This window comes from Parabacteroides sp. ZJ-118, from assembly GCF_011038785.1.
Lineage (GTDB): Bacteria > Bacteroidota > Bacteroidia > Bacteroidales > Tannerellaceae > Parabacteroides.
Genome location: NZ_JAAKDT010000009.1, coordinates 1 through 57671 on the forward strand (window position 1 = coordinate 1; position 57671 = coordinate 57671).

The following is a 57671-nucleotide window of genomic DNA, read 5'->3' on the forward strand; positions in this document are numbered from 1 at the left end:
CCTCAAGGCGATAGTAGGCTTTGCGTTCACCCTTGCTGTTGGTTTTATAGACTGTTCCTATGTGCATGGGACAAAGGTCGGCATTGTACCGACGACAGCCAAAAGTCTGGGGGTACTACAGAGGGGGTATGGAACCAAAATAACCTAATTTTAACACATAGACACAGCAAAAACCGCATAAAACCATCGAAATTAAAGATTGTTTAACCTTACGAAAGGTCTATTGTGGCAATGTGGGTTAGGTGCGTGGCGCAAGTCTCCTAACCTACTTTTTTGCTCAGCCTTCGTTGCGTTGGGGGGCATGTTGATGACTCCTATTCCTTCTCGCCGAACGCTAAATCTCCGGCATCGCCTAATCCGGGAACAATATAAGAATGATCATCGAGGTCGTTATCTAATGCGGCGATCCAGATCGTAGTCTTGTCATCCGGCATTTTCTTCTGCAAGTATTCCAAGGCTTGTTGGCTTGAGATGATAGAGGCCACGTGTACATGGTCAGGTACTCCTTTGGTCAGTAGTGCCTCATACGCCAATTCCATAGAGCTTCCGGTAGCCAACATCGGGTCGGAAAGGATCAAGGTTTTACCAGTTAAGCGGGGAGAGGCGATATATTCGATGTGAATATCAAAATTCAAACGGTCTTTATATTTGCGGTAAGCGGATACGAAAGCATTCTCCGCATTATCCAGATACCGGAGGAAACCTTGGTGGAATGGAAGCCCGGCACGCAAGATCGTACTGATCACGATTCGATCGTCCGGCGTATTCATCGGGGCTATACCTAACGGAGAACGGATGTCTTTCGTACTGTAATGAAATTCCTTACTGATCTCGTAAGCCATGATTTCTCCGATACGCTCAACATTGCGACGGAAGCGAAGGCTGTCTTTTTGTATGTCTACATCTCTGAGTTCGGCTACGAACTTGTTTAATACGGAATTGATGTCTCCAAGATTAACGATTCTCATGAGTCCTTTTTGAGCCCAAAAGTAATCATTTCCGGAAACTAAAAACCATAAGTATGAAATTTTCCATTCATACCTATGATTTTTTATCCTCTCGCTGGAGATATTTTTACTACGTCTTCAGTGGTTTGATTATTTTAAGTGGGTATTTATCGCCTCAAGGAGGAATTTACCCGGTTTGAATTTTACGGTCGTACGAGTAGGGTAAGACGGGATTCTATATGTTTTAAGACCTTAGCGGAAGTCAAAGTTAATTCCGGAACTACATAATTTGCGGATGAGTTATTTATGACTACTTTTGCCTCAAAAATGAAATAGACGATGAGAATAGAGCAGAATTATTCGTTGGAGGAACACAATACCTTCCATCTCCCGGTAAAGACACGTTGGTTCATGGAGTATGAGACGGAGGAGGAGTTGCAACGAATCTTACAGGATGAATACTTTCAGGAATGTTTATCCTTGCATATAGGAGGCGGGAGCAATCTATTGTTCATCAACGATTATAATGGCATTATCATCCATTCCCGAATCAAGGGGATTTCTATCTCGGCGGAAACGGACGAGTATATATCGCTTCGTGTCGGAGCCGCGGAGATCTGGGATGATGTCGTGGCATATGCCGTATCGAAAGGTTGGGGAGGTATAGAGAATCTTTCTTTAATACCCGGTGAGGCAGGCGCTGCCGCTATCCAGAACATCGGGGCTTATGGCATGGAGATCAAGGATGTGGTGGAGAGCGTGGAGGCTTATAACCAATTGACATTCGAGAAACGGACTTTTACGAATACGGATTGTGAATATAGCTATCGTAATAGCTATTTCAAGAATGAGCATCATGACCCCTACATCATAACTTATATCACGCTTCGACTATCCAAGAACCCTAGCTTTTTGGTTAATTATGGGAACTTAAAGGAGGTGTTGACGAAATATTCGGAAGTTACTTTGGAAACGATCCGCGAGGCTGTCATAACGATTCGCAGGCAGAAGCTTCCCGATCCGAAAGTATTGGGCAACGCAGGCAGTTTTTTTATGAACCCGATAATTACGGTAGAGCATTTTGAGAAATTGAAAAAGCAATTTCCGGAGATTCCGTCTTATCCCGCTTTGGAAGGAAAGGTCAAGGTTCCGGCCGGCTGGTTGATCGAGCAATGTGGATTTAAGGGTAAAAAACATGGGTCGGTAGGTGTTTACGAGAAACAAGCCTTGGTATTAGTGAATTTAGGAGATGCCCAGGGGCATGAGATCGCATTGGTCGCAGAAAGCATCCGTACCGCCGTAAAAGATCGTTTTGGTATAGAGCTTATGCCTGAGGTTAAATATGTCGGATAAAATGAAAATCGTTTTTTTAGGGACAGGAACGTCTACGGGCAATCCTGAGATAGGTTGCCAATGTGAGGTATGTACTAGTAAAGACCCCCGTGATTGGCGTCTACGGGCCTCGATCCTGGTAGAGACGGAAGGGAAACGGATATTGATCGATTGTGGTCCGGACTTCCGTTGGCAAATGATAACCAATAAGATTTACCATTTTGACGCCGTTTTAGTAACTCATGAGCACTACGATCATGTAGGTGGCTTAGATGATCTACGTCCTTTTGGTCGGTATAAAGATGTGGATATTTATGCGGAAGACAATGTCGTGGAGGCGATAAAGACTCGCATTCCTTATGTGTTCCGGGAGCATAAATATCCGGGAGTGCCTAATTTGGTCTTGCATACGATCGGGACGAAACCGTTTGAGGTCGCCGGTGTCATGATCACTCCGATCCGTGTAATGCATGCTAAACTGCCGATCTTAGGTTTCCGTATCGGCAATATGGCTTACTTGACCGACCTTAAATATCTTCCGGAAGAAGAGTACGCTAAGTTGGGAAACCTTGATGTTTTGATTATTGATGCCCTTCGGAAAGGAGAGCATCAATCGCATGAGAGTCTGGAGGATGCCTTAGCGAATATATCCCGTATCCAGCCCAAGGAGGCCTATTTAATCCATATGAGTCATCGCATAGGGTTGCATGCGGTCGTTGAAAAAGAGTTGCCTCCGCATGTACATTACTCATATGATGGATTAACGGTGACTTTTTAGGCCATATATTAAAAAGATCCTTTATCTTTACAGACTGAAGATCTGGAGAATAGCTGCTTTCAAGAAAGAAGGGACTGAAGCTTAATTCCCACAAACTGTAAAATATGCCACGGCCTCGTCATGACTGACTTGTGTCGTGGTTTTTATTTGCGGGAATAGCCGATTGATCCGGGTGGTTATCGTATCGCATAAATTGGGGTAAAAGTTCTCCAAGGCTTTCTCATAGGGTTGCTCGTTGAAGCAGCAAAGATTTCCTTCATTATAGAACAAATCCATTGCCAACCATTGATTTTTCATTTTCCACTCCGTCGAGTCATTCATTTGAACCTGTAAATTTAAAGAGGCGCTTTGGATGAAGAGATTCATTGCGCCGCTCTTGCTTTTTTCACTAATTAGATTGGCTAATTCCGGAATGATCTGCGCGGGGTATGTTTGTTGCTTTTTCGCTGTCTCTACCAATAATTTTCGGTTGTAGGACGCCACGAACATTCCCTTGTGGTAGTAACAACCTAAAAAATGCTTATCAACATCCGGATAATACCTGGCAGGAACGGAAGTTTCCTCTCGTTGCTGGGCCGGAAAAGAGAAAGAGGCATCCAGTTGCTTGAAAATACGCTCTGCCGTATGACTATCCATAGGGGCGTATAAGACATCCCCCTGTGGATAATAAGCGATCAAGAAAGACGATAATTCCGAATTTTGCTGTATTAAGGAGAGGAAAATAGCGGGCATATGATCTGAGAACGCCTTGCGTATATTCTCCATGGGTAGTATCATCTTCTCGAATACAGGAGGACGATTGATGGCAAAAATAGCCGTAGGGGTCGGGACGACCAAGCTATAGGGATCTACCGTGACAACAAATTGCTCGTCGCTCATATTCTTGTAAAAGTACCTCACGCATACGATCGTGGTCAGAAACAAGACAACAAAAGCCGTTATGTCTTTCTTGCCGATCCTCATGTTTGTTTTAGGAAGTATTTACACCAAGGCTTTAATCCGCATCCCTCACATTTCGGTTTCCGTGCGCGGCAAACATATCTTCCATGCAATATCAACCAGTGATGGGCGATCGGGATCAACTCTTCCGGGATGTTCTTCACCAACTCCTTCTCCGTCTCCAAAGGCGTCTTGCTGTTATTGGTCAGGCCGATCCGGTTGGAGACGCGGAATACGTGCGTATCCACTGCCATGGTCGGCTTGTCATATACAACGGATGCGATTACGTTCGCTGTTTTTCTTCCTACACCCGGAAGTTTCTGTAACTCGTCAATCTCGGAGGGAACCACGCCTTTGAAGTCCTCCACCAGCATCTTCGCCATACCTACTAGATGTTTAGCCTTATTGTTCGGATAGGATACGCTACGTATGTATTCAAAGACTACTTCCGGTGTGCTGGCTGCCATTACCTCGGGAGTAGGGAAAGCCTCGAACAGGGCAGGAGTAATCATATTCACTCGTTTATCCGTGCATTGTGCGGATAGGATTACCGCTATCAACAATTGATACGGATCGTCATAATGTAGCTCAGTCTCAGCTACCGGTACGTTCTCCTTAAACCAGTTTAATACGCCCTTATATCTTTCTTCTTTTCGCATTATTTTTTCGGTCTCTATCTTTCGAGTCCTAAAGGTATAACTTTAATAGGAATATACAAGCGGAGATGCGCCAAAAAACAAACTGATCCCCAGAAACGGGTACACAGACGCGAACCGGGGTACGATCCCAAGGAAGGCCGCGATCAGGCCAAGGGTGTTGCTGGCAAGTACATGGAGTAGTATACTCCCGCAGAAGCCGATTGAAAAGGAACGTACCTCTCCCGGGCTGGGTTAAGACCCGGGGAGATGGTAAAAATGATCCAGGTTTTCAATTTAATTGGCCGACTCAAACTGTCTCAAGAAACGAACATCGTTTTCTGAGAACATGCGTAAGTCTTTTACTTGGTACTTCAAATTGGCGACACGCTCGATACCCATTCCCAATGCGTAGCCTGAATAAACCTTACCATCGATGCCACAGTTCTCAAGCACGTTCGGATCTACCATGCCACAACCGAGGATCTCTACCCAGCCAGTTCCTTTACAGAAGGGGCAACCTTTACCTCCACAAATGTTGCAGGAGATGTCCATCTCGGCGGATGGCTCCGTGAACGGGAAGTAAGAAGGACGTAAGCGAATCTTTGTGTCAGAACTGAACATTTCCTTGGCGAAGAACAATAAGGCTTGTTTCAGGTCGGCGAATGAGACATTCCTATCTACATATAACGCTTCTACCTGATGGAAGCAGCAGTGAGCACGATAGGAGATGGCCTCATTACGATATACACGTCCCGGACAGATAATACGGATAGGAGGTTCTTGCTTTTCCATTACTCGGGTCTGTACGGAAGAGGTGTGTGTGCGGAGCAATACATCCGAGCTGTGCTGGATAAAGAACGTATCTTGCATATCGCGGGCAGGATGGTCCTCGGCGAAATTCAAGGAAGAGAAGACATGCCAGTCGTCCTCGATTTCCGGTCCTTCAGCGATGCTGAATCCTAACCGCCCGAATATATCGCAGATTTCTTTCTTTACAAGTGATAGAGGATGACGAGTGCCTAGTCCGATCGGGTAAGCCGTACGAGTCAAATCGATAGCATCGCTCGCGGTCTGTACATTCTCAAAGCTTTCTTTTAATTCGTTGATCTTGCTCTGGGTTACTTCTTTCAGTTCGTTCAAGTATTTGCCAACCTCACGTTTTTGATCGGCCGCTACACTCCGGAAATCATTCATCAACGCCGATATCTCGCCTTTTTTGCTAAGATACTTTATACGCAAAGCTTCTAGTTCCTCGGCATTCGCCACTTTCATATTCTCCACTTCTTGAAGCAGAGCCTTAATTTTATCGAGCATTTCTAATCACACTTTGTATTTGTTGCGCAAAAGTACGCCTTTCTTTTGAAACTACAAGGGATTCGTAAGGTTTTTTAGTTAAATGTAAGCGCAGATATTTAGCAGATATTTAGGTGTCTTGTTTTGTATGTTAAAGTATTTATATATCTTCGCAGCAGAGTCAAACTATAAATTAATTAATGGAAATTGTCATTGTTATTGGCCTTATCTTATTTAATGGAATTTTGGCGATGTCGGAGATCGCCTTGGTCTCAGCCCGGAAGGCTAGGTTGGAAACGGAAGCGAAACGAGGTAGAAAATCCGCAGGCACTGCTTTGAAGCTGGCAAATGATCCAGATAAGTTTCTATCAACTATCCAGATCGGAATTACTTTGATCGGTATCTTGACCGGTTTGTACTCAGGCGATGCGTTAGCTTATAATTTCGCTGTTATAATAGCGCGAATGCCTGCTTTAGAGCCGTATGCGTTAGGGATCGCTAAAACGACGATCGTTATCATCGTAACATACCTTACACTTATATTCGGCGAGTTGGTACCGAAACGGATCGGTATGAGCTGTGCCGAGAAGGTTTCTATGTTAGTTGCCAAACCCATGAATTTTCTTTCTTCGATATCATCTCCTTTTGTTTGGTTGCTATCAAAGAGCACGGCATTGGCGGTGAAGATGACGGGCGTGGATACGAAAGAGGAAAATAGGGTGACTGAGGAAGAAATCAAGGCGATCGTGAAAGAGGGATTTGACGGTGGCGAGGTGCAAGAGGTAGAGCAGGATATCGTAGAGCGGGTTTTTAATCTGGGAGACCGTAACGTAGGTTCTATCATGACGCATCGTAGCGAGCTGGTTTGGCTGGATGTGACGGATAGTACGGAGAAGATCCGAGAGAAAGTGGAAGAGAACTTATTTAACATATATCCCGTGGCTTCGGAAAAGTTCGATAATATAGTTGGAGTTGTTTATCTGAAAGATTTGTTTGGAAGGATCGACCAACCGGATTTCTCGATCAGCCAAGTTCTCCGTCCGGCACAGTTCGTGCCGGAGAACCAAAGCGTATATAACGCCTTGGAATCTTTCAAGCAGACACACGTGAAATACGGACTCGTTACGGATGAGTTCGGAGGTATTCAAGGTATCGTAACCTTGAAGGATATTATGGAAGGCTTAATCGGGCAAGTGCCGGAAGTCGGGGAGGAGTCCGAGATCATACAACGTGAGGATGGTACTTGGTTGGTAGACGGCCAATACTCTTTCTATGATTTCTTGGCGTATTTTGACATGGAGGATTTATATGCTGAGCACGATTATAATACCTTGAGCGGCCTGATCCTGGAAGTATTGGAGCGTGTACCGAAAACGGGCGAGAAATTGAAATGGCTGAACTTTGGGTTTGAGATCGTAGATATGGATGGCGCCCGGATTGATAAGGTCTTGGTGAAGCGCTTGGCGGATTGTTAGGATTTCCTTTTAGAAGAGTAAGCCGAGCGACATGCTCATCACGTTCGTTCGCTTGTCTATATTGATATCATAATTAATCTCGGGAACCGGATTGTTGACCTCCTCGAAATCGGATTCCACTTGATTCAGTCCGAACTCGTAGACAATGTCGAAGAACAGCCGCCCGATGCTAACCCCTACACCCGTAGTGATATTGACTCCGAACGGGGTGTTATCATTCACGTATTCTACATGCGTGGTGGAAGACTCTGCCGTATAGGCGGTCTTATAGTTGTATTTTAATTTTGGACCGACCATAAGGCTAAGTCCGTAAGGTCCTTTCTTCACTAGATTATAGCCTACCAGTATGGGAACCTCCAAGGAACTGGTCTTCATCATCAAAAGGTCAGTAGTTGCCGGTGTATTGGACATCCTGTTATTCCCCGGCAGACTTTGAGGTATGGAAAAACGAATATTTCCCTCGGAGCGATGCCATGAGAAACTAGGCTGGAGGAAGAGCCGTTCTATATTGATCCGGCAAAAGATCGCTGCCAGATAACCTACCTTATATTCGATGTCTATATTCTCCGCTTCCTTCCCGTTGATGGAAAGGGAGTTTATGACTGGGAAAGTGGCGTTGAATCCTACTTTGGCTCCAACGTTGAATGCCTTGTCCTCGAAACGCATGAAGCTCTGGGCTTCCGCTAACAGACCGAAAGAGAGCAACGCTCCTATAAGGCAGACTTTTTTCATCCTGTCATTTTTTCTTTTTCACGGACCAGCCGAATTTACCGACAAGTTCACCTAACCCGTAATACTTACCGTGTGAGTAAGCTAAGAGATCGGCTTTCTGCATATTAAAAGCCCCTGTCTCGGGATCTAGATATCGGTCGTCGGCCTGTACGTTTACGACATCAGCGATAAACATATCATGACTTCCGAGGGCTATCACCTCCTTTACCCGGCATTCGATACAAAGCGGGGACTCATCTATCGTGGGGGCATTAACGACAGTCGCTTTTCCGGGAGTGAGCTTCATCTCCTCGAATTTATGATGGTCTTTCCCGGAGTTTACCCCGCACCAATCCGTGGCGTAGGCCAGCTCACGGTTCGTCAAGTTAATGACGAATTCCATATTCTTCTTCAAAATCGGATAAGAGAACCGTTCCGGACGTACAGATATATAGCACATTGCCGGGTTCGAACAAATCGTACCGACCCATGCGACTGTTATTATATTGTACTCGGAAGGCTCATTCCCGCAACTCACCATTACGGCAGGCAATGGATAGATCATGGTTCCCGGTTTCCAATCGTGCTTCATACTAACTTACGGTTTAGTTGACAATTGGCAGTTGACCGTTAAATGCCGCTGCGCGCAACTGTCAATTGTCAATTCATTTGATGATTATGTCTTCTTTATTAATCTTACGTTCGCAATAATGACATTTCAGGGTTCCTTTCTCCTTGTCGATCACGTGGAAGCGGGAGAGCATCGGTTCATTATTGGTGATGCATTTCGGATTGTTACATTTAACCAAACCAATCAGCTCATCGGGCAACGTAACTGTCTTCTTCTCCACGACCTCATAATCACGGATAATGTTCAATACAACATTCGGGGCGATCATGGCGATACGATTGATCTCGTCCTCCTCGAAGAACTTGTCGGCGATCTTGATCATACCTTTGCATCCCATCTTATTGCTATGGAAGTTATTGCCGATCGTGATCGTATTGTTCATTTTCTCCAGTCCCAGTAAAGCGGCTACCCGGAACAATTGGCTGGGAGGAATATGGTCTATGGCGGTACCGTTCTCCAAGGCGGCTACCTGCAACTCTTTTTTCTTTTCTGCTGACATAAAACTTTGTTTTTATTTGTCGATGGATATACCTAAAACTTCACAAATGATAGCTTGGCGAGCGAACAGCCCGTTGCGTGCCTGTTGGATGTAGTAAGCCTTTGGATTGTCATCTACATCGTAAGCGATTTCGTTCACACGGGGTAGCGGATGTAAGATACGTAGGTTTTCGCGGCTGTTTCCCAGCATGTCGTTACGCAGGATATACACGTTCTTTACCCGCTCGTACTCTTCCAAGTCGGTGAAACGCTCGCGTTGTACGCGGGTCATATAAAGGATATCCGTCTGGTTGATGATATCTTCCGTGAAATCGGTATGCTCCTCGTATTTGAGGCCATGCTTGTCGCAGAAATTCTTTTGCTCGTCCGGCATGCGCAGCTCGTTGGGTGCGACGAAATGGAAGGTCGGATGGAAGTGAGACATTCCCACGATCAAGGAGTGAACCGTGCGGCCGTACTTTAAATCACCGACCATCGTGATGGTGAGGTTATCCAATTTACCTTGTGTCTTACGGATGGAATACAAGTCCAGCATGGTTTGCGAGGGATGTTGGTTCGCTCCGTCACCTGCGTTGATGATAGGTACATCCGTTACCTCGGAGGCATAGCGCGCGGCTCCTTCCAGATGATGTCTCATAATGATCAAGTCCACGTAATTGCTTACCATCAAGATCGTATCTTTCAAGGTCTCGCCTTTGGAGGAACTAGTCGTGGAAGCGTCCGAGAAACCGATCACCCGCCCGCCTAAACGGTTCACGGCTGTCTCGAAACTCAGTCTCGTACGTGTAGAGGGCTCGAAGAACAGGGTGGCGGCGACTTTGCCTTCCAGTAATTTCCGGTTTGGATTCTCCTCGAACTTCCTTGCGTTATCCAGAATGCGAAGAATGTCCTCTTTGGAACATTGATCGATAGAAACTAAACTTTTACTTTTCATAGGTTGTGTATATTCTGTCTTATGTACGCGAATGTATAAAAAAAGCGGAGACCGAGGGGCCTCCGCTTTATATTTTATTTTAAGAAATCAGCCAGACTTGCCGGAAGATAGAATGTGTTGTTTTTATCGACATAAACGATGACAGAATTTAACCGTATCTCATGCTGACTTTTCTTCCCGGACTTCACGATATTGGTGAACGGATTGATCGTCAGCTGTTTTTTCTTATCTTTCTTGTTCTTAACGATCAATGTCGGAAACCCTTTCTCGTCAGCGGCGGGGACGATCTCGCAAGTGTAATCCTTGAATACGTCCGTGTGGCGCGCGAAGTTCTTGCGCGTAAGCTCTTCCAAGTTGTCGTGTGTCAATCCGAACAGATTACATAAGTACTCATTCAGCTCGATGTTCGTATTCATGCCGAGAGGCAAGGTGCCTTGCGGGTGGTAAGCGGCAAGGAATACTTCCTCGCCCGTATGTCCACCGGTCGTGAAGCCGAAGCAGGTGCGGGAGGTGATGATATGCGCCATCAATCCGGTCAGTGAGCCACTGTACAGGGAGGAATTATCTTCCTGTTTGCGTTGCTCCTCCGGTATCGGGCTGTTCTTGTAGTCCTTGCAATTGTTCAATGCGTTCATCTCTTCCGGGGTCAGCTCGAAGCCGGCGTAGGTGCGGAATACATCTTGCACCTCAGCGTTAGGGACGCTGTTTACCTTCTTGGCGAAACCCTCGGCGGTCAGCTTATAAAGAGACAGTTGATGAAACAATTGCTCTTTCGTCAGTTTGTCGTAGCCTCCACAATCTCTTCTACCCAGGCTGATACCGCTGTTGCCATGGTCGGGTACGACGACAACGGCTGTCTCGCCGTTCTGGCGCGCGAACTCCAATGCGACGCCACAAGCACGGTCGAATGCCAGGAATTCAGTAGCCATACCTATCGGATCATTCCCATGAGCGGCCCAGTCTACCTTACTGCCTTCTACCATCAAGAAGAAGCCCTTTGGGTTCTTGGATAATTTGTCGATCGCCTTACGGGTCATTTCCTCGATGGAAGGTTGCTCCTCCGGATCGCGGTCAAGATCGTAAGCCATATCCTTGTCGCCGTATAGAGACCACATCTTTAGGCTATTATCTGCGCGCATGCCTTTCAGGTCATTTTTGTAGACATTGTATCCGTTCGCCAACAGATAATCTTCCATATCCTTTGTAAGGATAGACACTCCGCCTCCGATAACGACATGGATATCATTATGAACCATCTGCGGAGCGATCCAGTCGTATCTGCCGCGGTTGTAGCTATGCGCGGAGCAGTCCGCCGGGGTGGCGTGCGGAAATTCGCAGGTGAAGACCAATCCGGTAGATTTCCCTTGCAATATCTTGCCGGCTTCCAGCACCGTGGTAAGCGGTTGGAAGGCACGGGCCGGGTCGGTCGGGTAGATATCGTTATCACCGTCGTTCTCCGGATAAGTGGATACATAACCCGTACGGCTCGGCTGTCCGGTCATGTAGCAGGATGTGGTAGGAGCGGAGTCGCCGATAGGGGCGTTAGAGGAATGCGTACGCACCGTTCCGCACAAGTACGGATCGATATTCAATTTCGGTTTGCCAGGATCTTGGTACCATTGCAACCAACGGGCGATAGAGATGGTCGCCAGCGAGGTCCCGTCCGGGATTAAGAGGATCACGTTCTTGACGGGCTTCACGTTCTCCTTTTCTACAGCGTTAGCCGGCAGAATGATGATAGCCAGCAAAAGCAGGAAAGCTACTGTTCTTTTCATGTGCTTCAGTTTAAAATGTTATAACAAATTCTTCTGTTGGATCTTAATTTCCAAGTGGGATGATCTCTTCGTTGAACTGTGTCAACTTCTCCACACCCGTTTCCGTCACAAGGAAACTGTTCTCGATACCCACGGCGCCGACACCCGGGATCACGAATTTCGGCTCCAGGGCGAATACCATATCGGGTAAAAGCTCCTCTTTCGAGCGAGGGGTAAGCACGGGTAGCTCATTGATCTGTATACCGATGCCATGTCCTACGAATTTGGCCTGCTGCCGGGTTCCCATAAAGTTGGCCGAGAGTCCCTCTTTCTTGGCGATATCCGCCGCTATGGTATATAAATCCGAACAAGCGGTTCCCGGCCGGGTAGCGTCTTCTACCTTCTGTTGTATCGTAAGGGCCACTTGATGCGCCCGATAAGCCTCCTCCGTCAGGCGGCCTACGGAGAAGACACGGGTCATGTCCGTCATATAAGCCGTATAGTTGCCGGCCATATCCACCATGATGGCGGTACCTTCTTTCAATAGCGTACCGTTGGCGCCCAGCGGACAAGAAGCGTCTATGCCGCCGCCTCCCAAAGCGAAATCAAAAGGGGACGGGGTCTCGGCGTTTTCCCCGGCGAGAAGACTGCCCATATAGATATCCATATTGGCTCCAAAAGCGCGGAAAAGACCGATCGAGCCGTTCTTACGCATCCGTTTCTCGATCTCGTACTGAAACTCCAAGTCTGTCATGCCGGGACGGAAACATTCCGGGATCTCGCCATAAGTCGCCTCGTGTTTACGGGCGGCGATACGGAATTGTCCGATCTCCCAAGGGGTTTTTACCCGGCGAAGGTGTCGCGTGAAAGCGGTGGCGTTGCCGGTCTCCTCCGGTTGGAATACCTTGCTCAAGCGGATGTATTCACTATAAGCCAGCTCGTCTGCCTCAAGCAAGAGTCTTCTCGGCATCTTGATCCCTCGTTCCGCGAATAAGGCCGGGATCTCTTCCGGCTTGCGGATGTATTCCACGTGATATCCCGAGAGCCCGTTCGGTCGCTTGATCAAGAACCACGGCTCACCGTCCGCTGGCAAATAAAAATAACCGCTGTAGATTCGTCCGGTCGTATAATAAAGGTTTACGTCTACGGTAAGCAAGCAGGCATCCATCCCCATCCTTGCCATACCCTCTCTCATCCGATCCCATTTTATCTTTAGGTCGTCCTTCAATTCTTCTGAAATCATCTTCCTTTGCATTCTTTTTGTTTTCTACCGGGCACCAAAGGTAACAAGAATTTACGAGATTGAGGTGGATTTGAGGTGAAGAAAGAAATCGTAAGGCTATAGGTTCGTCAGGTTAGTTATCGCGTCGCGAGATTCAAGTCCCGGTCTCCTTCTCCCGGTTAGGCGAGAAGGGGAGACCGGGACTCTCTTGTCTCTTATTCCCTGACGATCTGGTGGATATGTATAGGCGCTTTCCCGATCGTGGTGAGTTCTAAGGAGGAGAAATCCTCGAACATGGTTTTAGTCAAGAGGATGTAGCCCACGTTCCCTTGATAGACGATGTTTTTCTCGCCATCTTGAGCGAGGCCGGTGATGGATACCAGGTTCTCGTTGCTTCCGGAGAGGAAGAAAGATACGGTGCTGACATCATCGCACTTTACGTGAACGGTCTCTCCCGGGCTCAAGTGCTTGTACGTGTCCAGGTTCATGTCGTACATCATCAGCTCCTCATGGATCCGCGGGTCTTGTTTGGTTGTCGCCTCGAATCCCAGCACGTATAGCTCCATGGGTTGATCCGAGTCGTTTCGCATACGGATATAACGGGCTTTCGGATCGATGGAGCGGATCGTATCCTTGGCGTTTTCCGTGGAGACATGGGGGATCGGGCGCCAGCTCTTTCCGTCGGCGGACCACTCGAATACCCGTCCGGGCCGGTTGCTTTTCGGAAGGTTGAAGCAGAAGGACTCCGCCTCTTTCTGGATTTCCCAGCCGATACCCAGATAGTGGTCCGGCTCTACCTTGACAACCTCGAACAGGGGGACGTAACCGACCGTATGGTCACCCTCGGCACATGGCTGGCTCCTCAATTGATCGATATTCGTGAAGAGGGAAGGAATGCTGATCTTCACCTCGTCCGGGGCGATACCGTCCGTAGATAGTAGGTTGCGACTCGTCTGGCGGTATAAGTCCATGATGAAAGGGTGTAAGACGCTCGACCCGACCTTCACGCCCTTGGGCTGTGCCCTCTGGTTCAGCGCGCGGTTTATCAGTTTCATGCTATCCAGCAAGGCGGACGTCTCCAGGTAGCGTTGCCAGGTGTAGGCGCGGTCTTTCTCATACCAGGCGTGCGCCATATGCAGCGCGCTTGTCCCGGCTTTCCCCAGGAGCTCGAATTGGATGAGCCACGGATTGATCTGCTCGATCAGGCGTTTGTTGGGGCTTTGGCCGTAGATCATGCCCGGGGAGGCCGTGATCTGGGCGAACAGGGTTCCCAGGAGATTGGCGCTTTGCTCCGGGAACCTGTTTTTCTTGTAGCCGGCGAGGAATGTCCGGATAGGAGCCACGTAGTTGGCCGACTCCTCCCGGCGGTATTGATGCCCGTTCGGGCCCGGATCGCTGTTATGCTCGCAGAAGACGCGGAAAGCCATGGGGGCCTCCGGCATGATAAAGTCGCAGGCCTCTTTCCAAGCCCGCGCGGGATCGTAACGCTCGATATTCCAGGTGTACATCCCGACGCCGAACAGGGCGACCTTGGAGGCCTCGGCGTATTCCATGGGGTTGGATACGAACCCGGCCATGGTGCCGGCGGCCCGCGTATCCAGGCCATAGGCGGGCCCCATCAACAAATGATCCTGGCAATAATCGCTTACGGGGAAGTTCCACCAGATATAGGCGGGCCGACGGATGCGCCGGTTTACCCACTCGACGCCCTCCTTCGTGATGTCGGCCACGACGCGGTCTCCGGTCCACATGACCTGGATGGCGGGATCGAGCCGGGTGCCGAGGAGATCCAGGTAGTCGCTCTTGGCCCACGAGCGGTTGTACTCGGTGGGGCACATGATCAGGGGCTGCACGTCGTCTTTCTCGCGGATGAACTTCTCGTGGATGTAATTCAACAGGCCCGCTTGCTTTTCCGGGCGGGCTCCCTCTCCGGATATGTCGTCGAAGAAAACGGCGAAGGCGCGTACGCCCAGGTCGTACATTTTCTCGAACTTGGCGAGGATGTTCGCGCTGTCCGTCCGGTTCCACTGGATATCCAGCCCCGGGTGGATGGCCCAGACGAAGTTCACTTTGTTGCGGGCGGCCTCCCGGACCAGTTCCCGGATATGCCCGGCCTCCTCGGCGGGATACGGCTCGCGCCAGTTGGGGGAACTGTGATAGGGATCATCCTTCGGGCCGTAGATATAGGTGTTCAGCTTGATCCTCCCGTAGAAGCGGATCTGCTCGATCCGGTCGGCGTGGCTCCAGGGCTGCCCGTAGAAGCCCTCCACCGTACCCCGGAACAATACGTCCGGATAGTCCTTGATCGCGCAGAGGGGCAGGACCTGCTTGCCCGCCGCGTCGCGGTTGGTCAATTGCTTGAGGGTTTGGGCGGCGTAGAACAAGGAATTGTCGTCTACGATCCCGATCGTGATGCCCTTTTGGGTGATCGTCAGCGTGTAGGCGCCCGACCGCCGCATTTCCGGGGCCTTGTCTTTGAGTCTCTTGATCTCCAAAGGGAGGGATTTGCCGGATTTGGCGAAAGGCAGTGTCTCTTCGAGCAGCCTGACCGCGTCCGCGTCCGGATGATCGATGCCTCGCAGGGCATACCCGTAGGGTGGCGTGTACGTCCGGCTGGAGATAATCACCTCTTGGGGCTCGGGGAAGATCCCCAGGGATAACTGTTGGCCGCGTGCCGGCCCGCAAACGCTTAGAAGAAGCAGGATGGCGAGTAAGTACTTTTGTGTTTTCATGTGCGATATGATTTAATAATAACGTTCGTAAATGTATGAAATAATCAGATACGGAGCGCGGCGGGGCACGGATTTATTCCGCGGGCCCCGCGTTTTCCCTCCCGCGGGGCGCGTGTCATGGCGACCGGCCGCCGCCGGCGGTCAGCCGCCTGGCCAGCTCCTTGCAGGCGGCCCGGTCCGTCTTGCCGCTCCCGGTGCGCGGGATCGCCCGAACCGCCAGGATCCGCCGCGGGCGAAGGTACTTGGGCAAGTGGGCGAGAGCCGCTGTCGATACCTCGCATGATAGCTTTGCTGAGTTACACATCATAGCTATGCTGAGTCGCTCCTCATAGCTATGAGGAGTTACACATGGTAGCTTTGAGGAGTTACACCTCATAGCTATGAGGTGTTGTTCATCATAGCTATGACGCGGGGTGCCGGACGAGGGGGCGGCGCCATCCGGGAGGGCGGGGGGGGCGATGAGCAAGACGACCGCCTCTCCCAACCGGGGGTCCGGGGCGGCGGTGATGGCGTAGGGGCGGTCGAGGTAGGGCCGCAGCCGCTCTTCCACCTCCTCGATCTGGATCTTGATGCCTCCGCTGTTGATGATGTTGTCTCTCCTGCCGATGATGGTGAAACGTCCGTCGGGCAGCAGGCGGGCGATGTCGTTCGTCACCAGCCGCCCGTCGCAGAGCGAGGGGGCCTCGATCACCAGGGTCTTCTCCGGCGACAGGGATAACCTCACCGAGGGGAGGGGTTGGTAATAGGGCGAGGCTTCCGGCCCGTTCAGCCGACGCAGGGCGACGTGAGAGAGCGTCTCCGTCATGCCGTAGGTGGAGTACACCGCGTTGGGCAGCTGCCGGATCTCCCGCTCCAGGGCTGCGTCGACCGCCCCGCCGCCGATGATCAGGATCTCCGTCCGCTCCAGCCGCTCGCGCTCCTCGGGTACCCGCAGCGTGTTGTAGACCTGCAGGGGGATCATGGCGGCGAAGCGGAGGGGGGTATCGTCCCAGTCGGCCAGGGGGTGCCCGGAGGGTTCGCGCGCCGCCAGGTCCAGCCCGGCGTAGAGGGCGCGGACGACCATCATCTTTCCGGCTATGTAGCGCAGGGGCATGCACAGCAGGGCCTTGTCGCCTCGCCGGAGGCCCAGCCGCTCGCAGGTGAGGCGGGCGCTGTTCAGCATCCGCTCCTTGCGTACGCGCATCCGCTTGGGCGCGCCGGTGGAGCCGGAGGTCTGGACCTCGAGGAAGGGGGAGGGGTCGCGCCATTCCGCCAGGAATGCCTGTAGATCTTCTTGTATCGGCATGGGTCAGGGCTCGTTGTCGGTGAACCAGATGGTGTCTCCCTCGCGGCGGATCAGCCGGTGCCGGTCGTCGCGGAAGATCTCGCCGGTGCCCAGGCCCTGCGGCAGCGGGTTGCCCAGCGTGGCGCACCATTGGGCGATCGCGTTCAGCCCGATCTGCGATTCCAGCGCGGAGGTGATCCACCACCGGGGCTGCTCGGGGCTGCTCCCCAAGAGCGTCTCGGCCAGGCGGATCCATTCCGTGCATCCGGCGATGCCTCCGTGGAGGGAGGGCTTCAATACGAGGTATTGGGGATGGATCGTCTGCAGCAGCCGCCGTTTCTCGTCCGGGGTGTCGCTGCCGATCAGCTCCTCGTCGAGCGCGATGGGCAGGGGCGATGTCGCCGCGAGGCGCGCCATCTCGTCCCACTGCCCGGCGCGGATCGGCTGCTCGATGGAGTGCAGGTCCATCTCGGCGAGCCGCTCCAGCTTCTCCATCGCCTCCGAGGGGGTGAAGGCGCCGTTGGCGTCTACCCGGAGCGTTATTTCCCGGGCGGAGAAATGCGCGCGGATGTGCCTCAGCAGCGAGAGCTCCCGCTCGAAATCGATCGCGCCGATCTTCAGCTTGACGCAGCGGAAGCCCTCCCGCAGCTTCTCCTCTACCTGCCGCAGCATGTACGCGTAATCGCCCATCCAGATCAGTCCGTTGATGGGGATGCCCGCCTGCCCCCTCGAGAAGGGCGTGTCGTAATGCCGCCAGCCGCGCCGCTCGCAGTGGCGCGCGGCCGTCTCCAGCCCGAAAAGGATGGAGGGGTAGCGGCGCAAGGACTCGGTGTCGACGTATCCCTTCCGTTGCAGGTCGAGGCAGGCCCGGGATAGCGCGGTCTCGTAGTCCGCCCCGTAGTCGCGGCTGAGGTCCGGCAGGGGGGCGCACTCGCCGATGCCGGGCGCCGGGGGACCGCCCGCCGCGCGGACGCGCACCTCCCACGATCTCCGGGTCGTGTAGACGCCCCGCGAGGTGCCGGCCGGCCGCTTGAACGTCAGGCACCGGGGTATGATCTCTACCTTATGGAATCGCTCTGTAATCATCTCGTCTCAACGCTTGATGGTTCATGCTCGGTCCTCCCCCCCCTTACGGGAACTTCGGGTAGTCCTCGAAGCGAGGGCGTCGTTTCTCCAGGAATGCCTTGCCGCCCTCTTGCGCCTCGTCCGTCAGGTAGTAGAGCAGGGTGGCGTCTCCGGCCAGCTCCTGTATGCCGGCCTGCCCGTCCAGCTCGGCGTTCAGGCCCGCCTTGATCATGCGCAGGGCCAACGGGCTGAGCCTCATCATCTCCTCGGCCCATTGGACATACTCGTCCTCCAGCTTGTCCAGGGGGACTACCCGGTTTACCAGCCCCATCTCCAGGGCCTCCCGCGCGCTGTACTTGCGGCATAGGAACCAGATCTCGCGGGCCTTCTTCTGCCCGACCACGCGGGCGAGGTAGGAGGAGCCGAAGCCGGCGTCGAAGCTGCCCACGCGGGGGCCTGTCTGCCCGAAGACCGCGTTCTCGGAGGCGATCGTAAGGTCGCAGACCACGTGCAATACGTGTCCGCCGCCGATGGCGAAACCGTTCACGGCCGCTATGACGGGCTTCGGGAGGGAGCGGATCTGTTTCTGTACGTCCAGTACGTTCAGGCGGGGCACGCCGTCTTTACCCACGTAGCCGCCGCGCCCTTTCACGTGCATGTCGCCTCCCGCGCAGAACGCCGTCTCTCCGGCCCCTGTCAGGACGACCACCTGGATGTCCGGGCGTTCCCGGCAGATGTACAGGGCGTCGCTCATCTCCGCGGTCGTGGTGGGGGTAAAGGCGTTGCGATACCGCTCCCGGTTGATCGTGACGCGGGCGATGCCGTTGTAATGCTCGAACAAGATCTCCTCGTATTCCTTGAGGGTTGTCCATTCTCTTTTCGTTTCCATATATTATCTGTTTGGTGCTTGGGATGAATTTCTCAGTTGATGGTAGTATGCCTTGAGCAGGCGCACGTCTTCCGCCTTGTCCGTGAAAACCTCCATGAGCAGGGGCTGTCCGCCCGGTCGCTCGGTCTGGGTGAAGGCCTCCATCGCCGCTGCCAGCTCCTCGGCGTCGCGGACGGCGAAGTAGGAGAACCCCCGCTCCAGGGCCCATCCCTTCGCGGAGGTTTGGTGCGGGGCGCTGACGTAGCGGCGCGTACGCTCGTCCATCTCGAGTCCCGGCAGGGCCTGGAAGATCTCGCCGCCTCCGTTGTTCAGGAGCAGGACGCGGAGGTTGTCGCGCAGCTCGCCGCTCCACAACGCGTTCATGTCGTAGAAGAAGCTGAGGTCGCCGATGACGACAAAGTTCAGCCGTTGTGAGGCGGAGGCGTATCCGATGGCCGTAGACAAGGAGCCTTCGATCCCGCTCGTGCCCCGGTTGCAACAGACCTCGACCGTATCGGGCAGGGCGTACAATTGCGCGTAGCGTACGGCGGAGCTATTCCCCAGATGCAGGGCCGACTCGGCCGGGAGCGAGCGTATCAAGCTGCCGATGGCCGCCATCTCGGAGTAGGCGAACGCCGGCTCGGGCAGGCCGCGGGATTTGTATTCCCAAGCCTTCGGATATTCCACCGGCCGATTCTCCAGCAGGTAGGCGATTTTCTCGAGAAACTCGAACGGGTCCATCTCGATCACCACGGTCAGGCAACCGAACAGGTCCGCCACCTCCCCGTCCGGCGAGATGTGCCAATGCTCCCGGGGCGGGTGCTTCCGCAGGAACGCTTTCAACCGCCCGGAGACTATATGGCCGCCGTAGGTGATCACGAGCTCGGGCGCCAGCTTCTCTTTCTCTTCCTCCGGGGTGGCGTACAGGATGGCGTCGAAATTCTTGATCGGCATTCCCGGTACGATACGGTTGCCGATGTGCTCGGACAGCCATGTGAAATGCTTATAGAGCAACTTGCTTATTTTCTTCTCGAAGAGATAGATCAGGCTCATTTGTCCCGCTATCATCATCCGCTTGCTGTACGTGTTCAAGCGCCCGATCAGGTCGTCGTATGTCCGGTCGTACACGTTCAAGCCTTGATAACGGGTGATGACCCGTACCTCCGGCAATCCGGGAGCCGTGAAGCGGAACAGGGGCTCGGAGACCGGGACGTTGATATGCACCGGCCCTTTGCCGCGGTGGTTCAGCTCCAACAGGGCCTCGTTGATCAACCGATTGCAATGCCATTCATCCTGATCCGTGTCTATTTCCGGCAGCTGCACCGATCTCTTCACCAATGAGCCGAACACCCCGGGTTGCGGCAGGGTCTGTCCGTCCATTTGCCCGATCCAGGCCGCGGGACGGTCGGCGGATATCACGACAAGCGGGACCTTCTGATAGAAGGCCTCCGCCACCGCCGGATGTATATTCAGCAAGGCCGTGCCCGAGGTACAGCATACGGCCGCCGGCTTGCCTCCGTGTAGCGCCAGCCCTACGGCGAAGAATCCCGCGCTTCGCTCGTCCGTCACGGAATGGCAGTTGAAGAACGGATGGTTCACCAAGGTATGGACAATCGGGGCGTTCCGGCTTCCCGGACATAGCACGATATTACTCACGCCGTGCTCTTTCAGCAAGGCTACCAATTGAAGGATGTTCTTTTTATCGCTATACATAGATTTATACTGTGATGTTTAAATGGTATCTTCATCCGGGGAGAGCTTTCTGGTCTGGATCTCACGAAGCAACCGTCGCATGGTATCTAATTTAGCCTCTGTCTCCTGCCACTCATCCTCGAGCCGCGAGGCTGCCAGCAGGCCGCCGCCGGCATACAGCGTAAGGGCTTGGGGGTGGATATTCATGCAACGGAGGTTTACATACAGATCGGTTTTGCCTTCGGGATCCAGCCAGCCGATGAAACCGGAGTAATAACTACGGTCGTAGCCTTCGTGCCCGATGATGAAACGATAGGCCTCCTCCTTGGGAAGACCGCAGACGGCGGGAGTAGGGTGTAATAGGTGGAGGACATCGCCCAGCTTCTCGGGATCGGGCAAGGAGAAGAAGAAATCGCTTCTCAAATGGGAGACCTCTCCGGCCCGGGCTGAATAAGGCCCCTTCTCCTCGGGGGTAATACCCAGGGCGGACAGCTGACGGCGTATGTAAGCGGCGACCAATTGCTGCTCTCTCCAATTCTTGGGGTCCCAGCTTCTCGGTAATTTCCCGTCTCGCAAGGTTTGGGTCCCGGCCAAGGCTACCGTTTGCCAGTCGCCTTTCCCGCCGGATAACAGGATTTCCGGTGTCCCACCCATCCAAGTCCCGGTCTCCGGGGTATGGCAAAGGTAGACATAGGAGCGGGTATATCGTTCCACCGCCGCGAAGAATGCCTTGCCGGGCGAGAAGGCGGGATCTCTCCGGATCGTTTTGCTACGGGATAAAACCAGTTTATCTTGGCTTCCTTTCAGCAAGGGGTGGGTAAACAGGGAGAAATAGCGAGCGTATCGTTCCTTCTCCTCAGATTCGGAAGCCTCTCCCAATGAAGGGGAAATCGCGGGGAATGGAGAAGGATCGTCTTGTGCCCTTTCCCTCTTCATTATCAATTCTTCATCCCGCGCCGAGGGGGGTTCAAAAACATCCGGCTGGATCAAGACGATAGGTCGTTCCGCTGTCACCTGAAACGGAGCGATCACAAAACCGCTCCGTTCATTTAAGTCTTTTATGTCGTATAACAGGCAGGGTGAGCCGGCGCTTTGCATCCTGAAATGGAGCCTGCCCTCACCGGGAACGCGCCAAATGGCGAAATTCCGGCCTCGCTCGATCAACGTGTCTATTCTCTCGTAAGCTTCTTTTGAGATCATTTCCTCTTGAGTATGCTATTGATTACCCGTACCGAGGAGACCAGCTTGTCGGTAGAGGTGAATATGTCTACGTTCCACACGTGGGATGAACGGCCTTTGTGGAGAATCGTCCCGACGGCGCGTACCGTGTCTCCCTCGTGGGCGGACGACATGTGGCTGCCGCTGACTTGCATGCCGACTACCATCTCGTCCGGTTTCGCCAGAATCATGGAACCGAGTCCGGCCACGGTCTCCGCCAAGGCCAGCGTAGCGCCTCCGTGCAAGATGCCGAAAGGCTGGCGGGTTCGTTCGTCTACGGGCATGGTCGCCTCCACGCGATCCTCGGAAGCGTAGGTATATTGAATGCCTAGGTTACCCATTAGGGCATGCTTGGCCCGTGCGTTCAGCTGATCCAGCGGGACTTCCGTGGGCTTGATCGTGGCAAGGATCGCTTTCTCGATCGCTACCGCTACTCCATCCAGGGTATTGGGCAAAGTGGTGAAATCGGCGCAAGCCTTCACGGAGTCGCGCGCGTTACCCATCGCCACGCCGGTACCGGCCAATTGAAGCATGGATACGTCGGCCACGCCATCGCCGATGGCGACAACCTCTTCGGTCGCGATGTTCAGCATCTCCATCAATACCGCCAACGTATTTCCCTTGTTGATGAAATGAGGAGCCACCTCCAGGAAATAGTCCTCGGAGCGGAAAGCTTCCAATACTCCGTCCAGACGTTTCTTCCAATGATTTTCCAGACCGGCCAGACTGTTTTCGTCATCGCTGGTAAGGATACACTTACAGGGAGCGAAATCCACCGCCTCCGGGAAATTCTCCACGCCGATGACGCGCATCTTATTGAGTTCGGCCTCTTCTCGGACATGCTCGTTTTCCGGATGATCGGTCAGGATATAGTCCTTGTGATACGTGAAGATCGCGAAACCATTTTCCTTCGCCTTTCGGTTCAAGTAAGGAATCATGGCCGGATCGATTCGCTTCTCGAACATCAATTCTCCGGTCTGGGCATTGATGATCTGACCCCCGTTATAAGATAATATGAAGCCACCGTAATGATTCAATTCAAGGGCTTCCGCCAAGGGTTGGACCCCATTGGTAGGCCGGCCGGATGCCAATACAACATGAACTCCCATTTGCTGGGCCTTTAACAGGGCAGCATGGGCCCGGGGCGTTACCTCTTTCTTGTCGTTAAGCAACGTCCCATCTACGTCTAAGACTAATAATTTGTACTTCATGGCGTCTTGTTTTATGGTTTTCAGAACAAAGGTAAGAATAAAAAGTGAAACGCGGAAGAATAGGGTATATCCGACAGCATGTGACAGCATGCTCACGGCTTGTCGGCGCGGCCTTGCATGAAACGGGCTACTCCATCCTCATCCATTCGCGACCGCGATTATCTTGCCTCTTTGAGAGATATAATTATAGAGCTCTTTATAAAACGCATGCCGGGTAAGGGTCGAAGCGTCTCCCAGGATCATCAGTTTCATACGGGCACGGGTGATCGCTACGTTCATGCGCCGCAAGTCGTTCAAGAAGCCGATCTTTCCATCCTCGTTGGCCCTTACCAAGCTGATCAAGATGACATCGCGCTCCTGCCCTTGGAAACCGTCTACGGTGTGTACGGTGATCAGTCTGCGTAAAGGCTTGAAGAAAGCGTCTTGTTTGATTAATTTACGGATGTATTGTACCTGCGCCTTGTAAGGGGAGATCAATCCGAAGTCGATATTCTCCTCCAACACTCTCTCCTTGGATATGCTCTGTATGTAGGAGCGTAATTGCTCCACGAGCAATTCCGCCTCTTGCCTGTTGATACGACTCATAGTCTCTTCCCTCGTATCTTCCGTGAAATCGCACTCGGACGTATTGAACCATACGATGGGAGTGTCTAATCGCAGGATCCCCCGGGCGCTTACCTCGGGAGCGGATTCGAGTTCGTTCTGATAGAACCACCGGGAGGAGAAGCGCATGATATCCTCGTGCATACGATATTGGATCTTCAGGAGAGAGACCGTTTCTGGTTTCGCGCGGGCTATTTTTTGCATCAAGGTACATCCTAAGCCTTCCCGTTCCGCCTCTATACATTTGATAGTAGGGGGTAATTGGTGATGATCGCCTGCCAGTATGACCCGGTCAGCTTTGGCGATCGCTATCCAGCAAGCGGCTTCCAATGCTTGGGCGGCCTCGTCGATAAACAAGGTCGTGAAGTGGCGGTTCATCATGACCCGGTTGGCGGAGCCAACCAAGGTGCAAGCAACTACACGAGCCTTGTCGAATAGCTCCATATCGATCTTGACTTCCAGTTCGGTCGCCCGGCATTTCAACCGGGAGAGGCGGCCCCGGATCGTATCTCGTTCCTCCCTGCTTTTCTTTCGCATATTGGACTGTATATCCCGTACCGCTTTTCGGATGCTCCATAACTCGGGATAATCCGGATGCGACTCGAAACGGCGTTCGTAAGTGAACGAGAGCATTTTGTCATTGATACGCGTGGGGTTCCCGATGCGCAGGACGCTGATGCCTCTATCTACCAGTTTCTCCGAGATGCAGTCTACGGCGGTATTGCTTTGGGCGCAAACGATCACTTGATTCTCCCGGTGAAGGGTCTCGTAAATGGCTTCCACCAGGGTAGTTGTTTTCCCGGTTCCGGGAGGACCATGTACGATAGATACTTGTTTCGCACCCAATACCTTGTTTACGGCTTCTTCCTGCGAGCGGTTCAGCCAGGGGAAACGGATCGGGAATAATTCCCGCTGTCCCGGTTTTTCCTGTCCCAGCAATACGTCTCTTAGGTGGGAGAGTTGGTTGTTTCTCGCACGCATCACGTCCGAGAGCGCGGAAAACATCGTCTTATAGCTGGTCTCGTCGAAGTAGAGTTGCACGCCGAGATCATCGCTTTTCCCTTGTATATCCATCGAGGCGGAAGGCGAGGGAAGGATTACCACCATCCGGTCTTCTTCCACATAGCTGATCGTAGCGGAGAAATCCAGATACTTCAATTTACCACTGATAGTTGCCGTAAAGAAACAAACCGGGCGCCCGTATTCGAAATTATGCTCGATCTCCCGGTCTTCCATCCTTTCGATCTCGATCACCAATTGGTTTAAGGAATTATAATAACAGCGTCCCGGAACGACCGGATACCAACAAAGGCCTTGCGCCACCCGTTTTCGCAAACCCGTACGCTCGGATTGCTGTCGGTAGGTTTCCTTCTCATATTCATATTCTTTCTGCAGGAGATCATATTGATGTTGCAAATCTACAAGCGGCGACGAAATTCCCATTCCTTTGTCAATTCAATTAATCGGATGAATATAGTCCGGGCGTTCTAGGTCCCGAAGCAGGTGACAAAAGTACTAAAAATATCGTTCCGTACCCAAGTTGTAGTAAGTAAAGAAAAAGAATACCGCTAACGTTGGTAGTGTCTATAAAATTCCTAATTTTGCGCGGAAGCTAATATCATGGAAAATGAATGAGAACGATGCTTATCTAATTCTAAAATAAAAACGATCGGTATGGATACTATCATAAAAGCTCAAATTATAGATTTGATTCACAGGGAGGTAATCCCTGCTATCGGATGTACGGAGCCTGTCGCCGTGGCTTTGGCGGCCGCCAAAGCAGCGGAAGTGTTGGGGCGTAAGCCGGAGAAAATAGAGGTTTATCTGAGCGCCAATATCTTGAAGAATGCGATGGGTGTGGGAATCCCGGGGACTGGCATGGTGGGATTACCTATCGCTATCGCCTTGGGGTCTATCATCGGTAAGTCCGCTTATGGGCTAGAGGTGCTGAAAGACCTGACTCCGGAGGGATTGGAAGAGGGTAAGGAAATGGTCCGCAAGAAATGCATCGGTATAGACCTGAAAGAGAATGTGGATAAACTTTATATCGAGATCGTAAGTTCCGCGGGGGGCGATCGTTCAAGGGTGATTATTTGCAAGGAGCATACTCATATAGTATATGTAGAGAAAAATGGGGAGGTGTTGACTGATTTACGTACGGCAAACGCCTCCGCCGAGGAGGTGTGCGAGAATAAGGATTTACGCCTTTCCTTCTCCAGAGTCTATGCGTTTGCCATGGAAATGCCATTGGACGAGATTCGTTTTATTTTAGAAACAGCCGAGTTGAATAAGAAAGCCGCCCAAGCTTCCATGAAAGGCAATTACGGGCATACGGTAAGTAAGACGGTCTCGGGTGTTTTCGGCCGTAAGTTCATGGGAGATTCCGCTTATACGCATATGTTGATCATGACTTCCGCTGCTTGCGACGCTCGCATGGACGGCGCCATGATCCCGGTGATGAGTAATTCGGGAAGCGGTAATCAAGGAATCGCCGCTACGCTTCCGGTTCTCTCTTTCGCCGAGGATATCCAATGTTCGGAAGAGCAACTGATCCGTGCGTTGATGTTAAGCCATTTGATGGTGATTTACATCAAGCAAAGTCTGGGACGTTTGTCCGCCCTTTGCGGTTGTGTGGTTGCCGCTACGGGAGCGAGCTGCGCTATCACCTATCTGATGGGAGGAAATAAGACGCAGATTTCTTATGCGATCAAGAATATGATCGGTAATATTACCGGGATGATTTGTGACGGTGCTAAGCCGAGCTGTGCGATGAAAGTATCTAGTGGCGTATCTACGGCGATGCTTTCCGCCTTGATGGCAATGGAGGATAAGGTGGTGACTTCCGTGGAGGGTATTATCGATGAGGATGTGGATAAATCGATCGCTAACTTGACCGCTATCGGTTCTAAAGGGATGGAGGCGACGGATCGTCTGGTGCTGGACATCATGACCGGTAAATCTTGTTAATCGTACTCGATGGAGAAAGCTGTTAAGGCGAGGAAAAAAGAGATTATGCGAGTGACACTTTTAGGGTCATTCGCTAATTTTGTTTTATTGGTATTCAAGTTCGTGGCGGGTATCTGGGGGCATAGTAGCGCTATGATCGCTGATGCGGTGCATTCGTTATCTGATTTCGTAACGGATATAATCGTACTTCTTTTTGTCAATATATCTTCCAAGCCGAAGGACGAGAACCATGATTACGGGCATGGTAAATACGAGACTTTGGCGACTTCTATTGTCGGTATCGTCTTGCTCTCTGTAGGTTTTGGCCTCTTTTGGGAGGGAGCGAACAAGATTTATGGCTTTTATTTCAAGGATATTCCGTTGGAAAGCCCGGGGATAATCGCTTTGGTCGCCGCTCTTATTTCCATCGTGGTCAAGGAATTACTGTATCATATTACGGTTTGGGTAGGAAGGAGACAGAATAGCCAGGTTGTTATCGCTAACGCCTGGCATCATCGTTCGGATGCCTTTTCCTCGATCGGTACGGCTTTAGGTATCGGAGGGGCGATTTTGTTAGGAGATAATTGGCGTGTGCTAGATCCGTTGGCAGCGGTGATAGTCAGTTTGTTTATCGTAAAAGTAGCCTTACAACTAGTGATCCAGGCGATCAATGACTTATTGGAGAAATCTTTACCGAAGGAGGTGGAGGATGAGATTTTGGCGATTATTAGTGAGGTTCCCGAGGTAAAGAGCCCGCATAATCTACGTACCCGCCGCATCGGTAATAACTTCGCTATCGAGGCGCATGTACGGGTGGATGGGCAGATAACCGTGACTCGTGCCCACGACCTGACGAAAGAGATCGAACAGAATCTGCGTGATAGGTTCGGCCAGGCTACGCACATCGCTCTGCATGTGGAACCTATTAAATAAACGAATCAGATCCGTGCGACCATCAAGAAACAAGTATGTAATACGACCGTTACGACGATCCATAGACGCTCGGCAGCGGCCGGGCGCAACCCCGGGAAATGATATTCTATCGCCCCGTGCTTGCAAGCGGAAAGACAATCGCCGCAATAGGTACAGGTATAGCCGATCTTTCCCTTCTCGATCCCTTCCTTATGCAGGGCATCATAACGGCAAGCGTTTGTACAAGCCATGCAATGGCAACAATCCGTGGTCAGCCGTAGCCGGAAAGGAGAGAGGTACTTGAGGAAAGATACCAAAGTCCCGATCGGACAATAACTACTGCAATGTACCATCTTCCGTCTCTTTCTGGAAAACATTAGCATGACAAGTAGCCCGATAACTCCGACAGCTATTCCAAAAGCGGTAGCTATCCTGCCGCTCACCCCGGATGTTCGTAGCAAGATGGCTCCCAGCATAACCAGAAATAATACGCTGTATCGCATTTGCCTGTGATAAGGGAACCTTTTTCGTTCCCATTTCCCCCGGGCATTCCATGCGTCGAATGCCCCGAAGTAACAAAGCTGGCTACACCAAGCGGGACCGGATAGCAATAGGGTGCTGACAAATAGTATGGGCATGAATAATCCCTCGAGGCGATAAAGCGGTCCGGCCAAGATTACCGCGGGGATCGGTATATGCAGTTTCCCGGTCATAAGGAAAATAGGATCGGCCAGAATCCCTAGGGCGAGTTGCCCGAAGAAAACGATCGAGAATAACAACCACGCCCGTTTTCTCCATTTAGGGCGTTCTTGACGATCTTGCATCTTATGGCAAAGCCAACCACCGTACAGCATGGCAAGTATCACCTGTATCCATCCTCCGTGCGGAAATAACCTTTCGCCTATCAGCAGTGGATTTTCGGGTATGACTTGAACGATCGAGAGAAGTCCTCCGATTAACAACACGGTAATGATAACAATACGTCTCGTTTTCATGCTCAATTATTTTATGCGTAAAAGTATGCCTTTTACGCGAATAATTATAGCACAGGCATTGCATTTCTGATACTTGTTACACCGATTAAACGATCATACCGTGCTCCCATCGGGCAATAATAGACGTAAATGCTATATTCGTTCTCTGTCTGGAAGAAATCACCCTCGATGGGTCCGGTTTGTCCTACGGTTTGTCCGTTAGGGACAAAGAGGTACTGGTAGTTGTAACTGCCTTGTTTCAGTAAGACGGATTTCTCGTATCGACGCGTCTCCGGATTATAGCCCATCTTACTTTTTTCGTCCAACACATTGTTACATAACTCGCCATTCAAATACACGTTTCCATCGGGAATTAAGTCCATGGCGAGGGTAAAGTGAACAATGTAATAGTCCGCTTCCGTATCCGGGTCGTTACAATTGCCGCAACGGATGAAGAGACGGCCGTCTTGGTCTTGATCGTATTGATACGATAATTGGTCACGCCGATAATCCGTCATCAACTCTACATGGTAATATGGGTTATGGAACGAGATACTTTCTACGTGCATGCCATTGTATTTGTTGCTCAAAAATTCCATACGGCGATATTCGTTTCCCGCGGGAAAGATTAAGTTCGGATTGTTCGTATAAGAGATCCGGTTCTCTAATATAGTCATAGGCTGAAGACCTGTTACGGCATTATCCCTGCGGTTATTCTGATACACCCAGATTTTCAAGTCGGTTTGGGGATAGGTGATGGGGAAGTTCTTGTTATTGATCGCAAAGCTGACTTGTTGGTGTGACTGATTGGTATCGATATCCGTATTTCCGCTGACTGTGGCGGCGACACTAACCATCGGCTCGAAAATAGAGAAACAAGCGGTTAATACGATCCGGGAGGGATCATTCTCGTCATATACCTGCAAGGCATAATTCCCCGAGACTTTCGGTTGGACGTCATCATTCGGGAAAAGTAACCGGTAGTTGGTGTATTGTACCGTAGTACCCATCGCATTGGCGAAATCCTCGATCGTGCTCCCTTGGAAACCATTCATATACTCGATCGGGGAAAGATTTGATTGCGTCCAATCCGCGTTGCAATGAACCAGGTTATAGGCGTATCGCCCGAAATCCGGATTAAAAGCGTCGAAATTAACCTCGATACGATTCTCACCGTCTAATTCGATGAAAGGATCGGAGAACATCTCGCCGGCAACCTTCACTTGGAGGGTCTTTATTTGCTTATCGCTAACGTTGGTGAAGTAAGTCACTTGAGCGTTCAACGGTACTAAAACCGTGCTGAGCAGCAGGAATAGGATTTTAAAGACTTTCATTTTCTTATTACTTTCTTTAACAACGCAAAATTATGGAATTATTTCTCTATTTATTTGCCTTTCCCTACTCTAAAGCATGAAAAAATGTTTACTTTTGCAGGAAAATTACATATAAACAATTTTAGTTGTATCATGGCAAATGTGATTAAGATTAAAAAGGGTTTAGACATTAATCTGAAGGGCAAAGCTTCGGATGTACTGTTAAACGGCGGCAAGAGCGAGTCTTACGCGATCGTCCCCGACTATTATAACGGTATTCTCCCCAAAGTTGTTGCGAAAGTAGGAGAAAAAGTCAAAGCCGGTTCTGTACTGATGATTGACAAGAACCGCCCCGAGATCAAGTTTGTTTCGCCGGTCAGTGGCGAGGTAACTGCCGTAAACCGAGGAGAGAAGCGTAAGGTGCTAAGCATCGTCGTGAAGCCGGATGCGCGGATCGAGTATGAGGAATTCGGCAAGAAGGACGTGGCATCCCTACAGGGAGCAGAGGTGAAAGAGGCACTTCTGAACGCTGGTATGTGGCCGTTTATCAAGCAACGCCCCTACGATATCATTGCCGCTCCATTGGATACGCCGCGTGATATCTTCGTTTCGGCTTTTTACTCCGCTCCGTTGGCTCCAAACTTCGACTTTATCGTAAAAGGTCAGGAGGCTGATTTCCAGACTGGATTAAACGCCTTGGCTAAATTAACGAATGGAAAAGTGTATGTGGGTGTAAGAAGCGGTTCTGTCGTGAGCGGAATGAAAGGTGTGGAGATCGTGGAAGTAGAAGGTCCGCATCCCGCAGCGAACGTTGGCGTGCAGATCAATCATATCAAGCCCGTTAACAAGGGGGAGGTCGTTTGGACGGTTAATCCGGCGGACGTGATCGTTATCGGACGCTTGTTCAACAAGGGTGTCGCAGATTTCAGCCGTATGGTTGTTATCACCGGTTCAGAGACTACTGAGAGAGGCTATGTCAAGACAATTTCAGGTTGTACGATCAAGAGTTTGGTTAGCGGTAAAGTGTTAGGACAGGAGCACATCCGTGTTATCAGCGGTAATGTTCTGACAGGTACCAAGGTAAATATGGATGGTTACCTAGGCGCTTATGATAACCAGATCACCGTGATTCCGGAAGGCGATGAGACGCATGAGTTTTTAGGTTTCGCTATGCCTCGTTTCAATCAGTTCAGCGCTAGCCATAGTTACTTTAGCTGGTTAAGCACTAGCAAGGAATATGTGATTGACGCCCGAATCAAAGGTGGTAAACGTGCCATGATCATGTCTAATGAATACGACAAAGTGTTCCCGATGGATATCTACCCGGAGTATTTGTTGAAAGCGATCATTGCGTTCGATATCGACAAGATGGAGAACTTAGGTATCTATGAGGTGGCTCCTGAGGATTTCGCTCTTTGCGAGTTCGTGGACACTTCCAAGATCGAGTTGCAAAAGATCGTTCGCGACGGATTGAACCTGTTGTATAAGGAAATGAATTAATAACCTAAAAAACTTATAATACATTGAAAGCGTTAAGGAATTATCTCGACAAGATTAAGCCTAACTTTGAGGAAGGCGGAAAGCTGGCGATGTTCCGTTCTGTTTTTGACGGTTTCGAGACATTCTTATTTGTTCCGAACGAAACCTCTAAAACGGGCGTGCATGTTCATGACTGTATTGATTCAAAGCGTACCATGACCGTGGTTATCATCGCTTTGTTGCCTGCTTTGCTTTTTGGTATGTATAATGTCGGTTATCAGCACAATTTAGCTGTGGGGGCTGATCCGGGATTTTTGATGACTTTTATTTTCGGATTCTTGGCGGTATTGCCTAAGATTGTTGTTTCGTATGTGGTAGGTTTGGGCATTGAGTTCGCTGTTGCCCAAGTGAAGAAGGAAGAGATTCAGGAAGGATTCTTGGTTTCCGGTATCTTGATTCCGATGATCGTACCGGTCGATACTCCGTTATGGATGATCGCTGTAGCCACTGCTTTTGCGGTTGTTTTCGCGAAAGAGGTATTTGGTGGCACGGGATATAATGTATTTAATGTGGCATTGGTTACGCGTGCGTTTTTATTCTTCGCTTACCCGGCAGCAATGTCAGGTGATCAAGTGTTCGTTCGTACGGCAGATACGTTTGGTATCGGGGCTGGCCAAGTGGTCGACGGCTTCTCCGGAGCTACTCCGCTGGGACAAGTCGCTATCGCTGGCAAGGAGATGATCGGTTCTTTCCAAGCCGTTGACGTATTGGGCAATCCGATCTCTACTTGGGACGCATTTCTTGGTTTGATCCCGGGTTCCATTGGTGAGACTTCCGTACTGGCGATCTTGATCGGTGCGGTAATCTTGTTGGTTACGGGTATCGCAAGCTGGAAGACGATGGTTTCTGTGTTCGTGGGTGGCGCTTTCATGTCATTGATCTTTAATATGATCGGTACTACGGTCGCCATGTGTGTGTCTCCGCTGGATCACTTATTCTTAGGAGGTTTCGCTTTTGGTGCCGTGTTCATGGCTACAGACCCAGTGACTTCCGCTCGTACGGAGACAGGTAAATACATCTATGGTTTCCTTGTAGGTGCTATGGCCATTATCATTCGTGCGTTGAACCCGGGTTATCCAGAGGGTATGATGCTCGCTATCCTGTTGATGAACGTGTTCGCTCCGCTGATCGATTATTATGTTGTGGAAGCTAACATCTCTCGCAGATTGAAACGTGTAATAAAATAAAGTAAGAAGGAATATGGCTAAATATAAATGTAAAGTATGTGGCTATGTCCACGAGGGGAATAAGGCTCCTGACACTTGCCCGGTATGTTCCGCTCCAGCTTCCGAGTTTGAGGAAATCAAGGAGGAGGGTACTGCCAAGAAAGGCATGAACCGGGATGGCAATGTTTATACGGTTGTTTACGCGGCTGTGATGGTTGTGCTGGTAGCTGTCGTATTGGCGTTTACTTCACAGTCATTGAGAAGTACCCAGAAACAGAACGAGGATAACGATAAGAGACAACAAATTCTGCGTTCCATCAATGTAAATGTTTCTTCTTCTGAGGCTGAGGCTAAGTACAACGAGTTGATCAAGGATGCTTTCTTGGTGAACGAGAGTGGTGAGAAGGTTGAAGGCGACGCTTTCGCTACGGATGTAGTCAAGGCCGCCGCTGAGCATCAATATCCGGTTTTCGTCGCAGATGTAGAGGGCCAGCCGAAATATATCATGGCTTTGCAGGGAGCAGGTCTTTGGGGCCCGTTATGGGGTTACATCTCTGTAGATAGTGATAAGAATACTATTTATGGTGCAGACTTCAGCCACCAAGGTGAAACCCCGGGGTTGGGAGCTGAGATCTCTAAGCCTGCGTTCAGCAGTAAGTTCAAAGGTAAGAAGATTTTCATGAGTGGAGAATTCAAGTCAGTCGCTGTAGTTAAGCGGGGCAAGAGCGTTGCCGGACAAGACTACGTGGATGGTATCTCAGGTGGTACGATTACAAGTCAAGGCGTTAGCGCTATGCTTTTTGATAGCTTGAGCGGTTATGTTAAATATTTGACCTCACAAAATTAAGTAGAAGATGGGATTATTATCTGAAAAGAATAAAGAAGTTCTGTTAGGCCCGATGAGCGCTAACAACCCGGTTGTCGTTCAGATGCTAGGTATTTGCTCTGCGTTGGCTGTAACATCAAAACTTGAGCCGGCCATCGTGATGGGTATCTCGGTGACGGCTGTCGTAGCTTTCGCTAACGTGATCATTTCATTGATGCGTAATACGATTCCGAACCGTATCCGTATTATCGTGCAATTAGTGGTGGTTGCCGCTTTGGTGACAATCGTTAGTGAGGTGTTGAAAGCTTTTGCTTATGACGTAAACAAACAGCTTTCCGTATTTGTCGGTTTGATCATTACGAACTGTATCTTGATGGGACGTCTGGAAGCGTTCGCCTTGGGTAACGGCCCGTGGGAATCGTTCTTGGATGGTATAGGTAACGGTTTGGGATATGCGATTATTCTTATTATCGTAGGTTTCTTCCGTGAGTTGCTGGGTTCTGGCACCTTATTGGGTTTCCAAGTGATTCCGCAGGCATTCTATGATCTGGGTTACGTGAACAATGGTCTAATGATCTTGCCTCCGATGGCGTTGATCGTGATCGCCGTTATTATTTGGGTTCATCGTGCTAAGAACAAGGAACTTCAAGAAAATTAATGTTAACGATTAAACGAATAATAGAATGGAACAATTATTAAGCACATTCGTCCGCTCGATCTTCGTTGACAACATGATCTTCGCATACTATTTGGGTATGTGCTCTTTCGTGGCTGTCTCAAAGAACGTGAAGACCGCTTTAGGATTAGGTATAGCAGTGACATTCGTACTTTTCTGTACACTGCCGATTAACTATATGCTTGAGAATTATGTATTGAAAGAAGGTGCGTTAAGCTGGTTAGGCCCGGAATACGCCGAGGTGAATCTTAGCTTCTTGGCGTTTATTATCTTTATCGCCGTTATCGCTTCTTTCGTGCAGTTGGTCGAGATGGTAGTCGAGAAATTCTCCCCGTCTTTGTATGCTTCCCTTGGTATCTTTTTGCCGCTGATCGCTGTAAACTGTGCGATTTTGGGAGGTTCTCTGTTTATGCAACAAAAAGCGTTCGCTAATGTAGGTATCGCTACTGTTTATGGTTTAGGATCTGGTATCGGCTGGTTGCTGGCCATCGTAGGAATGGCGGCCATCCGTGAGAAGCTGGCATATTCAAATGTCCCCAACGCTTTGAAAGGTTTGGGTATTACCTTCATCATCACAGGTTTGATGGGTATGGCATTCATGTGTTTCTCCGGTCTGAAGATTTAAGTATTAACGCATTAAACAAAATATAAAGATGATTTTATTAATGTCTGGCGGACTTACGATCGGTGTCAGTGCAGTAGTATTTTTATTGATCACGCTGATCTTGGTCGGTTTGCTTTTGTTCGCCAAAGCAAAATTGGTACCTTCAGGAAATGTAAGCTTGAAGGTTAACGGAGAGAAAAATATAGAGACCCCGATTGGTGGAACTCTGCTAGGTGCGCTGCAGAGCGGTGGCATCTTCTTGTCTTCCGCTTGTGGTGGTGGTGGTAAATGCGGTCAGTGCCGTGCTCAAGTTATTGATGGCGGTGGCGAGATCCTACCTACCGAGAAAGGTTTCTTCTCTCGTAAACAAGTGAAAGATCATTGGCGTTTGGCTTGCCAATGCAAGGTGAAAGAGGATATGGTCGTTCAGGTACCGGACGAGGTATTTGGCGTTAAGGAATGGGAGTGCGAGGTCATCAGCAACAAGAACGTCGCTACCTTTATCAAGGAGTTTATCGTTGCGTTGCCTAAAGGTGAGCACATGAACTTTATTCCGGGCTCTTACGCCCAGATCAAGATCCCTGCATACTCGATGGATTATAACAAGGATATCGATAAGAGCTTGATCGGTTCTGAGTATCTGCCGGCTTGGGAGAAATTTGGTTTATTCGGTTTGAAGTGTAAGAACGACTCACCGTCTATCCGTGCGTATTCTATGGCCAACTATCCTGCCGAGGGTGACCGTATCATGTTGACCGTGCGTATCGCTACGCCTCCGTTTAAACCGAAACCACAAGTAGGTTTCATGGATGTGATGCCAGGTATCGCTTCCTCATATATCTATACATTGAAACCGGGTGATAAAGTGACGATGAGTGGTCCTTATGGTGATTTCCACCCAATTTTCGATTCTAAGAGAGAGATGATGTGGATTGGTGGTGGTGCCGGTATGGCTCCGTTGCGTGCCCAAATCATGCACATGACGAAGACGTTGAAGACAACGGATCGTAAGATGTCATATTTCTATGGCGCTCGTGCGTTGAACGAAGTGTTCTATTTGGAAGATTTCTTGGAAATCGAGAAAGAATTCCCGAACTTCACGTTCCACTTGGCGCTTGACCGTCCGGATCCTGCCGCTGATGCCGCGGGTGTTAAATATACGGCCGGTTTCGTTCATCAGGTAATCCTTGATACTTACTTGAAGGATCACGAGGCTCCGGAAGATATCGAATACTACATGTGTGGTCCGGGCCCGATGTCAAAGGCTGTGGAAAACATGCTGGATAACTTGGGTGTACCTCGTGAGATGTTGCATTTCGACGATTTCGGCGGATAAAAATAGGATTTCCATATCTACAGAAGGCGGGGGTTATAAGATCCTCGCCTTTTTTATTTTTGCGCTGAAGCTCCTCTTCGCGGAATATATACTGCATTGACGAAATAAGTACGGTTATGTCGGTGCATTAAAAATGTAGTTATTGTGAAATAATATGCAGCATTTATCGTTTTATAAGCATCTAAGCTTATATAGTCATAAAAACAAGTCAGACATGAAGCCATTGATCTTATCTTTTTTTGCGGTGTTATTAGGATATTCATTCTTTTTCGATAAAGATGATGAAATGGAAGCGCATAGTGTTGACCGGATGTCGTTAGAATCTAATTCTACGATGCCAGAGGAGGGGGATTCTGTCACTTTGTATGCGAAAAGACTCTCTAATACGCCGGAATATATCTTACGAATCGCAAAACCGGAGGATTATCTCTTCACGAAATAAAATTTTCTTGTTAAAATATTTGTTTATTTGACAAATATTGCTACGTTTGCACCCATGTAACTTTTAATGCGTGGGATATGGATTTGAAATCTACTCAATATATAGAAAAAACAGGAGGTGTCGCGAAGGCGTTTCTGTTTCTTTTTCTTCTCTTTCTATCAAGCACATATAATCTATTTAAGTTTGCCGGCCATGAAAATGGGGAGGTAGAGGTATCAGGGGTACTATCTTCTAAAACTTCCGGTAATGTCAAGTATGTAGAAGGAGATGACCTATCCGCGAACTGTAAATTACTGATCGATAGAACCATTCATTGGTTGGGGTGAGTGAGCCCTTATCTGATCCGTGCGGGTGCATAGAATGATAAGGGGGACTTATTTTTGGCAATTAAACGGTTTTCTCCAATAGATTGTATTCCGGTATATCTTTGAGGAAGGCGTATGTCCGTTTTTCATAGTCGATTTTGCAACAAAAATGACGGATGCCGTTGCTTACGGTTAGGTATTTTACGTGTAGAACCATGTTGTAACGTGCGATTTGGTCGAATACGGCGCTTGTTATCTCGATCTGCGGGGCTTTATATTCAACAATCATCAGAGGCGCAAGAAACCGATCGTATGCGACCGTATCGCATCGTTTGGATGTTCCGTTTAGTTTTACCGTCACTTCATTCGCTAAAAGTTCTTGGGGATAGTTTTTTTCCGTGACCAAATAGTTCACGAAATGTTGTCGTACCCATTCCTCTGGCGTTAACGCGACAAACTTTCGGCGTACAGAATCCCAGATAGAAGGCTTTCCTGCTTTCTCCATAACTTTGACTGAGAATTTTGGTAGATTTAATGGGAGCATTTGCTATATTTGCTATTTGTATTCTAAACTGAAATGCACCTCAAAGGTAGTTATTTATGAGAACAAAACAAGAAATCGTGGAAAATTGGCTGCCTCGTTATACCGAGCGAAAGCTAGAAGACTTCACCAAGCACATATTACTCACGAACTTCACTAAGTATGTCGAGATATTCGCGGATCATTTTAATGTCCCGATCTTGGGATTGAAAAGCTCGATGCCCAATGCTTCGGCTGAAGGGATTACCATCATCAATTTTGGAATGGGTAGTGCGAACGCTGCTACGATCATGGATTTATTATCAGCGATTATGCCCAAAGCTGTTCTTTTCCTCGGTAAATGTGGGGGATTGAAAAGGGCAAACGTATTAGGGGACTATGTATTGCCAATAGCGGCGATCCGGGGCGAGGGAACGTCGAATGAGTATTTACCGCCCGAGGTACCTTCATTACCCGCTTTTTCAATGCTTCGTGCCATATCTTCCGCCATACGCGATCATGGAAAAGATTATTGGACGGGTACGGTTTACACGACAAATCGCAGGGTTTGGGAATACGATAATGATTTCAAGGCATATCTTCGCAGTACGCATGCCACCGGTATCGATATGGAAACCGCGACCTTGCTGACCGCCGGTTTCGCCAACCAGATACCTACGGGCGCATTGCTAATGATATCGGATAAACCATTGGAGGAGGATGGCGTAAAAACAGAAGCGAGTGACCGAAAAGTAACCCAGCAATTTGTAGGAGAACAAGTCATGTTGGGGATTGAAGCTCTTCAACAGATTCTGGATGGAAAGAAGACGATCCGTCACATCCGCTTTAGTTGGTAATAGCAAAACCGCATAATTCATGGCAAAAAAAGAAATTACTTTCGAGGAGATTTGTAGGGATATAGCGGCTAGAAAGTTTCAGCCCGTTTACGTGTTAATGGGTGAAGAGCCTTTCTTCATCGATCAAATAACCGATTTGTTAATAAAAAACGTACTGGAGGAATCTGAGAGAGATTTCAATCAGATTATTCTGTATGGCGCGGATACGGATGCTATTTCTATTATCAACGCGGCACGTCGTTTTCCGATGATGTCCGAATATCAATTGATTGTTGTACGAGAGGCTCAACTAGTGAGAGATATAGAGCTGCTGAGCAATTATGTGAAGAACCCTTTGTCGTCAACTATATTGGTCATAAATTACAAATATAAGACTTTAGATCGCCGTCGTGCGTTGGCGGCCGCAACCGATAAAAATGGCATTTTATATGAGTCGAAAAAGATTCCGGATTATAAAATGCCGGGCTTTATCACCTCTTTGATGCAACAGCGTTCTATCGGTATCGATCCAAAAGCCGCTCAAATGCTCTCTGATTTCCTTGGAAACGATTTAAACCGTCTCAATAAGGAATTAGATAAGCTGACGATTATCTTGGCTGAAAAAGCCTCAAAACGCGTCACACCGGAATTGATAGAGCAAAACATCGGGGTTAGTAAAGAATACAATAACTTTGAGTTGATAAAGGCACTTGCCCTGAAAGATGTACTAAAGGCAAACCGGATCGCTCAGTATTTTGAGAAAAATCCTAAAAGTAATCCGATACAGATGACACTTCCTGTACTATTTAACTATTTCTCGAACCTGCTGATTTGTTATTATACGAAGGATCGATCGGAATCAGGATTGATGACCGCGCTTGGTTTGCGGGGAACTTATCAAGTCCGGGACTATCTCTTGGGCATGAAAAATTATTCAGCGATGAAAGTCTTTAATTTGATCAGTGATATCCGAACGACGGATGCAAGATCCAAGGGCGTGGAAAACTCTTCAGCAACTGATGCGGATTTATTAATAGAATTACTTTACAAGATTTTACATTAAACAGAAGTCATAGTCTTAATGGGAGGGTAAAGGGCCTTTTTTTCTAGAATGATAAAAAATTCAAACTGGAAAAAGAGGTCTTTTTGTTTATTTATCAATTAATTACGCCTATTTTATCTCGCTGAGATTTCAAAATTTATTTGATCACGTATCTTTCTCCTCAAAAATCACAAGGAATCTGCACTTAAAATTATAATCGTATCAGCTGTACATTATCTTCATTATCAGATTGAGGAAAAAGAGACAAGTTGGCAGTAAAAGTAATGGAGGAGATTCATTATGTATATAAATGTAACATAGAAAAAGAGGTTTACAATCATATCTGCCCTAAAAATTGTTGAATGGATTACAGATTTAGTTTACTACTGTAATCTATTTATGCATGTCACAAATGTACAAGGTTTACGTTACTGATCTAAATCATGAATTAGTATCTATTTTTCTATCCACGTACGCTCTATCATAAGTTCTAAACAGCCAGTTTTTTTATATAAAATATTAATCGTTTACTTTAACTAAACAGGTTTTTTCTGTCTACAAACGTAAAAATTCCCTTGAATCACGCCTTGATTATGGATTTATATATCTATATATCAATAAAATATTCCAATGGTTTAAAGTTCTGCTAAATGCGCGAACTCCCCCGTGTCAGACACTGTTCACATTTATACTTAGTACAATTGTATCGTATCGTCACAAATGTTTCTATTTAGTTTTATAAAAATAAATTGTGCAAATGGAAATATTGATTTACCTTTGTGTCGAGTTTACTTTATCGATAATTATCTTGGTAAACGGTCATAATGGCAGGATTCTAGTAAGGATTTAAGATAGATATGAATATGAGAGATCGTATTTTAAAAATAATGGAACATGAAGGACTTACCCCTTCTAAATTTGCTGAATCGATCGGTATACAGCGTTCAGCAATGTCACATATTACATCTGGGAGAAATAATCCGAGTTTGGATGTCCTGTTAAAGATATTGGAACGGTTCACTTATATTGATTCCGACTGGCTGTTGTTTGGTAAAGGTGAAATGATTCGAGAACATGTGTTAACCGAACCCAATTTGTTTACAAATATGCTCGAAAATCGCCCCAATGTACAGGTTGCCGCTGAAAATCGCAAGGAAATTGGGGTTGAGACACCTGTAAACACCCATAAACAATCTGTTGTAGAGCAAGTTATACGTCAAGAAAAACCATCTAAAAATGTGAGTAAAATAATGATATTTTACTCAGATAACACGTTTGATACCTTTGTCCCGGAAAAAAGTTAGAACGAAAAGGTTTACAGAGGGGGGTTATAACCTATATGCCACTTTTGTTGTATCTTCGCGGATAAACAGAGTAATCATGTATATGAAGAAGTACATCTTAGACATGAAGGTGACCGAAAACTGTCGCCTCCATAAGAATTATTGCCTGCTAAAGTTAACCTCGGCTGATAATCTCCCGGAGATCTTTCCCGGACAGTTTGTGGAGGTTCGCGTGGAAAACTCTCCTACAACATTCTTGCGTCGTCCGATTTCAGTCAACTATGTAGATAAGTCTAGAAATGAGTTGTGGTTATTGATTCAACTGGTTGGCGATGGCACGAGGAAAATGGCAGCGTTCCATCCCGGTGATATTGTAAATATAATGTTGCCATTGGGTAATGGTTTTACAATTCCTTCCAAGGAACAGGAGGGCAAAAGATTCTTGCTGATTGGCGGAGGTGTTGGAACCGCTCCGATGTTGTATCTGGGAGCTTGTCTAAAAGAAGCAGGTTTTGAGCCTGCGTTCCTGCTGGGAGCCCGCTCGGAGAGTGATGTGTTGCAGTTGGATGAATTCCGGAGATTGGGTAAGGTTTATATCACAACCGAAGACGGTTCATTGGGCGAGAAAGGATATGTGACAGATCATACGATCCTTAAAGAGGTCCGATTTGACCGGATTTACACTTGTGGCCCTAAACCGATGATGGTGGCGGTAGCGAGATACGCGGGCGCGGAAGCGATTTCCTGCGAGGTTTCTCTTGAGAACACGATGGCTTGTGGCATAGGTGCCTGTTTGTGCTGCGTAGAGAAAAACAAGGAAGGTCATAATGTGTGTGTGTGTGCAGAAGGTCCCGTATTTAATATTGAGAAATTGTCATGGCTGAATTAAATGTAAACATTGGGAATTTACCGTTGAAGAATCCGGTAATGACAGCGTCCGGCACGTTCGGATATGGTATAGAATATGCTGATTTCATGGATATTTCACGTTTAGGTGGTATTTTCGTGAAAGGTACTACCATCCAGCCCCGTGAAGGTAATGATTATCCAAGAATGGCGGAGACTCCCTCCGGCATGTTGAATGCCGTGGGGCTTCAGAATAAGGGCGCCGATTATTTCGCTGAGCATATTTATCCGGAGATCAAGGACATCGATACGAATATGATCGTAAACGTGAGTGGATCTTCGGTTGAGACATACGTAGAATGTGCGGAAAAGATCGCTGAGCTGGATAAGATTCCAGCCATCGAGCTGAACATTTCTTGTCCGAACGTCAAGCAAGGCGGCATGGCTTTCGGTGTTACCGCATGTGGCGCGGGAGAGGTTGTCAAGGCCGTCCGCAAGGTTTATCCGAAGACACTTATTGTAAAACTTTCACCAAACGTCACTGATATTACGGAGATCGCCAAGGCTGTTGAGGCGGAGGGCGCGGACGCAGTCTCGTTAATCAACACGATGCTTGGGATGGCCATCGACGCGGAGAGACGTAAGCCCCTATTATCTACAATAACCGGAGGTCTTTCCGGGCCTTGCGTAAAACCTGTGGCTTTACGTATGGTATGGCAAACCTATCATGCGGTGAAGATCCCGATTATAGGTTTGGGAGGTATTTCAAATTGGAAAGATGCCGTAGAGTTCCTGTTAGCAGGGGCTAGCGCTATCCAGATCGGAACTTATAACTTTATAGATCCAACCGTATCTATCAAGGTTATTGATGGATTGAATGACTATTGTGACCGGCATGGTTTTAAATCGGTAACGGAGTTGATCGGAGCGTTGAATATCTAAATGATAACAAACAGATTCCAAGCAATTATTATCGCAAATATAAGCCAGCTATAAAATAAGGGAAACGGGATGATACATAACACACATCCGGCTGCCCCTGAACCAACCACTCGGGCAAGCCTTTGCCTACGACAGCCCCTAATCCATAATTTTATATGTATAAATATTTGGCCTTAAAGATGTGATTTTTAGAAATAAAAACAAAATAATGTGTACATTTGCGATAAACCACGTTTTATCGTGCGGAGTGCTTTGCCCGCATGATAAAAGATAAAATCAAATGAGTATGGAATTAGTGTTGAACACGTTCGGAATATCACTCAGTCGTGATAACGAAGGCTTTGTTATCCTTTCGGAAGACGGGAAACAACGGATTCCGGCAATCGGTATCACCTCGATCCAGATCAGTCGCGGCGCGCAGATAACGAGCGATGCCGTACTGCTTGCCATAGAGAGGGAGATCGAGGTCTTGTTCATGGATCGGAGCGGACAGCCGATGGGACGGATTTGGAGTCCGAAGTATGGATCCGTATCGACGATCCGGAAAGGGCAATTGAGCTTTACCTTTACCAAGGATGCCGTCTCGTGGATCAAGGAGATCATCTTAAGGAAGATAGAGAACCAGCAAGCCTTATTGTTGCTGATGATTCCCCGATCGGTGGAGATAGAGAAGAAAGTGCGTAAATCCATTGATCGCTTAGAGGATTATCGGACAAAGATAAGGAGTGTCGATGGAGAGATCGTGACCGATGTGGCTCCTTCCTTGCGGGGCTGGGAAGGGCTTTCCTCGAAGATCTATTTTGAGACCTTGAATTTGTTCCTGCCTGAGGAGTACCGTTTCGCGGGTAGAAGCCAACATCCCGCGATGGATATAGCCAATGCCCTGTTGAACTATGGTTACGGGCTGCTGTACGGAAAAATCGAGGGAGCCTTGATCAAGGCAGGCATTGATCCTTATATCGGGGTGATGCACAGAGATGACTACAATCGTCCGGTCTTGGTCTACGATGTAATAGAGCTGTATCGGATATGGGTGGATTATGTGGTTTGCCTCTTGCTGATGCAGCGGGTGGTAACCGATGAGTATTACTTGGTAAGGGAAGACGGCTCTTATTGGTTAGAGGCATTGGGACGCCGTGTGCTGATCCAGTCCTTGAATGACTACTTGGACGAGGTCGTAGCGGTAAAGGGTGTCTCGAGAAGCCGATTGAATCAAATAACGCTTTATGCGCAAGAGCTTGCGCAACAATGGAAAAAATATAATTGATCATGATTTCCGCAGGTATAAACATTATCGCGAACGCGGATCAGTTGCACAAGGTGCCCGTTAAATCCGTGTACGACTCGTTGCGTAATCCTCGTCCGAACATCGTCTCGGCAATCCGGCAACTGCGGATTGTCAGGGAGATCGACGAGAAGCAATACGGTGCGTTGAAACGTCAACTCCCTTACCTGGTATGTGGGATGTTCAATCCCCCTTATCGCAAGACGGAGAACTTCGCCTATACGGAGTATTTCATGGTCGACATCGATCATTTGTCCGGCAAGGGGCTGTCTGTACAAGAGACTCGCAGGCGGATAGAGGAAGACTCTCGAGTGGTCTTGGCTTTCGTCTCTCCGGGTGAGGACGGGTTGAAGATCTTGTTCAAGCTGAGCGAACGTTGCTATGATAGTGGGGTGTATTCCCTGTTCTATAAATCATTCTTGATGAGCTTCAGCGAGCAATACGCCTTGCAACAGGTGGTCGATAAGCGGACGAGCGACGTGACAAGGGCATGCTTCATCAGCATGGATCCGGAGGCCTACTATAATCCGGATGCGGATTTGGTAAATATGAGAGCGTTCTTGGACGTAGATAGCCCCAGCGCGTTGTTCGAGTTGAAGAGAAAGCAGGAGCAAATGCTCAAGGAGAGTGCCGCATCCTCTCCTAAACGGGATGAAGGGATTGGTTCTTCGGATCCGGACAAGGAGGCGATGGATCGGATCAAGCAATTACTCAATCCGAAAGCCCCCAAGGAGAAGGCACCCGTCTTCGTGCCGAAAGAACTGGATGAGATCATGTTGAAGCTGAAACCATACGTGGAAGAGACAGGGGTGGCTGTCTCGGAAGTGATCAACATTCAGTATGGAAAGAAGATCCGCTTCGTGATGGGACTGAAGCAGGCCGAGGTGAATTTGTTTTTCGGGAAGAGAGGTTTCTCGGTCGTTCGTTCTCCCCGTTCCGGGACAAACGCGGAGCTGAATGAGTTGATGACGGATTTGGTTCGAGACTTTATCAACAACCATTGACCTATGGCAAGGAAGAAAGGAGGAAAGCCTCCGCTTTCATTTGCAGAGGTGATGCGCAAGTTGGTTCATGCGGGAATTTCCGGCTCATCAGTTCCCAATCGGCAACCGAATGAGCTGGAGGAGATGCCCACATTGGATGAGCGGATAGAAATGGTATTAGGAATCGTTAATCGGGCTGACAGGCCCTCTTCGAATATGTTGTTTTTCGTGATGTATGACATAGAGAGCAATAAGGTTCGCTATCAAGTGGCCAAATACTTGCTGCGCAAAGGTTGTGTACGTATACAGCGTTCTATCTTCTTGGCGGATTTGGGAATGGAGGAATACGATCATATTCGTAGTGACTTAACGGAAGTCCAAGCGGCTTACGAGAACAAGGATAGCATCTTGATTGTCCCTATCTCCCCGGATTATCTTCGCTCGATGAAGATAATCGGCCAAAAGATCGCGTTGGATATCATCATGCGCAATAAGAATACGTTGTTCTTTTGAGTCTTTTTCGCTTAAATCGCTCTTTGACTTATTGAAAAAAGCACTATCTTTGCAGTCTCTTAGAAACGGGTTAATATTTGTGAATTAACAAGTGAATGTATATGAGTCTATAAGGTATAGATTTGAAATATAGAGATTTAAGAATTTTGGTATCAGAAAAGTAATTCCATTAGAATAAGGATTAAGACCCTAGAAGGCGAGATATTTCTTGCTTTAGTTGGTTATCAGAAAAGTAATTCCATTAGAATAAGGATTAAGACTTCCATTACTCTCTGATATTCTTTAAAATATTTTAAAATCAGAAAAGTAATTCCATTAGAATAAGGATTAAGACACCATGCCAGGTTCTTAGCATGGTCAGGTTGCGACCCATCAGAGAAGTAATTCCATTAGAATAAGGATTAAGACTTTTAATTCTTTCACCGTTCCCATTCCTGTTCTCCTATCAGAGAAGTAATTCCATTAGAATAAGGATTAAGACTCGGCCTCTTGGCCAACATACGAATCCTTTCTCTCATCAGAGAAGTAATTCCATTAGAATAAGGATTAAGACCTAGAATAGTGAGATGACATATGAAACTCAACATTAATCAGAGAAGTAATTCCATTAGAATAAGGATTAAGACGCTAGGCGAGATATTTCTTGTTTTAATTTTTTTACTCTATCAGAGAAGTAATTCCATTAGAATAAGGATTAAGACAGCAGGCGAGATACTTGTTCTTTCAGTTGTTTTACTATCAGAGAAGTAATTCCATTAGAATAAGGATTAAGACAGAAGGCGAGATATTTCTTGTTTTAGTTCTTTTACCGTATCAGAGAAGTAATTCCATTAGAATAAGGATTAAGACTTTAACCATTCGTTGACTGTCCTTTCCTGCTGCTCCAGTATCAGAGAAGTAATTCCATTAGAATAAGGATTAAGACAGTTCTTGCAATTGTGATGGCTGAATATGTTATCAATATATCAGAGAAGTAATTCCATTAGAATAAGGATTAAGACCCTTAGCGCATGAAACGACCAACCAGATTACAACGCAATCAGAGAAGTAATTCCATTAGAATAAGGATTAAGACTCCTGTCCAAAGACAGGTACTGTAGAGGGTTAAAAAGATCAGAGAAGTAATTCCATTAGAATAAGGATTAAGACAATTTCGTTTCATTGCTTCGATAGCTTTCGACTTTATCAGAGAAGTAATTCCATTAGAATAAGGATTAAGACGTGTTTTCAGCCTCAATGGCTGCTATCTCGCCTAGCAATCAGAGAAGTAATTCCATTAGAATAAGGATTAAGACGCGAGATACTTGTTCTTTTAGTTCTTTTACCCGTTATCAGAGAAGTAATTCCATTAGAATAAGGATTAAGACTCCTGCCACAAGCATAATAAACGTTTTCATTTCTAATCAGAGAAGTAATTCCATTAGAATAAGGATTAAGACCGGACATTCATAGACGGTTTACGGAGAAACAAAACCATCAGAGAAGTAATTCCATTAGAATAAGGATTAAGACCACCGGCAGAATCCCGCTCAACGTCCTTGCCATTGGACGATCAGAGAAGTAATTCCATTAGAATAAGGATTAAGACAGCAGGCGAGATACTTCTTCCTTTAACTTTTTTACCCATCAGAGAAGTAATTCCATTAGAATAAGGATTAAGACTGGATAAATTCTTCATAAAGAGAATTTCCTTATTTAAATCAGAGAAGTAATTCCATTAGAATAAGGATTAAGACCTTTTCTAAACTCAATACATGTGAATAGTATCACACACAATCAGAGAAGTAATTCCATTAGAATAAGGATTAAGACCAGGCACTACAAACGTATTTTGACATACGTTTAACGGATCAGAGAAGTAATTCCATTAGAATAAGGATTAAGACCGCTTACAGGTATAAAGATTCATTACACATCAAAAAGTATCAGAGAAGTAATTCCATTAGAATAAGGATTAAGACTATTCCTATCTCTAGCTATCCACATTTCCATAGCTTATCAGAGAAGTAATTCCATTAGAATAAGGATTAAGACTTGAGGACTTTAAACTTTATATTGTGGCTGAAACAATCAGAGAAGTAATTCCATTAGAATAAGGATTAAGACTTATTCATACTCCTCGACTAATAAAGAAAACGTTTTCATCAGAGAAGTAATTCCATTAGAATAAGGATTAAGACTCAGTACGACAGGTTTCCCTGAGTCCTGCATGATACCAATCAGAGAAGTAATTCCATTAGAATAAGGATTAAGACAATAGCCATTGTTTCCAACGGAACGTTTTTCGTCGTCATCAGAGAAGTAATTCCATTAGAATAAGGATTAAGACTGGACATTCCAAAGATAGGCGCGGCCATTGCAAATATCAGAAAAGTAATTCCATTAGAATAAGGATTAAGACTACGCCCGCCTATACTTGTCGAGAAGATTAGCGGTTATCAGAAAAGTAATTCCATTAGAATAAGGATTAAGACGAGGTTTGCGCACCTCTTTTGAAGGATGAAACACGTATCAGAAAAGTAATTCCATTAGAATAAGGATTAAGACAGACATTCTTTTCGCTTCACCAGTGACCTTAACGCAATCAGAAAAGTAATTCCATTAGAATAAGGATTAAGACTCATTATATTGGAACTTATCCTCACAATGTCACCTACTTCCGCAAACCGGAGCGTCTCGACACACCACGGTATCTTATACAGATCGAAATTAAGGCGAAAACAAGAGCGTTTTTACGTATCGCACCGACGCGTTTCCGTGTACTTACATCGAGCGAGGTACTGAAAAAACAGGCTTTTTTGCTCACGAAATCGCCGGAAAAACGGCTTTTTGAGATCACGGAGATCACGTCGGAACAGGTAAAAGCCAATTTTTTGCGCCCTGAGCAGGAGAAGGAGAACAGCGACCCTGGGAAACCCGAAAACACTAAGAATCAAAAGAATAAGACGGAAACAACGCCGCCTCCCTAAACAGGAGCAGGGCGCAAAGGGCGCAAAAACAAGACCTCCGCTAAAAATATATATATATATAAATATTCATCTTACTGTGTAAGTACGATGTAAATTTATATATATATAAAAGTTTTTATAAAGGCTCGTAAAGATGCGCCCTTTGCGCCCTACTCTCCCCATTCGTTTCTTATTGAGACCCGACCGGAAAACCATTGAGATACGGCGCCAAGTCAATGGAACGCGAGATGGATTCCAGAGACTTAGCCCCCCCTGACAAAGAAGTTTCCGCGGATCATTTTAGAGGTGTGGGCGCAAGCATAAGCTTTCTTGGCTCTTCGTCACGGTCGTGTTTGTAGCCTGATAAGTAGCAGACTTACGGAAGCGAAGGTAGTAGAGCGGGGTGTTGCCAGATAGTGATTTTTTGTTTAGATTTGCACGGATCTATAAATCAGTAGGTTTCTAAGTGTCCGGTTGACCGGTCGCTTTTGGATGTATCATGGAAAGACAAGAAAGGACAAAAGAAGACAATGAGAAAAATAAAAATACTTTGTGTCAGATTCAGCAACCCGTTACAAAACAATGAGGTGGAATTGTTCAGGGGAGCCGTGTTAAGTAAGTTGCCGGAAGCCTCGGTCTTGTTTCATAATCATGTGAACGACAACTTTCGCTATTCTTATCCATTGATCCAATACAAACGCCTCTTTGGTAAAGCTGCCATTGTCAGCTTGGAAGAGGGAACGGAGGCGATCGGCGAACTGTTCTCGGCAGGTGATTTTTGTTTTCAGATAGGCGATCGGATGGTAAAGATGGAGATCGAGTCGATCCGGCCTCAGCAAGTACTGGTTCAACCTTGGGAATCCTCCTTCACCTATCTCCTGCATCGCTGGTTGCCCTTCAATGAAGATAATTACCGGCTCTATCAGCGATTGGAGGGACTTGCCGAGCGTTATGACTTCTTGGAGAAGAAGTTGATCGGCAACATCCTTTCGTTCGCCAAGGGGGTGGGTATCTATTTCGATGCCCGTTTGACGTGCAAGATCTTGGAGGTAGAGAATCCCTATTGGATCACCTACAAAGGAGTGCGGATGATGGCGTTCAACATCCGTTTCAAGACCAATGTCTCCCTACCTGAAAATATCGGGCTAGGCAAGGGGGTGAGCTTGGGAAATGGAATTTTACATGCGTATTTTCGGAAAAAAACTTGATTTTTCTTTTTATAATGCTTAGATTTGTAGTCAGTTATAGCTCTAAGTCTAATGGATTATGGAAAATTGTAGAGAACGCGTTTATTTGGCAGCCTTGCTACACGACATAGGGAAGTTCTACCAGCGGGCGGACCGAGGCTTTTCGGATCGGTATAATACGCTGTCGGATTCTTCGAAACGGATGGCCGGGTTGATCTGCCCTGTAAATGAGTATGGACGGTTTGGTTATCAGCATGTCGTTTGGACAAACGAATTGTTCGAACGGTTGGGTCGTAAGTTGATGGAGGTTCCGGGCATGAAGCAGAATCTGTTTTATGACGAGGTGGATGATTCGTTGGCTAGGTTGGCGTGCAACCATCATGTCCCGCGTACGGAACAGCAGGCTTTGATAACATTGGCCGATTGGTGGAGCGCGGGCATAGATCGGCGCGAACCGAGGGAGAAGGAGGATGTCGATGACGCCGAACCGATTAAGTGGGGAAAAGGTCGCTATAAACAAATTCCCTTGTATTCCATTTTCAACCAATTGTTTGATGGAGATTATCAATATGCATTTCCATTGAACTTTCTGACGCTGGAAAAGGATCTGTTTCCTCGCGAGGTCAAGCAAAAGGAAGATGGGCTTGGCGAGGCAAGTTACGCGCTTTTGTGGGAAAAGTTCGCCGAAGAGTTCGGGTCGCTTCCGACAGACACGTTCAGCGCTTTTTCGGAAAGCCTGATTTATTTGTTGAGGAAATATACGTGGTGCATACCGTCCAACACGATGGATATGGCCAACGTGAGTTTGTTCGAACATTTGAAGACGACAGCCTCGTTTGCCGATTGTTTATGGCTTTACAAGCAAGAAAACCCGGATGATTTTTCTTGGAATCCTTCCCGTTACCGGCTGGATTTGAAACCGGGCGTTTGTCCGGTGCTGTTGGTCGGGGGAGATATTTCCGGCATACAGAGATTCATATACAACATTTCTTCTCAAAAGGCTGCCGTCAGTTTGAAAGGGCGTTCTTTCTATTTGCAATTGCTGATAGATTCCATCATCCAGCGGATCATCAACCGTTTGGAGGTGACGGTCGGCCATATTGTCTACTCCTCCGGAGGTAAATTCTTTATGCTCTTGCCCAATACGAGAAAGGTGAAAGAGGCTTTGGAGGAATTGGGGAAAGAGTTTGAGCGTTTTTTGTGGGAACAGCATAAAGGCAGTTTGTTGTTCAATTGGGATGCTGTCGCTTTCGCGTATGAAACGGATTCCGGGCAGTTGTATTTCGAGGGGCACAGGCATTCCTTGGGCGCTTTGTGGAAACGGCTGTCGGATAAATTGGCAGAGCGGAAAAACCGCAAATTCAGTTCGGTTTTGCTGGCTGATTATGACCGCGTTTTTGTCCCTCAAACCGTAGATCCCGAAGGTCGGATTTGTGCCGTGACAGGAATAGAATCCGCGAGTTGTGTGCCGGTTGATCCAAAACAGGGAAACCCGGTCTATGTTTTGCCATCGGTCAAGGAACAGATTGATTTGGGAAATATACTGAAAGATGCCGATTACATACTGACCCATAAATCGGCCGGAGGGGCGGATTATCTGGCGAACCGTTCGAAATTCGATATTTCGGTAGTTGGTGTGCACAGCTACTTCTTTGACCAGAAAGAGCTGACTGATGATGATGCGCATTTCCGCAAGATTACCTCTGCCGATGTGAATCGGGTGAAGCGGATCAATCAGACAAACTTTTTGGCTGCCCGGTTGAAAGGGCAGCAGGTCAGTTATGGTTTTCAGTTTTATGGCGGGAATGAGCAGGCGAAATCGGGTGATAGCCTGAAAACGTTTGAAGAGTTGGCCTCCGGTTCTTATTTGGGAATCCTAAGGATGGATGTCGATAATTTGGGGCGGATATTCATAGAAGGACTTCCTGAACAGGACAGGAGTTTTGCCGCCTATTCGACCTTGTCTTTTATGCTGGATTATTTCTTTAGCGGCTACCTGAATGTGATTCGTAAACGCTATGAGGCGGACGTCAATATCCTGTATGCCGGTGGTGATGATGTGTTTGCCATCGGGCGCTGGGATCAGCTGCTCTTGTTCGCGCGTGATGTCAGGAGAGAGTTCACCCGGTTTGCCGGACGCAAGGATGTGACGATTTCCGGCGGTATGGTGGTTGTGGATCGTAAGTTCCCGATAGCCAAGGCTGCCGAACTTGCCGGGGATGCGGAAGATGCAGCCAAGAAATTTCAGGGAGGAAAGAAGAATGCCCTGAATCTTTTCGGTGAGAATATATCTTGGGAGGAGGAGTTCGATTTTGTAGAGGGCTATAAAAACAGGCTTGTTGATTTGTGCAAAGGGAAAGAGATGCCCGTTTCGATCCTGCATAGGTTGATGGATTTTTATGGTGAGATGAAACGGGGTGAGTATAGCTATCTTTGGCATACAGCCTATTATCTGACACGGTTTGCCAATGGAAAAAGCGACCGGGTGGCTGCTTTTTGCAAAGAACTCGCATGCATCTTGTGTGATAAAAGAACATACGAACTGATCGCTGTTTCTGCCCGGTGGGCGGAGTTGGAAATAAGATTTGAAAAATAGGAACTAAAAAATATATAGTATGGCATATCCGAACGATAAAATGAAAAAGGATTGGATTCAGAATGGAATATCCAATGAAGCCGTGGAATGGGCTAAATCTTTTGGGGAATATTTGACTAAAGATGTAAAGGGTGTAAAGGGGGCTTTGACTACTTCGCAGCTAAGGAAATTCTTTGGGGAGTTACGGCGTATCGATTCTGATTTCCCCCACAAGAAGAACGGTATTATTATGTTGAAACCCATGTTGGCCTATGCGGTCGGCAGGGATGGAAATAAGACAAGAATCAAAGAATTCGGAGACGAAATATCTAAGGGTATAGATGCTATCCGCTTGGAAGATAAGGTTAATGCAAAGAGTGATTTCAATAACTTTTTGAAGATTTTTGAAGCGATTGTGGCGTACCACAAATTTTATGGTGGAAAATAACAGATAAAGATATGGAAAGACTGATATCAAAAATAAAAGTGACAGCAGATTTGGAACTGCTTACCGGATTGCATATTGGAGGCAACAGTGATAACGTGGAAATCGGAGGCATTGATTTGCCGGTGATCAAATCGCCTTTGCATCGTGGACAGCCTTATATCCCGGGTAGTTCATTGAAAGGGAAAATGCGTTGTCTGTTGGAACAAATGAATGGTTCATCCAAAGTAGGAGGGTGTGGCAAAGTAAATAATTTGTTTGGCTATTCCTCTGAGAACAGACCCTCCAAGTTGATCGTCCGGGATGCCTATCTATTGGAGTCATCCGTCAAGGAGTTAGAGAACTGCGACAGTCTGGATATGCCATACACGGAAGGCAAATGGGAAAATACCATCGATCGGGTCAAGGGAACGGCTGAACATCCTCGTCAGATAGAACGTGTCCCTGCCGGTGCCTTTTTTCATGTTGAGTTCATCATCAATGTGTGGGATGATGACAAGAAAGAGGAGTTGCTTGATCTGTTGGACGAAGGTATCAAGGCGTTGGAAAATGACTATTTGGGAGGCAATGGCAGTCGTGGATATGGACAAGTAAGGTTCAGCCCCAGAACGATTGAAACGGTTTTCCCTAAATCGGAATCAAATTAAAAGATCGATCGTATGTCTTCTTTTACGGTTTATAAATTGCATTTTACATCTCCGTTGCATATTGGAGATAACCGGTTGGATTATAGTGTCAGCATGAAAACGATCCAATCCGATACGTTGTATGCGGCGGTGACATCTTGTCTGGCGATGCTGGGAATCCCGATTCCGGAAAGTGGCGATTTGGGATGTACGATAAGTTCCTTGTTCCCTTTTTATCAGAAGGACAGGCAGGCGGAAGCCGTTTATTTTTTTCCGAAACCTTTGAAGAATACATTGCCCTTGGATGATATCCGGTATGCCAAGAAGATTAAAAAGGTGGCATGGTTGGATAGGAATTATTTTGAGCGGATGATACAGGGAAAAGCTCTGTTGGGAGACAAGTCTGTCATTGATGATCTGCGGGATGAGTTTCTGGCGTCCCAACCTATTCCTGAAAAGTTCATCGTGTCTGAAGTCTTGCCAAGGGTGACGGTTTCGCGTACAGGAGAAGAAGATGCCGTTCCTTTTTATATGGATCGTGTTTATTACAGAGATTATTCCGGTTTGTATTTCTTGGCACAAGGTGATACCTCTCTGCTGGATAAGGGGTTGGAATTGTTGCAGCATCAAGGGTTGGGCACAGACCGGAATGTTGGGAACGGTAGCTTTATCTATGAAACGGATACATTGGAGTTGGAATGTCCGGACAGTGCGGATAACGTAGTCGCTTTGTCTCTGTTTATTCCGGAAAACAAAGAGGAGTTGGCTCAAATGATTGGCGGTGAGAATGTCGCGTATGATTTTGTCCGGCGTGGGGGATGGATTACCACTCCGCCCAATCTGACAATGCGTAAGAATGTAATATATGCATTTACACCGGCATCTGTGTTTCATAAAGAAGGAACAGTTGTTCCTTTCTGTAAAGGGACCCTTGTCGATTTGAATCCTCATGTAAAGGGATTGGATAGAGTAGAACATCCGATATGGCGGAACGGAAAGGCTATTTTTGTACCGATAAGATTTTAGCTTATGGAAGAACTGAATAAGAAATATCCGATAGAGATAGAGATCGTCACGCCGGTCAGTATTGGTGGCGGCGCGGAGAAGGATTGGGTCAACGGTCTTGATTTCGTGGAGTCCGAAAATAAAATTTACAAACTGAATCTCCGCCGTTTGTTCCAGCCTGATTCGGGTGTGGATGTAGAACGGTTGCTCCCTTTATTTGAGAAAAGGGACAAACAGGGTGTGTTAAGGTTGTTGAGGAATAAGCTGGATCGCGTTTCGGATGCGGTGTTTGATATGACCTTTTATTCTGCAAACGATATAAAAGCGTTTATCAAAAATGAGCTGTCGGGAAAGCCGGTTATACCCGGAAGCTCTTTGAAGGGGGCAATACGGTCCGTTTTGTTCAAAGAATTAAAGGATCCTACTGAGAAAAAAGAAAAAATCGTTTTTGGAGAATCGGATAAAGGAGATGAATTTATGCGTTTCCTTAAGTTCTCGGATGTGGAATTTGAGAAAACGGGTTTGGTTAATACTAAAATATTCAATTTAAGGAGTGGTGAAAAGCCCGGTTCTTTTGAAGGCGGTTGGAAACATAGTTGGGCCGAGACCACTTCTGCCTATAAGCCCTCCGGATTTAACACGATATACGAGGCTTTGATGCCCGGGCAAAGGGCGGATGGCGTGATGCTATTGTCCGATAAGCTGTTCGATCTTTTTTATAGGAGCGATCTTGAAGATGTATCTTATTTTAAGGTGGATGATAAACGGCGTTTATTGGATGTCTCCAACCTGTTCCAATGTATCAATGTCCATACGAGGGCCTATTTGGATAAGGAAATAGAGTTCTTTAACACCTATCGGACGGATCGAGTGGATTCCATTTTAGACAGCCTGAATGAAATAAGATCAGGTTCGGACTTCCGGTCTTCTTCTTCCTGTATATTGAAGATGGCTGCCGGTTCCGGTTTCCATTCTATAACGGGAGATTGGCAATTTGGTGATTTCTCGATAGATGAGATTCGGAGTCAGGGTAGGAATAGAGGCTACTTTAATGATCGACCATCAGCGAAGTCCCGGAAGATTGCCATCACTAAGGATGCATTCTATTTGATGGGGTTTGTCCGGTTGAGATTGTTATCGGAAGAGGAAATCCAAGAAAAGGGACAGAGACAAAAGGCCCGTTTTGAGGCAATCGAGCACCTAAGAAAGCAAGAGGTGGAGAGGAAGCGGGAAGAACTCGAACGGCAAGAAAATAGGAAGAGGTATGACACTCTTATCCAAGAGGCAAGGGCGTGTGATCAGCGCGGAGATAGAAAGGCTGCCTTGGCTAAGTACAACGCGGCAGCGGCGATTTGCCCTGATGGCAGTTTGCATGAAGTTCCCATCCAAGAGATAGAATTGTTTTTACAACGGCAGTTGGAAAAGGAGGAATTGGAAAAGCAAAACGCAGAAGCCGAGCGTGAGAGACTGCGAAAACAACAAGTATTTGTAGAAGGTGGTTTGGCTTTCTTGACAGAAGAAAGAAATGGCAGGTTTGTTGTCAAGGATTTAAAAATGGCTGTCAACCGAGTAGAAAGCTGGCTGAAAAAGTCAGGGAATCAATATGTCCCGATAGACCAAGAAGAAATATTGATACAAGCTTTAATTCGTCTTTATAAGGCTGAAAAGAAGCGTGAATTAAAAAGATGGGAAAAACAATCGGAGGGCCATTGGAAATCAATATCCAAGATTGTTTCTGCGGATCGAATTGAGATTGTTTTTAAGAAAGTAATCGGATAGGATATGGCAAAAATACATATAACGTTAGTCGGAGGGCAGCCGGCTCCTGTCTATCATGGGATTGTCGCGACAAAGCCGGATAGGGTCGTGTTCGTCTATTCGGATGAAAGCCGGGAGGTAGTGGAAGCATTAAAAAGGGAAATAGATCTCCCGGTTGAGGAACAGCCGCCATTGGATCCGACAGATCCGGTTCGTATCCTGCGCAGAGCGGAAGCGTTGGCAAAAAAGTATGAGAATGATGAAGTGACGGTGAATATTTCCAGCGGATTGAAATCGTGGTCGCATCTGTTTGGTATTACTTTTGACAAGCAACCCAATGCCGCTGTTGTGTATATGGACCAAAACAATATCTTGTGGAATTATCGGACCCTGCAATCGGTATCGGATTTTGAATTTGATATGCATACACTGTTTCGCCTGTATGGAAATTCGTTGGAGAACAATTACAGAAAACTTTCTGATTATACGGAGGAGGATGACAGGGCGGTAGAAACAATAGAAAAGATACGTCAGTTTAATATCAAATCATTCAACTCTTTAGTCGCATTGTTGGATGTAAAGGAGCAAAATAAGTTGAAGAATTCTTCGAAAGGTTGTTTTAAGGATGAAGATAATGGTGATAATAGCGTAGAGTGGATTCGAAAGAGCAGTGCTAAAGAAAATGACAAAATTGTAATATCCCTATTCCATCCCCAAAAAGGGAAAAGGTGTTGGAAAATTGTTTCACCGAATGCGATCAGCTTGGTATTTAATTCCGGGTGGTTTGAATATAAAGTAGCCAAGTTGTTGTCTTCCTGGGAGAAGGCCAAAGAGATATGTTTGAATTGCCGTTTTCCGTTTAAGCAGAATGTGGATAAAAACGAGACGGATATCATTGTGAATACGGGAACTAAACTGCTATTTGTGGAATGCAAAACCCAACTCACGAAAACAACGGATATTGACAAGTTCAGGAGTGTAGTCAAGACGTATGGAGGAACGGGTAGCAAAGGACTGTTTGTTACGAAAGAACAACTGTCAGATGTAGCAAGAGCTAAATGTGCGGAAAATGCAATATTATCTTTTTCTTTAAAGGATGCTGAAAATTGGCATTTACAGCCGGAAAAGGAGTTGGCTTTACTTTTGGATAATGAATTGTTTAACATCAATGCTAAATAAATATGACACGGAAGGTATTTATCTCTGTTTTAGGGTATAGCAATTATGGAAAATGTTTTTATACACGCTTATGTGATCATTTCAAATCGGATGAAGTCCGTTATGTTCAGGAAGCGACGTTGCAGTATCTGACGTCTGTATCGGAATGGACTGCGGATGATTGTGCTTATGTCTTGTTGACAAAAGGGGCTGAACAAAAGAATTGGAACGATAATGGGCATCGTGAATATGGGACAAACGTGCCGATACAACAGCCGGGATTGGCTTCCGCATTGGAGGCAAGGCATTTCCCCTTCTCCGTCATTCCTGTTAAAGATATTCCTGATGGCAACGATGAGAAGGAAATATGGCAGATCTTTGATCGTGTGTTCGGATTGATCCAAGAAGGGGATGAGCTTTATTTTGACCTGACACATGGCTTCCGATACCTGCCGATGTTGATACTTGTTCTCGGCAATTATTCCAAGTTGCTGAAGAATGTAGTCGTGAGAAGTATCACGTATGGTAACTACGAAGCGCGTAATAAAGAGACGAATGAGGCTCCTTTGAACGACTTATTGGCTTTATCCAATTTGCAAGATTGGACTTCGGCTTCAGCCAGTTTTTTGAAAAATGGCAATTTATCCATGTTGAAGTCGTTGTGCCAGCAGAATTTGGCTCCGGTATTGAGAGAGGCAAAGGGAAGCAACCAAGATGCATTGGCATTAAAACACTATATGGCCGCATTAGAGAACGTCGTAGGTGATCTGAATACATGCCGGGGAATCAATATTTTGAACGGAGAGAATTTCGCCGAGTTATTCAAGTGTTCAGACCAGTTGAAAGAGGTGTTTATAGATCCGATGAAGCCTGTC

At 47.6% G+C, this 57671-nt stretch carries 49 protein-coding genes and 1 CRISPR repeat array (1 of these 50 running past the window's edge); of the genes, 28 read left to right on the forward strand and 21 right to left on the reverse strand.

Annotation, left to right across the window (positions count from 1 at the left end):
• Window positions 1-314: 314 nt before the first annotated feature.
• Window positions 315-968: a uracil phosphoribosyltransferase gene (upp, locus tag G7Y39_RS04200; RefSeq protein ID WP_165155376.1), complete on the reverse strand. Its 654-nt coding sequence runs from the start codon at window positions 966-968 to the stop codon at window positions 315-317.
• Window positions 969-1286: 318 nt separating this feature from the next.
• On the opposite strand from upp, the gene murB reads away from it, so the two are divergent.
• Together murB and G7Y39_RS04215 are read left to right on the forward strand one after the other, a co-directional pair.
• Window positions 1287-2300 carry a UDP-N-acetylmuramate dehydrogenase gene (gene murB / locus G7Y39_RS04210; protein WP_165155378.1) on the forward strand — a complete coding sequence of 338 codons (1014 nt, stop codon included), beginning with the start codon at window positions 1287-1289 and terminating at the stop codon, window positions 2298-2300.
• A 1-nt stretch (window position 2301) separates the two neighbouring features.
• A complete protein-coding gene (locus G7Y39_RS04215; RefSeq protein ID WP_165155380.1) occupies window positions 2302-3057 on the forward strand; it encodes an MBL fold metallo-hydrolase in 756 nt (251 codons plus the stop codon).
• Window positions 3058-3138: 81 nt separating this feature from the next.
• On the opposite strand, the gene G7Y39_RS04220 is transcribed toward G7Y39_RS04215, so the two are convergent.
• The 3 genes from G7Y39_RS04220 to pheS form a co-directional block, all read right to left on the reverse strand.
• On the reverse strand, window positions 3139-4020 hold the full coding sequence (locus G7Y39_RS04220; RefSeq protein ID WP_165155382.1) for a hypothetical protein: 882 nt from the start codon (window positions 4018-4020) through the stop codon (window positions 3139-3141).
• On the reverse strand, window positions 4017-4655 hold the full coding sequence (gene nth / locus G7Y39_RS04225) for an endonuclease III (RefSeq protein ID WP_165155383.1): 639 nt from the start codon (window positions 4653-4655) through the stop codon (window positions 4017-4019). The genes G7Y39_RS04220 and nth overlap by 4 nt, the downstream gene beginning before the upstream one ends.
• Before the next feature lie 273 nt (window positions 4656-4928).
• Complete coding sequence (gene pheS / locus G7Y39_RS04230; protein WP_165155384.1) at window positions 4929-5948, reverse strand: phenylalanine--tRNA ligase subunit alpha; 1020 nt, start codon at window positions 5946-5948, stop codon at window positions 4929-4931.
• A 179-nt stretch (window positions 5949-6127) separates the two neighbouring features.
• Here pheS and G7Y39_RS04235 point away from each other — a divergent pair, with 179 nt between their 5' ends.
• The gene (locus tag G7Y39_RS04235) at window positions 6128-7402 is read left to right on the forward strand and encodes a hemolysin family protein (RefSeq protein WP_165155385.1); all 1275 of its coding nucleotides are present in this window, start codon (window positions 6128-6130) and stop codon (window positions 7400-7402) included.
• Window positions 7403-7411: 9 nt separating this feature from the next.
• Here G7Y39_RS04235 and G7Y39_RS04240 read toward each other — a convergent pair whose 3' ends face one another.
• The 14 genes from G7Y39_RS04240 to G7Y39_RS04305 form a co-directional block, all read right to left on the reverse strand.
• A complete protein-coding gene (locus G7Y39_RS04240) occupies window positions 7412-8134 on the reverse strand; it encodes a porin family protein (RefSeq protein WP_165155386.1) in 723 nt (240 codons plus the stop codon).
• Window positions 8135-8138: 4 nt separating this feature from the next.
• Window positions 8139-8705, reverse strand: coding sequence for a flavin reductase family protein (locus G7Y39_RS04245; protein ID WP_165155387.1), 567 nt, complete (start codon window positions 8703-8705; stop codon window positions 8139-8141).
• Between the two features lie 73 nt (window positions 8706-8778).
• Window positions 8779-9243, reverse strand: coding sequence for an aspartate carbamoyltransferase regulatory subunit (pyrI, locus tag G7Y39_RS04250; protein WP_165155388.1), 465 nt, complete (start codon window positions 9241-9243; stop codon window positions 8779-8781).
• A gap of 12 nt (window positions 9244-9255) precedes the next feature.
• Window positions 9256-10176 carry an aspartate carbamoyltransferase gene (gene pyrB, locus G7Y39_RS04255; protein ID WP_165155389.1) on the reverse strand — a complete coding sequence of 307 codons (921 nt, stop codon included), beginning with the start codon at window positions 10174-10176 and terminating at the stop codon, window positions 9256-9258.
• A gap of 74 nt (window positions 10177-10250) precedes the next feature.
• Window positions 10251-11951: an alkaline phosphatase gene (locus G7Y39_RS04260; RefSeq protein ID WP_165155390.1), complete on the reverse strand. Its 1701-nt coding sequence runs from the start codon at window positions 11949-11951 to the stop codon at window positions 10251-10253.
• A 43-nt stretch (window positions 11952-11994) separates the two neighbouring features.
• Entirely contained in the window at window positions 11995-13173 is a 1179-nt protein-coding gene (locus tag G7Y39_RS04265; protein ID WP_165155391.1) for a Xaa-Pro peptidase family protein, read from the reverse strand.
• Window positions 13174-13367: 194 nt separating this feature from the next.
• Window positions 13368-15884: a beta-N-acetylglucosaminidase domain-containing protein gene (locus tag G7Y39_RS04270; protein ID WP_165155392.1), complete on the reverse strand. Its 2517-nt coding sequence runs from the start codon at window positions 15882-15884 to the stop codon at window positions 13368-13370.
• Window positions 15885-15999: 115 nt separating this feature from the next.
• Window positions 16000-17169 carry an AMP-binding protein gene (locus G7Y39_RS04275; RefSeq protein ID WP_165155394.1) on the reverse strand — a complete coding sequence of 390 codons (1170 nt, stop codon included), beginning with the start codon at window positions 17167-17169 and terminating at the stop codon, window positions 16000-16002.
• A gap of 3 nt (window positions 17170-17172) precedes the next feature.
• Window positions 17173-18234, reverse strand: coding sequence for an o-succinylbenzoate synthase (locus G7Y39_RS04280; protein ID WP_165155396.1), 1062 nt, complete (start codon window positions 18232-18234; stop codon window positions 17173-17175).
• 43 nt (window positions 18235-18277) lie between these two features.
• Window positions 18278-19102, reverse strand: a complete 825-nt coding sequence (gene menB / locus G7Y39_RS04285) for a 1,4-dihydroxy-2-naphthoyl-CoA synthase (protein ID WP_165155398.1) — start codon at window positions 19100-19102, stop codon at window positions 18278-18280.
• A 3-nt stretch (window positions 19103-19105) separates the two neighbouring features.
• On the reverse strand, window positions 19106-20794 hold the full coding sequence (gene menD, locus G7Y39_RS04290) for a 2-succinyl-5-enolpyruvyl-6-hydroxy-3-cyclohexene-1-carboxylic-acid synthase (RefSeq protein ID WP_165155400.1): 1689 nt from the start codon (window positions 20792-20794) through the stop codon (window positions 19106-19108).
• 18 nt (window positions 20795-20812) lie between these two features.
• Window positions 20813-21973 carry an isochorismate synthase gene (locus G7Y39_RS04295; protein WP_165155402.1) on the reverse strand — a complete coding sequence of 387 codons (1161 nt, stop codon included), beginning with the start codon at window positions 21971-21973 and terminating at the stop codon, window positions 20813-20815.
• Window positions 21970-23202 (reverse strand): Cof-type HAD-IIB family hydrolase, encoded by a 1233-nt coding sequence (locus G7Y39_RS04300; protein WP_165155404.1) that lies wholly within the window; start codon window positions 23200-23202, stop codon window positions 21970-21972. The genes G7Y39_RS04295 and G7Y39_RS04300 overlap by 4 nt, the downstream gene beginning before the upstream one ends.
• Window positions 23203-23340: 138 nt before the next feature.
• Window positions 23341-25248 (reverse strand): AAA domain-containing protein, encoded by a 1908-nt coding sequence (locus tag G7Y39_RS04305; protein ID WP_165155406.1) that lies wholly within the window; start codon window positions 25246-25248, stop codon window positions 23341-23343.
• A gap of 231 nt (window positions 25249-25479) precedes the next feature.
• Between G7Y39_RS04305 and G7Y39_RS04310 the strand changes: the two genes are divergently transcribed.
• Together G7Y39_RS04310 and G7Y39_RS04315 are read left to right on the forward strand one after the other, a co-directional pair.
• Window positions 25480-26772: a serine dehydratase subunit alpha family protein gene (locus G7Y39_RS04310; RefSeq protein ID WP_165155409.1), complete on the forward strand. Its 1293-nt coding sequence runs from the start codon at window positions 25480-25482 to the stop codon at window positions 26770-26772.
• Between the two features lie 9 nt (window positions 26773-26781).
• A complete protein-coding gene (locus tag G7Y39_RS04315) occupies window positions 26782-27684 on the forward strand; it encodes a cation diffusion facilitator family transporter (protein ID WP_165155412.1) in 903 nt (300 codons plus the stop codon).
• A gap of 5 nt (window positions 27685-27689) precedes the next feature.
• Here the strand turns inward: G7Y39_RS04315 and G7Y39_RS04320 are convergent, their stop codons facing one another.
• Both G7Y39_RS04320 and G7Y39_RS04325 read right to left on the reverse strand, forming a co-directional pair.
• Window positions 27690-28658, reverse strand: coding sequence for a 4Fe-4S binding protein (locus tag G7Y39_RS04320; RefSeq protein ID WP_165155415.1), 969 nt, complete (start codon window positions 28656-28658; stop codon window positions 27690-27692).
• Window positions 28659-28702: 44 nt separating this feature from the next.
• On the reverse strand, window positions 28703-29971 hold the full coding sequence (locus G7Y39_RS04325; protein WP_165155418.1) for a DUF5103 domain-containing protein: 1269 nt from the start codon (window positions 29969-29971) through the stop codon (window positions 28703-28705).
• Window positions 29972-30103: 132 nt separating this feature from the next.
• Between G7Y39_RS04325 and G7Y39_RS04330 the strand changes: the two genes are divergently transcribed.
• The 7 genes from G7Y39_RS04330 to G7Y39_RS04360 all read left to right on the forward strand — a co-directional run bounded on the left by G7Y39_RS04330 (window position 30104) and on the right by G7Y39_RS04360 (window position 36539).
• On the forward strand, window positions 30104-31450 hold the full coding sequence (locus G7Y39_RS04330) for a Na(+)-translocating NADH-quinone reductase subunit A (protein ID WP_165155421.1): 1347 nt from the start codon (window positions 30104-30106) through the stop codon (window positions 31448-31450).
• 23 nt (window positions 31451-31473) lie between these two features.
• Window positions 31474-32676 (forward strand): NADH:ubiquinone reductase (Na(+)-transporting) subunit B, encoded by a 1203-nt coding sequence (locus G7Y39_RS04335; RefSeq protein WP_165155425.1) that lies wholly within the window; start codon window positions 31474-31476, stop codon window positions 32674-32676.
• A gap of 13 nt (window positions 32677-32689) precedes the next feature.
• Entirely contained in the window at window positions 32690-33502 is an 813-nt protein-coding gene (nqrC, locus tag G7Y39_RS04340) for an NADH:ubiquinone reductase (Na(+)-transporting) subunit C (RefSeq protein WP_165155428.1), read from the forward strand.
• A 7-nt stretch (window positions 33503-33509) separates the two neighbouring features.
• The gene (locus G7Y39_RS04345) at window positions 33510-34139 is read left to right on the forward strand and encodes an NADH:ubiquinone reductase (Na(+)-transporting) subunit D (RefSeq protein WP_165155430.1); all 630 of its coding nucleotides are present in this window, start codon (window positions 33510-33512) and stop codon (window positions 34137-34139) included.
• Between the two features lie 25 nt (window positions 34140-34164).
• Window positions 34165-34782, forward strand: coding sequence for an NADH:ubiquinone reductase (Na(+)-transporting) subunit E (gene nqrE, locus G7Y39_RS04350; RefSeq protein WP_165155432.1), 618 nt, complete (start codon window positions 34165-34167; stop codon window positions 34780-34782).
• A 40-nt stretch (window positions 34783-34822) separates the two neighbouring features.
• Window positions 34823-36097 carry an NADH:ubiquinone reductase (Na(+)-transporting) subunit F gene (gene nqrF, locus G7Y39_RS04355; RefSeq protein WP_370520356.1) on the forward strand — a complete coding sequence of 425 codons (1275 nt, stop codon included), beginning with the start codon at window positions 34823-34825 and terminating at the stop codon, window positions 36095-36097.
• A 214-nt stretch (window positions 36098-36311) separates the two neighbouring features.
• Window positions 36312-36539, forward strand: coding sequence for a hypothetical protein (locus tag G7Y39_RS04360; protein ID WP_241159960.1), 228 nt, complete (start codon window positions 36312-36314; stop codon window positions 36537-36539).
• Window positions 36540-36926: 387 nt separating this feature from the next.
• Here G7Y39_RS04360 and G7Y39_RS04370 read toward each other — a convergent pair whose 3' ends face one another.
• The gene (locus tag G7Y39_RS04370) at window positions 36927-37388 is read right to left on the reverse strand and encodes a type I restriction enzyme HsdR N-terminal domain-containing protein (RefSeq protein WP_165155440.1); all 462 of its coding nucleotides are present in this window, start codon (window positions 37386-37388) and stop codon (window positions 36927-36929) included.
• 56 nt (window positions 37389-37444) lie between these two features.
• Here G7Y39_RS04370 and G7Y39_RS04375 point away from each other — a divergent pair, with 56 nt between their 5' ends.
• From G7Y39_RS04375 to csx2, 16 genes are all read left to right on the forward strand, one after another.
• The gene (locus G7Y39_RS04375) at window positions 37445-38221 is read left to right on the forward strand and encodes an AMP nucleosidase (RefSeq protein ID WP_165155442.1); all 777 of its coding nucleotides are present in this window, start codon (window positions 37445-37447) and stop codon (window positions 38219-38221) included.
• Window positions 38222-38240: 19 nt separating this feature from the next.
• Entirely contained in the window at window positions 38241-39263 is a 1023-nt protein-coding gene (gene holA, locus G7Y39_RS04380) for a DNA polymerase III subunit delta (protein WP_165155444.1), read from the forward strand.
• A gap of 842 nt (window positions 39264-40105) precedes the next feature.
• The gene (locus tag G7Y39_RS04385; protein ID WP_165155446.1) at window positions 40106-40546 is read left to right on the forward strand and encodes a helix-turn-helix domain-containing protein; all 441 of its coding nucleotides are present in this window, start codon (window positions 40106-40108) and stop codon (window positions 40544-40546) included.
• An 82-nt stretch (window positions 40547-40628) separates the two neighbouring features.
• Window positions 40629-41414 carry a dihydroorotate dehydrogenase electron transfer subunit gene (locus G7Y39_RS04390; protein ID WP_165155498.1) on the forward strand — a complete coding sequence of 262 codons (786 nt, stop codon included), beginning with the start codon at window positions 40629-40631 and terminating at the stop codon, window positions 41412-41414.
• Window positions 41402-42313: a dihydroorotate dehydrogenase gene (locus G7Y39_RS04395; RefSeq protein WP_165155448.1), complete on the forward strand. Its 912-nt coding sequence runs from the start codon at window positions 41402-41404 to the stop codon at window positions 42311-42313. Before G7Y39_RS04390 ends, G7Y39_RS04395 begins: the two co-directional genes overlap by 13 nt.
• A 286-nt stretch (window positions 42314-42599) precedes the next feature.
• A complete protein-coding gene (cas1, locus tag G7Y39_RS04400; RefSeq protein WP_165155500.1) occupies window positions 42600-43580 on the forward strand; it encodes a CRISPR-associated endonuclease Cas1 in 981 nt (326 codons plus the stop codon).
• 2 nt (window positions 43581-43582) lie between these two features.
• Complete coding sequence (locus G7Y39_RS04405) at window positions 43583-44602, forward strand: CRISPR-associated primase-polymerase type B (RefSeq protein WP_165155450.1); 1020 nt, start codon at window positions 43583-43585, stop codon at window positions 44600-44602.
• Window positions 44603-44605: 3 nt separating this feature from the next.
• Window positions 44606-45094, forward strand: a complete 489-nt coding sequence (cas2, locus tag G7Y39_RS04410; RefSeq protein ID WP_165155452.1) for a CRISPR-associated endonuclease Cas2 — start codon at window positions 44606-44608, stop codon at window positions 45092-45094.
• Between the two features lie 151 nt (window positions 45095-45245).
• Window positions 45246-47714: a CRISPR direct-repeat array (repeat unit 37 nt; unit sequence ATCAGAGAAGTAATTCCATTAGAATAAGGATTAAGAC).
• Between the two features lie 858 nt (window positions 47715-48572).
• Window positions 48573-49250 carry a CRISPR-associated endonuclease Cas6 gene (locus tag G7Y39_RS04415; protein ID WP_165155454.1) on the forward strand — a complete coding sequence of 226 codons (678 nt, stop codon included), beginning with the start codon at window positions 48573-48575 and terminating at the stop codon, window positions 49248-49250.
• 58 nt (window positions 49251-49308) lie between these two features.
• Complete coding sequence (cas10, locus tag G7Y39_RS04420) at window positions 49309-51825, forward strand: type III-A CRISPR-associated protein Cas10/Csm1 (RefSeq protein WP_165155456.1); 2517 nt, start codon at window positions 49309-49311, stop codon at window positions 51823-51825.
• 19 nt (window positions 51826-51844) lie between these two features.
• On the forward strand, window positions 51845-52252 hold the full coding sequence (gene csm2, locus G7Y39_RS04425; protein ID WP_165155458.1) for a type III-A CRISPR-associated protein Csm2: 408 nt from the start codon (window positions 51845-51847) through the stop codon (window positions 52250-52252).
• 11 nt (window positions 52253-52263) lie between these two features.
• The gene (gene csm3, locus G7Y39_RS04430) at window positions 52264-52896 is read left to right on the forward strand and encodes a type III-A CRISPR-associated RAMP protein Csm3 (protein ID WP_165155460.1); all 633 of its coding nucleotides are present in this window, start codon (window positions 52264-52266) and stop codon (window positions 52894-52896) included.
• A 12-nt stretch (window positions 52897-52908) separates the two neighbouring features.
• Window positions 52909-53901, forward strand: a complete 993-nt coding sequence (csm4, locus tag G7Y39_RS04435) for a type III-A CRISPR-associated RAMP protein Csm4 (RefSeq protein WP_165155462.1) — start codon at window positions 52909-52911, stop codon at window positions 53899-53901.
• A 3-nt stretch (window positions 53902-53904) separates the two neighbouring features.
• A complete protein-coding gene (gene csm5 / locus G7Y39_RS04440; RefSeq protein ID WP_165155464.1) occupies window positions 53905-55659 on the forward strand; it encodes a type III-A CRISPR-associated RAMP protein Csm5 in 1755 nt (584 codons plus the stop codon).
• A 3-nt stretch (window positions 55660-55662) separates the two neighbouring features.
• The gene (locus G7Y39_RS04445; RefSeq protein ID WP_165155466.1) at window positions 55663-56817 is read left to right on the forward strand and encodes a DUF1887 family protein; all 1155 of its coding nucleotides are present in this window, start codon (window positions 55663-55665) and stop codon (window positions 56815-56817) included.
• A gap of 2 nt (window positions 56818-56819) precedes the next feature.
• Window positions 56820-57671, forward strand: partial view of a TIGR02221 family CRISPR-associated protein gene (csx2, locus tag G7Y39_RS04450; RefSeq protein WP_165155468.1) — the 5' portion only. The gene runs 456 nt beyond the window's last position; only the first 852 of its 1308 coding nucleotides appear in the window; it begins with the start codon at window positions 56820-56822; its stop codon lies beyond the right edge, outside the window.

Bases quoted from the DNA above. Each gene is read 5' to 3' on its own strand.
- upp (WP_165155376.1), bottom strand. From the start codon at position 968: ATGAGAATCGTTAATCTTGGAGACATCAATTCCGTATTAAACAAGTTC.
- murB (WP_165155378.1), top strand. From the start codon at position 1,287: ATGAGAATAGAGCAGAATTATTCGTTGGAGGAACACAATACCTTCCAT.
- G7Y39_RS04215 (WP_165155380.1), top strand. From the start codon at position 2,302: ATGAAAATCGTTTTTTTAGGGACAGGAACGTCTACGGGCAATCCTGAG.
- G7Y39_RS04220 (WP_165155382.1), bottom strand. From the start codon at position 4,020: ATGAGGATCGGCAAGAAAGACATAACGGCTTTTGTTGTCTTGTTTCTG.
- nth (WP_165155383.1), bottom strand. From the start codon at position 4,655: ATGCGAAAAGAAGAAAGATATAAGGGCGTATTAAACTGGTTTAAGGAG.
- pheS (WP_165155384.1), bottom strand. From the start codon at position 5,948: ATGCTCGATAAAATTAAGGCTCTGCTTCAAGAAGTGGAGAATATGAAA.
- G7Y39_RS04235 (WP_165155385.1), top strand. From the start codon at position 6,128: ATGGAAATTGTCATTGTTATTGGCCTTATCTTATTTAATGGAATTTTG.
- G7Y39_RS04240 (WP_165155386.1), bottom strand. From the start codon at position 8,134: ATGAAAAAAGTCTGCCTTATAGGAGCGTTGCTCTCTTTCGGTCTGTTA.
- G7Y39_RS04245 (WP_165155387.1), bottom strand. From the start codon at position 8,705: ATGAAGCACGATTGGAAACCGGGAACCATGATCTATCCATTGCCTGCC.
- pyrI (WP_165155388.1), bottom strand. From the start codon at position 9,243: ATGTCAGCAGAAAAGAAAAAAGAGTTGCAGGTAGCCGCCTTGGAGAAC.
- pyrB (WP_165155389.1), bottom strand. From the start codon at position 10,176: ATGAAAAGTAAAAGTTTAGTTTCTATCGATCAATGTTCCAAAGAGGAC.
- G7Y39_RS04260 (WP_165155390.1), bottom strand. From the start codon at position 11,951: ATGAAAAGAACAGTAGCTTTCCTGCTTTTGCTGGCTATCATCATTCTG.
- G7Y39_RS04265 (WP_165155391.1), bottom strand. From the start codon at position 13,173: ATGATTTCAGAAGAATTGAAGGACGACCTAAAGATAAAATGGGATCGG.
- G7Y39_RS04270 (WP_165155392.1), bottom strand. From the start codon at position 15,884: ATGAAAACACAAAAGTACTTACTCGCCATCCTGCTTCTTCTAAGCGTT.
- G7Y39_RS04275 (WP_165155394.1), bottom strand. From the start codon at position 17,169: ATGCCGATACAAGAAGATCTACAGGCATTCCTGGCGGAATGGCGCGAC.
- G7Y39_RS04280 (WP_165155396.1), bottom strand. From the start codon at position 18,234: ATGATTACAGAGCGATTCCATAAGGTAGAGATCATACCCCGGTGCCTG.
- menB (WP_165155398.1), bottom strand. From the start codon at position 19,102: ATGGAAACGAAAAGAGAATGGACAACCCTCAAGGAATACGAGGAGATC.
- menD (WP_165155400.1), bottom strand. From the start codon at position 20,794: ATGTATAGCGATAAAAAGAACATCCTTCAATTGGTAGCCTTGCTGAAA.
- G7Y39_RS04295 (WP_165155402.1), bottom strand. From the start codon at position 21,973: ATGATCTCAAAAGAAGCTTACGAGAGAATAGACACGTTGATCGAGCGA.
- G7Y39_RS04300 (WP_165155404.1), bottom strand. From the start codon at position 23,202: ATGAAGTACAAATTATTAGTCTTAGACGTAGATGGGACGTTGCTTAAC.
- G7Y39_RS04305 (WP_165155406.1), bottom strand. From the start codon at position 25,248: ATGGGAATTTCGTCGCCGCTTGTAGATTTGCAACATCAATATGATCTC.
- G7Y39_RS04310 (WP_165155409.1), top strand. From the start codon at position 25,480: ATGGATACTATCATAAAAGCTCAAATTATAGATTTGATTCACAGGGAG.
- G7Y39_RS04315 (WP_165155412.1), top strand. From the start codon at position 26,782: ATGGAGAAAGCTGTTAAGGCGAGGAAAAAAGAGATTATGCGAGTGACA.
- G7Y39_RS04320 (WP_165155415.1), bottom strand. From the start codon at position 28,658: ATGAAAACGAGACGTATTGTTATCATTACCGTGTTGTTAATCGGAGGA.
- G7Y39_RS04325 (WP_165155418.1), bottom strand. From the start codon at position 29,971: ATGAAAGTCTTTAAAATCCTATTCCTGCTGCTCAGCACGGTTTTAGTA.
- G7Y39_RS04330 (WP_165155421.1), top strand. From the start codon at position 30,104: ATGGCAAATGTGATTAAGATTAAAAAGGGTTTAGACATTAATCTGAAG.
- nqrC (WP_165155428.1), top strand. From the start codon at position 32,690: ATGGCTAAATATAAATGTAAAGTATGTGGCTATGTCCACGAGGGGAAT.
- G7Y39_RS04345 (WP_165155430.1), top strand. From the start codon at position 33,510: ATGGGATTATTATCTGAAAAGAATAAAGAAGTTCTGTTAGGCCCGATG.
- nqrE (WP_165155432.1), top strand. From the start codon at position 34,165: ATGGAACAATTATTAAGCACATTCGTCCGCTCGATCTTCGTTGACAAC.
- nqrF (WP_370520356.1), top strand. From the start codon at position 34,823: ATGTCTGGCGGACTTACGATCGGTGTCAGTGCAGTAGTATTTTTATTG.
- G7Y39_RS04360 (WP_241159960.1), top strand. From the start codon at position 36,312: ATGAAGCCATTGATCTTATCTTTTTTTGCGGTGTTATTAGGATATTCA.
- G7Y39_RS04370 (WP_165155440.1), bottom strand. From the start codon at position 37,388: ATGCTCCCATTAAATCTACCAAAATTCTCAGTCAAAGTTATGGAGAAA.
- G7Y39_RS04375 (WP_165155442.1), top strand. From the start codon at position 37,445: ATGAGAACAAAACAAGAAATCGTGGAAAATTGGCTGCCTCGTTATACC.
- holA (WP_165155444.1), top strand. From the start codon at position 38,241: ATGGCAAAAAAAGAAATTACTTTCGAGGAGATTTGTAGGGATATAGCG.
- G7Y39_RS04385 (WP_165155446.1), top strand. From the start codon at position 40,106: ATGAGAGATCGTATTTTAAAAATAATGGAACATGAAGGACTTACCCCT.
- G7Y39_RS04390 (WP_165155498.1), top strand. From the start codon at position 40,629: ATGAAGAAGTACATCTTAGACATGAAGGTGACCGAAAACTGTCGCCTC.
- G7Y39_RS04395 (WP_165155448.1), top strand. From the start codon at position 41,402: ATGGCTGAATTAAATGTAAACATTGGGAATTTACCGTTGAAGAATCCG.
- cas1 (WP_165155500.1), top strand. From the start codon at position 42,600: ATGGAATTAGTGTTGAACACGTTCGGAATATCACTCAGTCGTGATAAC.
- G7Y39_RS04405 (WP_165155450.1), top strand. From the start codon at position 43,583: ATGATTTCCGCAGGTATAAACATTATCGCGAACGCGGATCAGTTGCAC.
- cas2 (WP_165155452.1), top strand. From the start codon at position 44,606: ATGGCAAGGAAGAAAGGAGGAAAGCCTCCGCTTTCATTTGCAGAGGTG.
- G7Y39_RS04415 (WP_165155454.1), top strand. From the start codon at position 48,573: ATGAGAAAAATAAAAATACTTTGTGTCAGATTCAGCAACCCGTTACAA.
- cas10 (WP_165155456.1), top strand. From the start codon at position 49,309: ATGGAAAATTGTAGAGAACGCGTTTATTTGGCAGCCTTGCTACACGAC.
- csm2 (WP_165155458.1), top strand. From the start codon at position 51,845: ATGGCATATCCGAACGATAAAATGAAAAAGGATTGGATTCAGAATGGA.
- csm3 (WP_165155460.1), top strand. From the start codon at position 52,264: ATGGAAAGACTGATATCAAAAATAAAAGTGACAGCAGATTTGGAACTG.
- csm4 (WP_165155462.1), top strand. From the start codon at position 52,909: ATGTCTTCTTTTACGGTTTATAAATTGCATTTTACATCTCCGTTGCAT.
- csm5 (WP_165155464.1), top strand. From the start codon at position 53,905: ATGGAAGAACTGAATAAGAAATATCCGATAGAGATAGAGATCGTCACG.
- G7Y39_RS04445 (WP_165155466.1), top strand. From the start codon at position 55,663: ATGGCAAAAATACATATAACGTTAGTCGGAGGGCAGCCGGCTCCTGTC.